Annotated in this window: 53 protein-coding genes (2 of these 53 running past the window's edge); 24 read left to right on the forward strand and 29 right to left on the reverse strand. The window is 54.9% G+C overall.

What is annotated here, in order from left to right; all coding sequences use genetic code 11:
• The 5 genes from pyk to pheT all read left to right on the forward strand — a co-directional run.
• A protein-coding gene (gene pyk, locus C8N36_RS09985) for a pyruvate kinase (RefSeq protein ID WP_097803660.1) crosses the window boundary here: on the forward strand, window positions 1-904 show its 3' portion. It extends 542 nt beyond the left edge of the window; the window shows 904 of its 1,446 coding nt (coding positions 543-1,446); the start codon falls outside the window, past its left edge; it ends in the stop codon at window positions 902-904.
• Window positions 905-936: 32 nt separating this feature from the next.
• Window positions 937-1,161 carry a hypothetical protein gene (locus C8N36_RS09990; RefSeq protein ID WP_097803659.1) on the forward strand — a complete coding sequence of 75 codons (225 nt, stop codon included), beginning with the start codon at window positions 937-939 and terminating at the stop codon, window positions 1,159-1,161.
• Window positions 1,162-1,287: 126 nt separating this feature from the next.
• The gene (rpmI, locus tag C8N36_RS09995) at window positions 1,288-1,488 is read left to right on the forward strand and encodes a 50S ribosomal protein L35 (RefSeq protein WP_097803658.1); all 201 of its coding nucleotides are present in this window, start codon (window positions 1,288-1,290) and stop codon (window positions 1,486-1,488) included.
• 15 nt (window positions 1,489-1,503) lie between these two features.
• Window positions 1,504-1,869 (forward strand): 50S ribosomal protein L20, encoded by a 366-nt coding sequence (gene rplT, locus C8N36_RS10000; protein WP_097803657.1) that lies wholly within the window; start codon window positions 1,504-1,506, stop codon window positions 1,867-1,869.
• A 199-nt stretch (window positions 1,870-2,068) separates the two neighbouring features.
• On the forward strand, window positions 2,069-4,468 hold the full coding sequence (pheT, locus tag C8N36_RS10005) for a phenylalanine--tRNA ligase subunit beta (protein WP_097803656.1): 2,400 nt from the start codon (window positions 2,069-2,071) through the stop codon (window positions 4,466-4,468).
• An 82-nt stretch (window positions 4,469-4,550) separates the two neighbouring features.
• Here pheT and C8N36_RS10010 read toward each other — a convergent pair whose 3' ends face one another.
• From C8N36_RS10010 to C8N36_RS10020, 3 genes are all read right to left on the reverse strand, one after another.
• Window positions 4,551-5,021: a CREC-EF hand family protein gene (locus C8N36_RS10010; protein WP_097803655.1), complete on the reverse strand. Its 471-nt coding sequence runs from the start codon at window positions 5,019-5,021 to the stop codon at window positions 4,551-4,553.
• A 77-nt stretch (window positions 5,022-5,098) separates the two neighbouring features.
• On the reverse strand, window positions 5,099-5,440 hold the full coding sequence (locus tag C8N36_RS10015) for a carboxymuconolactone decarboxylase family protein (RefSeq protein ID WP_097803654.1): 342 nt from the start codon (window positions 5,438-5,440) through the stop codon (window positions 5,099-5,101).
• 213 nt (window positions 5,441-5,653) lie between these two features.
• The gene (locus C8N36_RS10020; RefSeq protein ID WP_097803653.1) at window positions 5,654-7,339 is read right to left on the reverse strand and encodes an acyl-CoA dehydrogenase family protein; all 1,686 of its coding nucleotides are present in this window, start codon (window positions 7,337-7,339) and stop codon (window positions 5,654-5,656) included.
• 148 nt (window positions 7,340-7,487) lie between these two features.
• Between C8N36_RS10020 and C8N36_RS10025 the strand changes: the two genes are divergently transcribed.
• A complete protein-coding gene (locus C8N36_RS10025) occupies window positions 7,488-8,243 on the forward strand; it encodes a sulfite exporter TauE/SafE family protein (protein WP_097803652.1) in 756 nt (251 codons plus the stop codon).
• A gap of 456 nt (window positions 8,244-8,699) precedes the next feature.
• Here the strand turns inward: C8N36_RS10025 and uvrB are convergent, their stop codons facing one another.
• Window positions 8,700-10,895 carry an excinuclease ABC subunit UvrB gene (gene uvrB / locus C8N36_RS10030; protein ID WP_097803651.1) on the reverse strand — a complete coding sequence of 732 codons (2,196 nt, stop codon included), beginning with the start codon at window positions 10,893-10,895 and terminating at the stop codon, window positions 8,700-8,702.
• Window positions 10,896-11,314: 419 nt separating this feature from the next.
• Between uvrB and C8N36_RS10035 the strand changes: the two genes are divergently transcribed.
• Entirely contained in the window at window positions 11,315-11,626 is a 312-nt protein-coding gene (locus C8N36_RS10035; RefSeq protein ID WP_097803650.1) for an ETC complex I subunit, read from the forward strand.
• A gap of 248 nt (window positions 11,627-11,874) precedes the next feature.
• Window positions 11,875-12,657, forward strand: coding sequence for a hypothetical protein (locus C8N36_RS10040; RefSeq protein WP_110767882.1), 783 nt, complete (start codon window positions 11,875-11,877; stop codon window positions 12,655-12,657).
• On the opposite strand, the gene pheS is transcribed toward C8N36_RS10040, so the two are convergent.
• From pheS to ettA, 4 genes are all read right to left on the reverse strand, one after another.
• Complete coding sequence (gene pheS, locus C8N36_RS10045) at window positions 12,603-13,676, reverse strand: phenylalanine--tRNA ligase subunit alpha (protein WP_097803648.1); 1,074 nt, start codon at window positions 13,674-13,676, stop codon at window positions 12,603-12,605. The two genes, C8N36_RS10040 and pheS, sit on opposite strands and share 55 nt — an antisense overlap.
• A gap of 131 nt (window positions 13,677-13,807) precedes the next feature.
• Window positions 13,808-15,352, reverse strand: coding sequence for a methyl-accepting chemotaxis protein (locus tag C8N36_RS10050; RefSeq protein ID WP_097803647.1), 1,545 nt, complete (start codon window positions 15,350-15,352; stop codon window positions 13,808-13,810).
• Complete coding sequence (locus C8N36_RS10055; RefSeq protein ID WP_097803646.1) at window positions 15,334-15,648, reverse strand: hypothetical protein; 315 nt, start codon at window positions 15,646-15,648, stop codon at window positions 15,334-15,336. The genes C8N36_RS10050 and C8N36_RS10055 overlap by 19 nt, the downstream gene beginning before the upstream one ends.
• A gap of 386 nt (window positions 15,649-16,034) precedes the next feature.
• Window positions 16,035-17,690: an energy-dependent translational throttle protein EttA gene (ettA, locus tag C8N36_RS10060; RefSeq protein WP_097803645.1), complete on the reverse strand. Its 1,656-nt coding sequence runs from the start codon at window positions 17,688-17,690 to the stop codon at window positions 16,035-16,037.
• A 202-nt stretch (window positions 17,691-17,892) separates the two neighbouring features.
• Between ettA and C8N36_RS10065 the strand changes: the two genes are divergently transcribed.
• The 3 genes from C8N36_RS10065 to dacB all read left to right on the forward strand — a co-directional run bounded on the left by C8N36_RS10065 (window position 17,893) and on the right by dacB (window position 21,597).
• Window positions 17,893-19,329, forward strand: a complete 1,437-nt coding sequence (locus C8N36_RS10065; protein WP_097803644.1) for a methyl-accepting chemotaxis protein — start codon at window positions 17,893-17,895, stop codon at window positions 19,327-19,329.
• A gap of 75 nt (window positions 19,330-19,404) precedes the next feature.
• Complete coding sequence (locus C8N36_RS10070) at window positions 19,405-20,034, forward strand: nicotinate-nucleotide adenylyltransferase (RefSeq protein ID WP_255253604.1); 630 nt, start codon at window positions 19,405-19,407, stop codon at window positions 20,032-20,034.
• A gap of 54 nt (window positions 20,035-20,088) precedes the next feature.
• Window positions 20,089-21,597 (forward strand): D-alanyl-D-alanine carboxypeptidase/D-alanyl-D-alanine endopeptidase, encoded by a 1,509-nt coding sequence (dacB, locus tag C8N36_RS10075; RefSeq protein WP_097803643.1) that lies wholly within the window; start codon window positions 20,089-20,091, stop codon window positions 21,595-21,597.
• Between the two features lie 16 nt (window positions 21,598-21,613).
• Here the strand turns inward: dacB and C8N36_RS10080 are convergent, their stop codons facing one another.
• Window positions 21,614-22,042, reverse strand: coding sequence for a L,D-transpeptidase (locus tag C8N36_RS10080; RefSeq protein WP_097803642.1), 429 nt, complete (start codon window positions 22,040-22,042; stop codon window positions 21,614-21,616).
• A 124-nt stretch (window positions 22,043-22,166) separates the two neighbouring features.
• Complete coding sequence (locus C8N36_RS10085) at window positions 22,167-22,589, reverse strand: tellurite resistance TerB family protein (protein ID WP_097803822.1); 423 nt, start codon at window positions 22,587-22,589, stop codon at window positions 22,167-22,169.
• Between the two features lie 101 nt (window positions 22,590-22,690).
• Between C8N36_RS10085 and C8N36_RS10090 the strand changes: the two genes are divergently transcribed.
• A complete protein-coding gene (locus tag C8N36_RS10090) occupies window positions 22,691-24,268 on the forward strand; it encodes a lysine--tRNA ligase (protein WP_097803821.1) in 1,578 nt (525 codons plus the stop codon).
• Window positions 24,269-24,407: 139 nt separating this feature from the next.
• Here C8N36_RS10090 and C8N36_RS10095 read toward each other — a convergent pair whose 3' ends face one another.
• Both C8N36_RS10095 and C8N36_RS10100 read right to left on the reverse strand, forming a co-directional pair.
• Window positions 24,408-24,860 (reverse strand): HugZ family pyridoxamine 5'-phosphate oxidase, encoded by a 453-nt coding sequence (locus C8N36_RS10095; protein WP_342769576.1) that lies wholly within the window; start codon window positions 24,858-24,860, stop codon window positions 24,408-24,410.
• A gap of 77 nt (window positions 24,861-24,937) precedes the next feature.
• On the reverse strand, window positions 24,938-25,603 hold the full coding sequence (locus C8N36_RS10100; RefSeq protein WP_097803640.1) for a hypothetical protein: 666 nt from the start codon (window positions 25,601-25,603) through the stop codon (window positions 24,938-24,940).
• A gap of 136 nt (window positions 25,604-25,739) precedes the next feature.
• Here C8N36_RS10100 and parA point away from each other — a divergent pair, with 136 nt between their 5' ends.
• The gene (gene parA / locus C8N36_RS10105) at window positions 25,740-26,381 is read left to right on the forward strand and encodes a ParA family partition ATPase (protein WP_097803639.1); all 642 of its coding nucleotides are present in this window, start codon (window positions 25,740-25,742) and stop codon (window positions 26,379-26,381) included.
• A gap of 24 nt (window positions 26,382-26,405) precedes the next feature.
• A complete protein-coding gene (locus C8N36_RS10110) occupies window positions 26,406-27,266 on the forward strand; it encodes a DUF6206 family protein (protein WP_097803638.1) in 861 nt (286 codons plus the stop codon).
• 78 nt (window positions 27,267-27,344) lie between these two features.
• Here C8N36_RS10110 and fsa read toward each other — a convergent pair whose 3' ends face one another.
• Complete coding sequence (gene fsa / locus C8N36_RS10115) at window positions 27,345-27,998, reverse strand: fructose-6-phosphate aldolase (RefSeq protein ID WP_097803637.1); 654 nt, start codon at window positions 27,996-27,998, stop codon at window positions 27,345-27,347.
• Between the two features lie 119 nt (window positions 27,999-28,117).
• Between fsa and C8N36_RS10120 the strand changes: the two genes are divergently transcribed.
• The 5 genes from C8N36_RS10120 (at window position 28,118) to uvrC (ending at window position 35,380) form a co-directional block, all read left to right on the forward strand.
• Entirely contained in the window at window positions 28,118-30,307 is a 2,190-nt protein-coding gene (locus C8N36_RS10120; protein WP_097803636.1) for a primosomal protein N', read from the forward strand.
• A 202-nt stretch (window positions 30,308-30,509) separates the two neighbouring features.
• The gene (locus tag C8N36_RS10125; protein ID WP_097803635.1) at window positions 30,510-31,304 is read left to right on the forward strand and encodes a S49 family peptidase; all 795 of its coding nucleotides are present in this window, start codon (window positions 30,510-30,512) and stop codon (window positions 31,302-31,304) included.
• 169 nt (window positions 31,305-31,473) lie between these two features.
• A complete protein-coding gene (locus tag C8N36_RS10130; protein ID WP_097803634.1) occupies window positions 31,474-32,421 on the forward strand; it encodes a calcium/sodium antiporter in 948 nt (315 codons plus the stop codon).
• A gap of 15 nt (window positions 32,422-32,436) precedes the next feature.
• A complete protein-coding gene (locus tag C8N36_RS10135; RefSeq protein WP_097803633.1) occupies window positions 32,437-33,213 on the forward strand; it encodes an SDR family oxidoreductase in 777 nt (258 codons plus the stop codon).
• Between the two features lie 325 nt (window positions 33,214-33,538).
• Window positions 33,539-35,380, forward strand: a complete 1,842-nt coding sequence (gene uvrC / locus C8N36_RS10140) for an excinuclease ABC subunit UvrC (protein ID WP_097803820.1) — start codon at window positions 33,539-33,541, stop codon at window positions 35,378-35,380.
• 94 nt (window positions 35,381-35,474) lie between these two features.
• Here uvrC and C8N36_RS10145 read toward each other — a convergent pair whose 3' ends face one another.
• The 14 genes from C8N36_RS10145 to C8N36_RS10210 form a co-directional block, all read right to left on the reverse strand.
• On the reverse strand, window positions 35,475-35,912 hold the full coding sequence (locus C8N36_RS10145) for an acyl-CoA thioesterase (RefSeq protein WP_097803632.1): 438 nt from the start codon (window positions 35,910-35,912) through the stop codon (window positions 35,475-35,477).
• Entirely contained in the window at window positions 35,909-36,658 is a 750-nt protein-coding gene (locus C8N36_RS10150) for a TIGR02186 family protein (RefSeq protein WP_370739141.1), read from the reverse strand. The genes C8N36_RS10145 and C8N36_RS10150 overlap by 4 nt, the downstream gene beginning before the upstream one ends.
• Entirely contained in the window at window positions 36,658-37,572 is a 915-nt protein-coding gene (locus C8N36_RS10155) for a sulfite exporter TauE/SafE family protein (protein WP_097803819.1), read from the reverse strand. Before C8N36_RS10155 ends, C8N36_RS10150 begins: the two co-directional genes overlap by 1 nt.
• A gap of 103 nt (window positions 37,573-37,675) precedes the next feature.
• On the reverse strand, window positions 37,676-38,641 hold the full coding sequence (locus C8N36_RS10160; RefSeq protein WP_097803818.1) for an ABC transporter permease: 966 nt from the start codon (window positions 38,639-38,641) through the stop codon (window positions 37,676-37,678).
• On the reverse strand, window positions 38,641-39,735 hold the full coding sequence (locus tag C8N36_RS10165; RefSeq protein ID WP_097803630.1) for an ABC transporter permease: 1,095 nt from the start codon (window positions 39,733-39,735) through the stop codon (window positions 38,641-38,643). The genes C8N36_RS10160 and C8N36_RS10165 overlap by 1 nt, the downstream gene beginning before the upstream one ends.
• A complete protein-coding gene (locus C8N36_RS10170; protein WP_097803629.1) occupies window positions 39,728-41,287 on the reverse strand; it encodes an ABC transporter ATP-binding protein in 1,560 nt (519 codons plus the stop codon). The genes C8N36_RS10165 and C8N36_RS10170 overlap by 8 nt, the downstream gene beginning before the upstream one ends.
• A 259-nt stretch (window positions 41,288-41,546) precedes the next feature.
• Window positions 41,547-42,554 (reverse strand): BMP family lipoprotein, encoded by a 1,008-nt coding sequence (locus C8N36_RS10175; protein WP_097803628.1) that lies wholly within the window; start codon window positions 42,552-42,554, stop codon window positions 41,547-41,549.
• A 125-nt stretch (window positions 42,555-42,679) separates the two neighbouring features.
• The gene (locus tag C8N36_RS10180; protein ID WP_097803627.1) at window positions 42,680-43,090 is read right to left on the reverse strand and encodes a GNAT family N-acetyltransferase; all 411 of its coding nucleotides are present in this window, start codon (window positions 43,088-43,090) and stop codon (window positions 42,680-42,682) included.
• Window positions 43,087-43,758 (reverse strand): tRNA (adenosine(37)-N6)-threonylcarbamoyltransferase complex dimerization subunit type 1 TsaB, encoded by a 672-nt coding sequence (gene tsaB / locus C8N36_RS10185; RefSeq protein ID WP_097803626.1) that lies wholly within the window; start codon window positions 43,756-43,758, stop codon window positions 43,087-43,089. Before tsaB ends, C8N36_RS10180 begins: the two co-directional genes overlap by 4 nt.
• A gap of 5 nt (window positions 43,759-43,763) precedes the next feature.
• Window positions 43,764-44,219: a GFA family protein gene (locus tag C8N36_RS10190; RefSeq protein ID WP_097803625.1), complete on the reverse strand. Its 456-nt coding sequence runs from the start codon at window positions 44,217-44,219 to the stop codon at window positions 43,764-43,766.
• Window positions 44,209-44,772: a NifU family protein gene (locus C8N36_RS10195; RefSeq protein WP_097803624.1), complete on the reverse strand. Its 564-nt coding sequence runs from the start codon at window positions 44,770-44,772 to the stop codon at window positions 44,209-44,211. The genes C8N36_RS10190 and C8N36_RS10195 overlap by 11 nt, the downstream gene beginning before the upstream one ends.
• Before the next feature lie 72 nt (window positions 44,773-44,844).
• A complete protein-coding gene (locus C8N36_RS10200; RefSeq protein WP_097803623.1) occupies window positions 44,845-45,363 on the reverse strand; it encodes a ClbS/DfsB family four-helix bundle protein in 519 nt (172 codons plus the stop codon).
• 79 nt (window positions 45,364-45,442) lie between these two features.
• The gene (locus tag C8N36_RS10205; RefSeq protein ID WP_097803622.1) at window positions 45,443-45,898 is read right to left on the reverse strand and encodes a universal stress protein; all 456 of its coding nucleotides are present in this window, start codon (window positions 45,896-45,898) and stop codon (window positions 45,443-45,445) included.
• Window positions 45,899-45,976: 78 nt separating this feature from the next.
• Window positions 45,977-46,840 (reverse strand): branched-chain amino acid aminotransferase, encoded by an 864-nt coding sequence (locus C8N36_RS10210; protein WP_097803621.1) that lies wholly within the window; start codon window positions 46,838-46,840, stop codon window positions 45,977-45,979.
• Between the two features lie 209 nt (window positions 46,841-47,049).
• On the opposite strand from C8N36_RS10210, the gene fdhF reads away from it, so the two are divergent.
• Together fdhF and C8N36_RS10220 are read left to right on the forward strand one after the other, a co-directional pair.
• Window positions 47,050-49,824 (forward strand): formate dehydrogenase subunit alpha, encoded by a 2,775-nt coding sequence (gene fdhF, locus C8N36_RS10215; protein WP_097803620.1) that lies wholly within the window; start codon window positions 47,050-47,052, stop codon window positions 49,822-49,824.
• Between the two features lie 120 nt (window positions 49,825-49,944).
• The gene (locus C8N36_RS10220) at window positions 49,945-50,133 is read left to right on the forward strand and encodes a hypothetical protein (RefSeq protein ID WP_097803619.1); all 189 of its coding nucleotides are present in this window, start codon (window positions 49,945-49,947) and stop codon (window positions 50,131-50,133) included.
• Between the two features lie 3 nt (window positions 50,134-50,136).
• Here the strand turns inward: C8N36_RS10220 and C8N36_RS10225 are convergent, their stop codons facing one another.
• Together C8N36_RS10225 and C8N36_RS10230 are read right to left on the reverse strand one after the other, a co-directional pair.
• Window positions 50,137-50,835 (reverse strand): response regulator transcription factor, encoded by a 699-nt coding sequence (locus C8N36_RS10225; protein ID WP_097803618.1) that lies wholly within the window; start codon window positions 50,833-50,835, stop codon window positions 50,137-50,139.
• Complete coding sequence (locus tag C8N36_RS10230; protein ID WP_097803617.1) at window positions 50,832-52,718, reverse strand: hybrid sensor histidine kinase/response regulator; 1,887 nt, start codon at window positions 52,716-52,718, stop codon at window positions 50,832-50,834. Before C8N36_RS10230 ends, C8N36_RS10225 begins: the two co-directional genes overlap by 4 nt.
• Window positions 52,719-53,055: 337 nt before the next feature.
• Here C8N36_RS10230 and C8N36_RS10235 point away from each other — a divergent pair, with 337 nt between their 5' ends.
• The 3 genes from C8N36_RS10235 to C8N36_RS10245 form a co-directional block, all read left to right on the forward strand.
• The gene (locus tag C8N36_RS10235; RefSeq protein ID WP_097803817.1) at window positions 53,056-55,017 is read left to right on the forward strand and encodes an AMP-binding protein; all 1,962 of its coding nucleotides are present in this window, start codon (window positions 53,056-53,058) and stop codon (window positions 55,015-55,017) included.
• Between the two features lie 67 nt (window positions 55,018-55,084).
• On the forward strand, window positions 55,085-55,897 hold the full coding sequence (locus C8N36_RS10240; protein ID WP_097803616.1) for an ABC transporter ATP-binding protein: 813 nt from the start codon (window positions 55,085-55,087) through the stop codon (window positions 55,895-55,897).
• A 12-nt stretch (window positions 55,898-55,909) separates the two neighbouring features.
• On the forward strand, window positions 55,910-56,786 hold the 5' portion of the coding sequence (locus C8N36_RS10245) for a branched-chain amino acid ABC transporter permease (RefSeq protein ID WP_097803615.1). The gene runs 77 nt beyond the window's last position; only the first 877 of its 954 coding nucleotides appear in the window; the start codon lies at window positions 55,910-55,912; the stop codon falls past the right edge of the window.

The raw sequence follows: 56,786 nt of genomic DNA on the forward strand, positions 1-56,786 counted from the left end.
CGTATGTAACTTGGGTGTCGACTGGCTGGCGCTGTCTTTTGTCCAGCGGGCCCGCGATGTCTGGGAAGCCCGTGAATTGGCCGATGGCCGCGCCGCGATCTTGTCGAAAATCGAAAAGCCTCAGGCGGTCGCTAATTTCCAAGAAATTCTAGAAGTCTCTGATGGCATCATGGTGGCACGCGGCGATCTGGGTGTCGAACTGCCGGTGCAAAACGTGCCGCCGATCCAAAAGCGTTTGGTGCGCAAGTGCCGCGCGGCTGCCAAGCCGGTTATTGTGGCGACTCAGATGCTCGAATCGATGATCGAATCGCCTATGCCCACCCGTGCCGAAGTCTCGGACGTGTCCAACGCGATTTATGAAGGTTCTGATGCGGTGATGTTGTCGGCGGAATCAGCCGCTGGTGACTACCCGATCGAGGCGGTCACTACCATGAATGCTGTGGCAGAAGAGGTCGAAGCAGACCCGACCTACCGCGAAATCATCGAAGCCAGCCGCAGAGCAGAGCGTCACTCAGTGGCCGACGGAATCGTTGCCGCTGCCCGCGAGATTGCCGAAACGACCGACATCAAGGCGATTTGCTGTTTTACGTCTTCTGGTACGACAGCCGCAAAAGTATCGCGCGAACGCCCGCGGGTTCCGATTATTACGATGACATCTTCGCGGGAGACCGCGCGCCGGCTGGTTCTAAGCTGGGGTACGCATTGCGTTATGACGGGCGATCTGGAGCGCTTTAAACAAGCTGTAGTGAATGCGGCCCGTGCAACGCGCAAAGCCGGTATCGCAGATGAGGGTGACCAGATCGTTGTCACTGCCGGTGTGCCGTTCAACATTCCGGGGACAACCAACATTCTGCGTGTTGCACCTTGTGATGAACGTTTGATTTATAGCACTGATCCGGAATAACCTAATTTTGGGTTAATGACGGAGCTGGCTCAATGGATCCAGATGTATCCTTGATTGCAGGGGTGGTGCTGGCGGTGTTCACACTGCCAGCCATGATTTCAGCTTTTTCTGATGGTCGCGCCCCCCGGGCCGCGACCATTGTTATGATGGCGGCCGGCGGATTGATCATTTATGCGCTGACGCACAAGCCCAGCGGCTACACATTGCAAGATATCCCGTTGGTTTTTTACGAAGTGCTGGGTAAATACGTTTACTAGACTTTGAATCCCGCACTCGGGTGATTCAAGGCTTGCGAAATTCCAGATCCACACCTATACGACCCCTCTCAACCGCGCGTCCGGCTCAAGTGGCATGCCGAGTCGCGCTAATAGACGGAGATCGAAATGCCCAAGATGAAGACGAAATCGAGCGCCAAAAAGCGCTTCAAGGTCACTGCGACCGGTAAAGTGATGGGTGGTCAGGCTGGCAAACGCCACGGCATGATCAAACGCACACGCAAATTCATCCGCGATGCTCGCGGCACCACGACATTGTCTGCACCTGACGCGAAAACCGTCAAGTCATTCATGCCGTACGACCGCTAAGAGGAGATTTAGCACATGTCCCGAGTTAAAGGCGGAACCGTCGCGCACGCGCGTCATAAAAAGGTAATCAAGCAGGCCAAAGGTTATTATGGCCGCCGCAAGAATACCTTCAAGGTAGCAGCACAGGCAGTCGACAAGGCGAACCAATACGCCACACGCGACCGTCATAACCGCAAGCGCAATTTCCGCGCGCTGTGGATTCAGCGTATCAACGCGGCTGTACGTGCTCACGACGAAGCACTGACATACTCCAAGTTCATCAATGGTCTGAACCTGGCCGGCATCGAAGTAGACCGTAAGGTTCTTGCCGATCTGGCCGTACACGAGCCCGAAGCATTTGCTGCGATCGTGGATCAAGCCAAAGGCGCTCTGGCCGCTTAAGCGCTGCCCTAGAGTTTGAAATTGAAAACCGCGGGTCATCTGGCCCGCGGTTTTTTTGTGGCTTTGGGACAAAGCTGGGCACAGGGCAGCAAAGAAATCTGCCTGCATATCTTCCAGCGGCTCCCAGCCCCTTTTCACCCTAGCGGCGATCCGCTAAGGACAACACGATTGATAACCCCAATACCCAAGGCGCTGGCTCATGAAATTCACTTTCTCCTGGCTTAAAGACCATCTCGACACCACAGCCTCGGTTGATGAGATTGCCGAAGTGCTGACCGACCTTGGGCTTGAGGTCGAGGGCATCGAAAATCCGGCGCAAGCGCTGGCTGGCTTTACCCTTGCCAAAGTTACCCACGCCGAGCAGCATCCAGACGCGGACCGTCTGCGTGTCTGCACCGTGGCGACGGACGAAGGCGACAAACAGATCGTTTGCGGCGCGCCCAATGCTCGTGAAGGGATCACCGTGGTTCTTTGTAAGCCCGGTGATTATGTTCCCGGCTTGGACATCACGCTAAGCGTCGGCAAGATCCGCGGTGTCGAAAGCCACGGCATGATGGCGTCGATGAAGGAACTGCAGTTGGGGGATGACCACGACGGGATCATCGAACTGCCATCCGGCGATGTCGGAACAAAATTTGTCGATTGGCTGGCGGCCAATATGCCCGAAAAAGTTGATCCGGTGATCGAGATCGCGATTACGCCAAACCGTCAGGATGCGTTGGGCGTACACGGCATTGCCCGCGATTTGGCGGCACGCGGTTTGGGCAAGCTCAAACCGCTCAAGGTCGAAGCGGTTGAGGGCAGCTTTGAAAGTCCGATCACTGTGACGATTGATGAGGATACACGGGCGGACGGCTGCGAAGTTTTTGCCGGACGTATGATCAAAGGGGTGAAGAACGGACCTTCGCCAGAATGGCTGCAACAGCGGCTCAAGGCGATTGGCTTGCGCCCGATTTCTGCCCTTGTGGATATCACCAACTTTTTCACCTTTGATCGCAACCGTCCATTACACGTGTTTGATGCGGATAAGGTTCGGGGCAACCTGCGCATTCATCGCGCAACAGCCGGCGATACGCTGGTTGGGCTGGATGAAAAGACTTATACCTTTGGAGAAGGTCAGGTCGTGATCTCGGACGACTCCGGCATCGAAAGCATCGCTGGCATCATGGGCGGCTTGGCGACGGGCTGCACCGAAGAAACCACAAATGTTTTTCTTGAGGCTGCCGTCTGGGATCACATCCAGATCGCCCACACGGGCCGCGCGCTGAAAATCAACTCGGATGCGCGTTACCGCAATGAACGCGGCATCGACCCTGCCTACAACATGCAGGCGATCGAAGATGCGACGCAGATGATCCTTGATCTTTGCGGCGGCGAAGCATCGAAAGTTGTCACCGCCGGGCAAGTCCCAGATGTGGCGCGCAGCTATCGTCTGGATGCCAAACGGGTGGTTTCGCTGGTTGGCATGGAAATCCCCGAGGCAGAGCAGCGTCAGACGCTGACCGCGCTAGGGTTCCGGATGGAAGGCGATCAGGCCCATGTGCCCAGCTGGCGTGCAGACGTCAAAGGCGAAGCCGATCTGGTTGAGGAGGTGGCGCGTATCGCCTCGCTGACCAAATTGGTGGGTAAACCTTTGCCGCGCCTGCAAAACGGTGTTCCAAAGCCGATCTTGTCACCCATTCAAAAGCGCGAGCGGACCGTCCGGCGGACTGTGGCGACGCTGGGGTACAATGAATGCGTGACCTATAGCTTTATTGATCAAGCCGCTGCGGCCCTGTTTGGTGGTGGCGATGATGTGACAAAACTAGCGAACCCGATTTCATCAGAGATGAGCCATATGCGCCCGTCACTGCTGCCCGGTCTTTTGCAAGCTGCGGCCCGTAATCAGGCTCGCGGCTACGCTGATTTGGCTCTTTTTGAAGTTGGCCACGCCTTCCAAGGCGGCGAACCGGGTGAACAGAACCTGCAGGTCGCTGGCCTGTTGGTTGGCAAGTCAGGTCCCAAGGATGTTCATGGCGCAATGCGAAGCGTCGATTTGTTTGATGCCAAGGCAGATGCCGAATCCGCTTTGGGCGCGATGGGTGCACCTGCCAAAGTGCAGATCCTGCGCGGAGGTGAAGGTTGGTGGCATCCCGGACGCCATGGCCAGATTTGTTTGGGACCGAAAAAGGTGTTGGGCGTCTTTGGCGAATTGCACCCCAAAGTGCTTGACGAAATGGGCGTCAAAGGTCCGGCTGTCGCCTTTGTATTGTATCCTGAGCAAGTGCCGTTGCCGCGAAAAACCGGTGCCACACGCGCCGCGCTGACACAGAACGACCTTCAGGCCGTTGAACGCGATTTTGCCTTTGTGGTGGATGCCGATGTTGAGGCGCTGACAGTGGTCAATGCGGCTGCCGGTGCCGACAAAGCCCTAATAGAAGAAGTGCGTGTTTTCGACGAATTTATCGGAGGCAACTTGGGTGAGGGCAAGAAATCTCTCGCTATCTCAGTGCGTTTGCAGCCGGTTGGTCAAACGCTGAAAGAAAAAGATATCGAAGCGGTCGCCGCCAAAATCATCGCGAAAGTGAGCAAAGCAACTGGCGGCGAATTGCGCGGGTAAGCTTGGGCACTGCGCATGTCGCGTGGGGCAGTTATGTGTTCAAAGGGCCGCCCGATATGGGCGGCCCTGTTTCGTTTGGGAATTAACCTTTGCCGTTCCCTTGACCGTTTCCTTTGCCCATGCCTCGGCCTTGGCCAAAGTCATCAGAACTGACAACGCCGTCAGCATTTTTGTCCATCGTAGCGATCCAGCCTTCAGCACCGCTAACAAACTCCGCTGTGCTGACTTTTCCATCATTATCGAGATCATTTGCCTCGAGTTTAAGACCGTCTGCGGCGCGATGCCCAAGGCCTTGGCCTTTTCCGGGTTGGGCATGTTCCTTCATGTCGCTTTCGCGCGCCTCGTCAAAGGCGAGGTATTCTTCTGCATCCAAGAAACCATCGTCATTGGCGTCGAAGGTGACAAAGACATCCGCGCGGCGCTCAGCGGCCTCGGACACGGTCACTTGACCATCTTCGTTCAAGTCCCAATTTTCGATGAAATGTGCTCCGGGCATTTGCTGGGCAAAGGCGGTTCCGGCAACAAAGACGAAGGGTAGGGCATAGCGGATCATTTGGTTTCTCCCGATCTAATTACATAGGTTAAACGGAATATGTTTAGAATCCCGTCGAGACAGGATGACGCAGGGTGTCAAGCCTTGGTGGTTAGTTCGTCAAAAACCTCAAGTGCCTTGCCCGAATACATCAAACCCGGACCGCCACCCATTTGGATGCAGGTCGCCAAAACTTCCGAAAACTCTTCGCGCGTGGCTCCGAGTTTCACCAAGGCTTCGGTGTGGAACAAAATGCATGGCTCGCATCGGGTCGCGACAGCGATCCCGAGTGCCACATATTCTTTTTCCTTGAAAGTCAGTGCACCGTTTTTCTTAACGCTTTTGCCGATGGCACCAAATCCGGCAACGGTGTCCGGGATCATTCCGCCCAGTTCTTTGAGTTGCTTTTTGGTGTCGTTCAGTTTGGTGGTCCAGCTCATGGTGCTCTCCTAGAGTGTTGTTGACGGGAGACACATCACAGGTTTGGAATGCATGCATTGATCAAGATCATGTTTAAAACGAAACCTCTGAGGTGGGGCCAGCCCCTCTTGGAGCAAGCTCCAATTCACCCCGGGATGTTCAGGGACAGAAGAAACAAAAAGGCCCCATGCAGCGGATGCACGGGGCCTTTTATTCAAGATTTTGTTCTGTTGTTACCCCAGCAGGCGGCGTGCGATAACTTGCGCTTGGATTTCGCCTGCGCCCTCAAAAATGTTTAGGATGCGAGCGTCACACAAGATCCGGCTTACCGTGTATTCAAGCGCAAAGCCGTTGCCACCGTGGATTTGCAGCGCGTTGTCTGCCGCAGCCCATGCAACGCGGGCGCCGAGCAGCTTGGCCATGCCGGCTTCAAGGTCACAACGACGGCCTTCGTCTTTTTCGCGGGCCGAGAAATACGACAGCTGGCGGGCGACCATGATTTCCGTGGCCATCATGGCGATTTTGCCGGACACGCGCGGAAAGTCGATGAGGGACTTGCCGAATTGTTTGCGGTCTTGTGCGTATTTCATCCCGACGTCCATTGCCGACTGGGCTACCCCAATGGCACGGGCTGCAGTTTGAATGCGCGCGCTTTCGAAGGTCTCCATAAGCTGCTTGAAACCTTTACCGGTTTCGCCGCCCAGCAGGTTCTCACCTTTGACGTGGAAGTTGTCGAAGGCCAGCTCGTACTCTTTCATGCCGCGATAGCCCAAAACTTCGATCTCGCCGCCGGTCATGCCTTCGGTCGGGAAGGGGTTTGCGTCGTCGCCCGGCGTTTTTTCCGCCAAGAACATCGAAAGACCTTTATAGTCGGAAGTCTCAGAGTCGGTGCGCGCCAAAAGTGTCATGATCGAGGTTCGGGAAGCGTGTGTGATCCAGGTCTTGTTGCCTGTCACTTTCCAGTCACCATTGTCGTCTTTGACAGCGCGGGTGCGCAAGGAGCCAAGATCGGAGCCGGTGTTGGGTTCAGTGAAAACAGCAGTGGGCAGGGTTTCGCCGGTCGCCAAACGTGGAAGCCACTTTTGCTTTTGCTCTTCGGTGCCACCAGCGATGATCAATTCCGCAGCGATTTCAGAGCGGGTGCCGAGCGAACCCACACCGATATAACCGCGCGACAGTTCTTCGGACACCACACACATTGATGCCTTGGACATGCCAAGCCCGCCGTATTCTTCTGGAATAGTCAGGCCAAAAACGCCCATTTCGGACAGCTCTTCAATGATCTCCATCGGGATCAGCTGATCCTTGAGATGCCATTCATGAGCGTAGGGTTCTACCTTGTCGACGGCATAGCGGCGCATCTGTTCGCGGAACATTTCCAGCTCTTCATCCAGGCCGGTCACACCATAAGTGATGTCGCCTTCGCGTCGCTGGATCAGTGCCACCAACTGGGTGCGCGCGGCTTGGGTGTTGGCCCCCTGCGTCAAGGTCATGACAGCGTCGCTCATCAGGGCGCGCATATCTTCTTGGGCCACGCCCATATCCTGAAGCCGGACGATTTCGCCCTGGTTCATCTGGATGCCGCCATTGACCTGCCAGAGGTATTCGCCAAAGGCGATCTGGTGTAGCAGCTGTTCAAGATCACCAAAGCGGCCATCAGCTGTCAGGCGCTCTGCCCAACCTTGCATTTGACGCAGACTTTCGAGGTATGTAGCCAGCCAGGCAAGGCCGTGCGCTGCGGTTTGGTTGGCTTCGATCAGCGCGCCTGAAACGCGGCCGTCTTTGCTGACCATGTCGCGGACGCTGGTCCGGGCTGCTTCGAATACAGTTTCAACCGGGGCAATCGCCGCGCCGGTGAGGGCCAGAAGGTCAGGCAGGATCGCACTGCCTAGGCTAGGGTCTTGTCCGTCATGTGCCATGTGTCGCGTCCTTTACATAGTCTTGTGCGGGTTCTACCGATTTCGCAGGTGCAGCGCAACAAAAATACCAATGCTGCGGCGCTTGCGGTCGAATATTGCGCGGCAATTTGTTGCAGTGCCTTGAATTCGTCCATGCTAAACACATGTCATGGACGCACTTTTTTCAAATATGCCACTTTTGGCACTGTGTTTAAGCATCGGCCTGTTGGGCGGGATCATCAAGGGCATGGTGGGCTTTGCATTGCCAACGATTCTTATGTCAGGCCTTGGCAGTCTGGTCGCTCCTGAATTGGCTTTGGCAGGGCTGATCTTACCGGCCTTTGTGTCGAACGGTATCCAAGCCCTGCAACAAGGGCCGCGTGCGGCGATGGCTTCGGTCACGCGATTCCGGGTGTTTTTGCTCGCCGGATTGGCTGCAATGTTGATTTCGTCGCAGATGGTGGCAGTTTTGCCGGTCGAAGTTTTGCTGTTTGCAATTGGGGCCCCGATCACTGTGTTTTCTGTTGTGCAACTGAAGGGGTGGCAACCGCGTATGACCCCCAGTCGCAGAGTTGAGGTTGGTGTCGGCAGTTTCGCCGGATTGATTGGCGGGATGTCCGGAATTTGGGGGCCACCGACAGTGGCCTATCTAACGGCCTTGGGCACGGAAAAGAGCGACCAAATTCGTGTCCAAGGGGTGATCTACGGCCTTGGTGCGCTTGCTTTAATGGGGGCCCATATTGGATCTGGAATTTTGAATGCCCAGACGATTTGGTTTTCTGCGTTGATGGTGGTGCCCGCAGTTCTTGGTATGTGGATTGGCGGACTATTTCATGACCGGATTGATCAAGCAGCGTTTCGCAAAGCCACATTGATCGTGTTGCTGGTGGCTGGGTTGAACTTGCTACGGCGGGCATTGTTGTAGGTCTGGATTGCGCAAAAATACATCAACGGTCAGCAGAGAAGCTGTACTTTTAGCCGGGCACCATGAGCAATGTTTAAAAAGACAGTTCGACTTGCTTACTATTTCCGGTCCCGGATGGGTCGTCCCATTCCAAGCTGATCTCTTCTTTCGTATTGCTATCTGTGTTGGCAACAAAAGGGACATCGACGTGGTCGCTACCTTCTAGCATTCTTCTTGGGAATACATCCTGACAAGGCTCCTCAACAAAAAACTGAGCACTCATAATTCTCCCATGTGAATCGCACATTGGTTGTTTCTGCGGAACCTGTGCTTGAAACTCGCAATATCCACTTTCCTGATACGTGTTTCATTGGCTTTGCGTTCAGATTGGCCCTCTAATTAGCTCGTTCCTTGCTGTCGAGTTTTAGCAACTGCTGCCGAATGAGTTCGATTTCTCGCGCGTCTAGGTTGTTGCCTCTATCTCGAGCGTCTCTTCACCCCGCCACGTTGGCCCGGCCGACCGGCTGTAGACCGACCTCGTGATTTCACCGCCGCTTCTGACGCTGCCTCAACTGCAGATTGCCGGGCCAGCGGGTCGTCCGATACAGCCAAATCGACGGCCTCCAATCGCTTGACTTCATCGCGTAATCGCGCCGCTTCTTCGAACTCAAGGTTCTCGGCGGCCTTGCGCATGTCGTTGCGCAGGCCCTCAAGAACGGTTTGAAGGTTGCCGCCAGCATGCCCCTTGTCGATTTTGGCCGTAACCCGTGATTGATCCGTATCGCCCTTATAAAGACCAGCTAGAATATCCTCGACGTTCTTTTTCACAGTTGCGGGGGTGATGCCGTGTTCGACGTTGTATGCCTCTTGTTTGGCGCGGCGGCGGTTGGTTTCGCCAATTGCCCGCTCCATTGAGCCAGTCATCCGGTCAGCGTACATGATAACCCGGCCATGCTCGTTCCGCGCCGCACGTCCGATTGTCTGCACAAGCGATGTTTCAGAGCGCAGAAAACCTTCTTTGTCCGCGTCCAAAATGGCGACCAATCCGCATTCCGGAATGTCCAACCCTTCTCGCAGCAGGTTGATACCGATGAGAACGTCAAACGCCCCAAGTCGTAGGTCGCGCAGGATTTCGATCCGTTCAATGGTGTCGATATCCGAATGCATGTAGCGGACCTTGATGCCCTGTTCATGCAGGTATTCGGTTAAATCTTCGGCCATGCGTTTTGTCAGAGTTGTGACAAGGGTGCGCATGCCTTCGGCGGTCACTTTGCGAATTTCATCAAGAACATCATCGACTTGCATTTCGACCGGGCGGATTTCGACCGGGGGATCCAACAGGCCTGTGGGTCGGATCACCTGTTCGGTGAAGACACCGCCGGATTGCTCCAGCTCCCATCTGGAAGGGGTGGCTGAAACAAAGATCGACTGGGGCCGCATTGCGTCCCATTCCTCAAACTTGAGGGGGCGGTTGTCCATGCATGAAGGCAGGCGGAACCCGTGTTCGGCCAGTGTCATCTTGCGCCGAAAGTCGCCTTTGTACATCGCGCCGATTTGCGGCACTGAAACGTGGGATTCGTCCGCAAATACGATGGCATTGTCCGGGATGAATTCGAACAGCGTGGGGGGCGGCTCGCCAGGTGCACGGCCGGTTAGATAACGCGAATAGTTCTCAATTCCACTGCAAACGCCGGTGGCTTCCAACATCTCGACGTCGAAATTACAGCGTTGCTCAAGACGTTGCGCCTCTAGCAATTTACCTTCGCCGACCAGTTGATCCAGCCGCTGGCGCAATTCTTTTTTGATGCCGATGACGGCCTGATTCATCGTTGGTTTGGGCGTGACGTAATGCGAATTTGCGTAGATGCGGATGCGGTCAAAGGTGTCGGTTTTCACCCCGGTCAGCGGGTCAAATTCGGTAATACCTTCCAGTTCCTCGCCAAAGAAGGATAGTTTCCAAGCGCGATCTTCAAGGTGGGCGGGCCAGATTTCCAAACTGTCGCCGCGGACCCGAAAGGAACCGCGCTGAAACCCCTGATCGTTGCGGCGATACTGCTGTGCGACCAAATCGGCGATGACCTTCCGCTGGTCATATTCAGTGCCGACCAACAAATCTTGGGTCATCGCACCGTAGGTTTCGACCGAGCCTATCCCGTAAATGCACGAGACCGAGGCCACAATAATCACATCGTCGCGCTCCAAAAGCGCCCGAGTGGCCGAATGGCGCATCCGGTCGATCTGCTCGTTGATCTGGCTTTCTTTCTCGATGAAGGTGTCAGAGCGCGCGACGTAGGCCTCGGGTTGGTAATAGTCGTAATAGCTGACAAAGTATTCGACGGCATTGTCCGGAAAAAATCCTTTGAATTCCCCATATAGCTGGGCCGCGAGGGTCTTGTTCGGGGCAAGGATGATGGCTGGGCGCTGCGTTTCTTCGATGACTTTCGCCATGGTGAATGTTTTGCCGGTGCCAGTGGCCCCTAACAAAACCTGCGACCGGTCGCCGTCGTTTATGCCACCTGTCAATTCTACAATCGCTGTCGGTTGATCCCCCGCAGGGCTGAATTCCGTGTGCAGCACAAATTCTTTGCCGCCTTCCAGTTTCACGCGGTCTTTGATGTCAGGGGCCGGAGAATGCAGCAAGGCGTCAGATTTGTCAGAATGGGCGTAAGGCATGAAGAGTCTCGCAATAGAACAAAAGTAGAATTGATGCCATTTGTCGGTAATACAACCCCTGAAGGCGGTTTGAATGCAGCTTTGCGGAAAGTGGCGGGCCGCTAAGCAAAATGCCGCAGCCGAGTGAAAGCGGCCTGTTTTCAGTTTGTTAAGGTTTTCGCTGACAGTACTTTTCTGGTGTGCCACAAAATTAGGCCAAAAGAACTATTGCGGGAACGTTTGCGCAATATGTATCTTTTGAATAAGCAGACGGTTTGGCAGGTCTTGGTGCAGCATCTACCCACCCCTCGCTCCCCGCGGCCCTGACGGTCAAACCGCTGCTTGTCTTCGTTTTGCACTATGTGACAAATGGACATGAACGGGCGCTTGCCCTATCGCGGGGAATCCCCGATAAACGGGCCTGACGAAGGAGTTATGCCATGCGTGCACGCATCTATCAGCCAGCAAGAACAGCCATGTCCTCGGGGCAGGGAAAAACCAAGGTTTGGGTGCTTGAATATGCACCGGCATCACGCCGCGAAGTTGATCCGCTTATGGGGTGGACGTCTTCTACGGATACGCAGGCCCAGGTCAAAATGCGTTTTGATAGCAAAGAGGCCGCGTTGGTCTATGCACAAGACCATGGTGTTGATGCCCAAGTGGTCGAACCTAACAAGCGTAAGCCAAACATCCGCGCCCGCGGATATGCGGAGAACTTTGCCGTCGATCGCCGGGTTCCTTGGACGCACTAACGCGTTCTGAGCCGGCTGGTGAATCCGGAAACCGGCTCAACGAGTTTCCACTCTCGAAAATCCTTCCGGACACCCGTGCGCGGCATTGTTTGGCAAGAACTTCGCAAAACCTGCAAAATTCTTAGGCTCGAAATTTGCCAAAGAGGACGCGGTTCCAGACCGGACTCTTTTTGCTGAGCGGGGTCAGGTCGGAAAATGTGCGGTGCCTAGCAAAGAAATCCTGTGGGCTACGATTAAAATGCTGCGGTATGAAGCGCCTGGTCAGTGATTTTGGCTACAATACTACGCACTTCACTTCTGGACGCGAGAAGGCCGTCGTTCGGTGCGCTGCAGCGGCGGGGCTGCCGTTGGAGGATATGCAGCAGGCCTTGATCCGCGACATCCTGCGGAACAATATTGTTAAAAACTCCGCTGTTAAATCAGGCACCATAGTCTTTGGTGTTGAGATCACAGACAGTAAATACCGTACCATTCAAAGCCTATCCGCCGAGGTCGGCATTGATGCGATCTCTGTAGGTGAAAACTCGCTTTTAAATCGCAAAATTCAGACTGATATCTTCAAATTGCACCGGATTGACAGCCCTCTTCGGCGGTTTTTTTGCAGTCTTTTGAATGGCTTCGTGGGATTTCGCCCCGATTTAGATGTTCATCGGTTGGCAGCCAAGGAACATCGAAGACGACAAGTTTCGATCGTTATGTTTTCTGAAGCCGTGTTGACAGTCCAAGAGCAAAACTTTGGTAGCATCTTTGGGGCCACGTTCCCATGTTTCGGACCAAGGTTTGTCGCCCAATCGATCTCGAACATCCCGGAGTTTCTTGGTGATCGCGTAGAGCTGAAGTGGTGTCTCCGGATTCATCGGGATACAAGTCACCAGCCATTGTATACGCTCGGTCCAACGAAAACCGAAATACCGGATTTCGTAGATTTTGACGAGCCGTTCAAACACCCAATACAGAATTTATCGGGCCTACGCCGTTATTTGCTGAGACCGCCGTGCAATGTCGGGACATCGAGTGGTGTGAACCCGTAGTGCTTCAACCAGCGCAGGTCTGAATCGAAGAATGCCCGCAAATCTGGAATGCCGTATTTGAGCATTGCCAACCGGTCAATCCCGATCCCAAAGGCGAACCCTTGGTATTCTTTGGGGTCAACACCTGCATTCTCCAAAACCTTTGGATGCACCATGCCAGAGCCGAGGATTTCCATCCAATCGTCGCCTTCGCCAACCTTCAGAACGCCATTTTCCCAACTGCACTGAATGTCGACCTCAGCCGAGGGTTCCGTGAAAGGAAAATGTGATGCGCGAAAACGTAGTTCCACATGGTCGACTTCGAAGAACGCTTTCACGAATTCTTCGAGGCACCATTTCAGGTTTGCCATTGAAACGTCTTTGCCAATGCATAGACCTTCGACTTGATGAAACATTGGCGTGTGCGTCTGGTCATAATCGGCGCGATAGACACGGCCGGGTGCGATGATGCGGATTGGTGCCCCTTGCTTTTCCATCGACCGAATTTGCACCGGGGATGTGTGGGTCCGCAATATATGAGGTGCGCGGTCGTCACCTTCCGCGCGGCTCATATAGAAGGTGTCCATCTCGGCGCGGGCCGGATGATGGCTTGGGATGTTCAGTGCATCAAACACATACCAGTCTGTGTCGATCTGAGGACCTTCGGCAACTGCAAATCCCATGTCGGCAAAGATGGCCGAGACCTCTTCGGTCACCTGACTGATCGGATGGATTGACCCTTGGCGCTGTGGCCGTGCAGGCAGTGTTACGTCCAGCCATTCTGTGGCCAGACGGGCGTCAAGGGCAGCGTCCGCAAGCGCAGATTTTTTGGCGGCCAAGGCAGCGTTGATTTCATCTTTGAGTGCATTCAACGCCGGGCCCGCAACTTGACGTTCCTCAGGGGACATTTTCCCTAAAGACCGCATTTGCAGGCTAATCTCGCCCTTCTTACCGACGGCCTGCACACGCAGCTCTTCGAGCGCGGCTTCGTCGCCAGCGTCATTTATTAGGGTCAGATACTTGTCGCGCAGATCGTCCATCGGGGGCCTCCAGAGTTCCGGGTCGAGCGTTACCGCGAAGCCGCGCGGGTGGCAAGCGCCCAGTCATCCATAGACCTCCGGAACCTATGCTGCATTCGGGGGCTCTGTCTTGGCAGGGCGGACGCAAATCGTCATGCAATCTCGCGTCTCTGTGGTTGCTGGATTGTAAACTGTGCGACCATGTCCGCGAGGGAGCGTGCATCTGCGTCCAACTTGTGGCTGGCCGAGGTCGATTCGTGCACCATTGCAGCATTTTCTTGTGTGACCTGATCCAGCTGGGTCACCCCGGTATTGATTTCTGCCAAGGCTGCAGATTGTTGTAGAGTGCCTTGAGTGATCGCGGACACCTGCCGAGAGATTTCACTGACTTGCGCGACAATTTCCGTCAGGGCTTTCCCTGCGCGTCCAACAAGTTCAACGCCGCGATCGACTTGTTCCGAGCTGTTCCCGATAAGCACTTTGATTTCTTTTGCAGATTCAGCGGACCGTTGCGCCAATGCCCGAACCTCGGAAGCGACAACCGCAAACCCGTTTCCGGCTTCACCAGCGCGGGCAGCTTCGACACCAGCGTTCAGCGCCAAAAGGTTGGTTTGGAACGCAATATTGTCGATAACACCAATTATCTGGGAAATGTGGCTGGCACTGGTTTCAATCTCATTCATTGCTTCAACGGCGTTTTGAACCACATGGCCACTATTTTCCGCGCCTTGTTTTGCCTCGAAAATGCTACTTTCGACATTCTGAGTGCTTTGCGCAGCCGATCCGACGCTATTGGTCAATTCTTCGAGCGCAGCGGCGGCTTCTTCAAGTGTGGCTGCTTGTGACTCCGTTCTGGTCGATAGGTTGTCAGAGGCGCGGGCCACATTGGCGGAACCGTTGCGAATACCGGTGGCAACTTCGAAGATACGTTCCATTGTTTGGTTTAAGGTTTCGATCGTCCGATTGAAATCGTCCCTCAATTTTGCATGCGAGGGCGGGAAATCGTCTGTGATTTCACATGTCAAATCCCCGTCTGCTAGCAAAGCAAGGTTTTCGGTCAGAACGGACACGATGCGATCAGATTGTTCTTGGCTGCTTTGCGCCAGCATTTCTGCGTCTTTGGCGATTTCTGCTTGTTTCAAAGCTTCTTGTCTTTGACTGAGCGCTTCGGCGTCGATCGCCTTTTTCTGCAAAATACTGACCAACAAGACGGAGGTTTCCATAACAACAATTGCGGCGTGCATAATGGTGCGGCCAACGTTGGAAAGGGTCGTGCCATCTGGGTAGACCAAAGATGGGATCAGCAAAGTGAAGGCTAAATGGTGGACCGCAATAATCGCCGCTGTAAAAAACAGGACACGGGCATTGTTGAGTGTCGACGACACTGCAATTGCCACGAAATACAGCATGTGTGAATCGGTTTGCCATGGGTGACCAATGAAAGACACCGTCAGCAATACGCAATGCGCAACCAAGGCAAAGGAAATGACATAGGGCCCGATACCCTGTGGCAAGCGCCGTGAAATAAAGGTGAGTACAGTAATAGCCAGACTGGCTGCCCCTAACAAAATCCAAGGCATGGCCGGGTTGACATACAGGGCCACAAGCATGGGCCAAGGTGACAGAGCAAGGCTGGCATAAATCTGCAGCTTGAAATCCTGAGTGTCAGAGACGTTCTTTACACCTGAGGTGAGCATAGGGTCGCAACCTTTTTTCCATCCAGCAAAAGCCAAGCGCCGTTTTTCTTGAGGTTGGTTATGTCATTCGGACCGCTGACAACGGTCATGCTGCCAAGCGGTGCACGCACAGGATAGGTTTCCTTGAGGCCTGATTTTTGGATGATCCGAGAGGCTTGAGAGCCCCAAGGATACGAAACGACCAACACCAAATCCGCATCTTCAAGCGAAGACCCTGACACAACCAGCGCCAGCGCAGAAAGACTGAGCAGACCGGATGCACAAAGCGTAGCAATGATATGACCAACGGTATTCATGTCTGCAAACTATGATGCAGGTCTTAACGATGGGTATCTATGCTAGGTGAGAGCGCATCGAAATGTATTGAAATCGAATGAAAATATATGCAATTGGCACCGGCCATTGTCCCGGGCGGTTCAGCCCAGTAGAGGCTTAATAATGCGGCCCAGTCTTTGCAATCAAATGATTTAGGGGCGTAGTGGCCCGGCAAAATCAGACGTTGGGCGCTTGAGGTTGGCGATGATGGCTAGGCATGGATCTTTCTTCCTACCAATTAAGATAGGGTTTGGGTCGGTATGCATCACTACCTAAGCCGTAATTGTGGCATAGGCCTGTAAAGCGGAAACGCTAAAGGGAAACGACATTGCTATCGCTTCCCCCCAATTTCAGTTTTATGCGCTGATTAACGCACGAACTTCTTGAACTTCACACGTGTGGGTTCCAGCGCGTTTTCACCAAGGCGGCGCTTTTTGTCTTCTTCGTAGTCTTCGAAGTTACCTTCAAACCATTCCACATGCGCCTCCCCCTCGAAGGCAAGGATGTGCGTGCAAATCCGGTCGAGGAAAAAGCGATCGTGTGAAATCACAACAGCACAACCCGCGAAATCCGTCAGTGCGTCTTCGAGCGCCCGCAGCGTTTCGACGTCCAAATCGTTGGTTGGTTCATCGAGCAGCAAGACATTGCCACCTGATTTCAACAAGCGCGCCATGTGGACGCGGTTGCGTTCCCCGCCCGACAGTTTGTTGACCGGCTTTTGTTGATCGCCGCCCTTGAAGTTAAAGGACGAGCAATAGGCGCGGCTGTTGATTTCCGCGTCGCCTAGCTTGATTATTTCGGCACCGCCAGTGATGGCCTGCCAGACAGTTTCGCCATCGGCCAGATCATCACGTGACTGATCGACGTAGGAAAGTTGAACGGTATCCCCAAGTTCAATTGTGCCGCCATCGGGCTGTTCCCCGTCGGTCAACATTTTGAACAGGGTCGACTTACCCGCACCGTTTGGCCCGATCACGCCGACAATGCCGCCGGGTGGCAGGCTAAAAGACAGGTTTTCGATCAAAAGCTTGTCGCCCATTGCTTTGGTCAGGTTCTCAACTTCGATCACCTTAGAGCCAAGACGTTGACCATTCGGGATAATGATCTGAGCGCGACCAACTTTTTCACGCTCTGACTGGCCTGCCATCTCTTCATAGGCGGCAATACGGGCTTTGGATTTGGCTTGGCGGGCTTTGGCCCCCTGTTGCATCCATTCCAATTCGCGTTCCAGCGTCTTTTGCTTGGATTTGTCCTCGCGGGCTTCTTGCGACAGGCGTTTTGCCTTTTGCTCCAGCCACGCGGAATAGTTGCCTTCGTAGGGAATGCCGCGACCACGATCCAGTTCCAAAATCCAACCCGTGATGTCATCCAGGAAATAGCGGTCGTGAGTGATGATAAGGATTGTGCCTTTGTATTCGACCAGATGGTTTTGCAACCATGCAATGGTTTCCGCATCCAGGTGGTTGGTTGGTTCGTCGAGCAGCAGCATGTCAGGCGCTTCGAGCAGCAGTTTGCACAGGGCTACACGGCGTTTTTCACCGCCGGACAGGTTTGCAACGTTGGCGTCGTCGGCAGGACAGCGCAGGGCCTCCATCGCGACATCAATCTGGCTATCAAGATCCCACAGGTTCTGCGCGTCGATCTCGTCTTGCAGTTGGGCCATCTCGTCAGCGGTTTCGTCGCTGTAGTTCATCGCCAGCTCGTTGTAGCGATCAAGGATGTCCTTTTTAGACTTCACCCCCAACATCACGTTGCCACGCACATCAAGGCTTTCGTCCAAATGCGGCTCCTGAGGCAGATAGCCCACTTTGGCACCTTCTGCCGCCCATGCTTCACCACCGAAATCTTTGTCGATTCCCGCCATGATTTTCATCAGGGTCGACTTACCTGCGCCGTTGACGCCAACGACACCGATTTTCACACCGGGAAGAAAGCTCAGCCGGATGTTTTCAAAGCACTTTTTACCACCGGGATAGGTCTTGGACACGCCATCCATGTGATAGACATATTGATAAGCAGCCATGGGTCATCGCTCCGCTGAGTTTTTTGTGTTGACCGCCCAAGTAACGCTTTGCGCTGGCAGGCGCAATCAGGGTGTTTCAATGCGCGTTCCTTTGGATCACACGCAGGTATTAACCATTAATTGGATCTAAAGGTTTCGCCAGTCTTTATGGCCATTACGTGGGGCGTCAAAAAGGGGGCCGTGGTGCAAACGGAGAAATTGGATGTTGGTTGCTGAACAAGCCCGCCAAACCCAACTGACAGGGGCTTTCCTGAGCAAATGGCAGGTTCTGGGTGTTGCCCTTGTTCCTGCCTTGGGTTTGACGGTTGTTCTTGTTTGCGCAGGGTTTTGGGTGTTGGACAGGGATGTTCACGCCTTGGCCAGTGGGCAAATTCCGGCTGAGTTTCTCTGGCGCAATCTCTCAGTCTTCTTGATCGGCATTCCGTTGATTGCGTTGCTGAGTGTTTGTGTGTCGTGTTTGGTTCTGTCTGGCAGGCTGATGGATCAACGCAGAGCTTTGATCGCAGATATGGCACAGGTGTTGCGAAGCCATGGAGAGTATCAGGGTCTTGCGGATGCAGCATTCTCGGATGTCTACCTTGCGCTCAAGAAAAGCCTGGAAACGCTAAACGCAAAGGCATCCAAAGCAGAAATCCGGATGGTTGACATGGCCTCTGGCCTTGAGACAATACGCGTGGCACTGGGCAGGCTCAGCGCCGGTGATCTGACGTGCCACATCACCCAGCATGTAGATGACGAACACAAAGTCGTTTGCGAAGAATTCAACCAGTTGGTTGGGAAACTTGGGCGGTTCATTCATGAAATGGGCACCCGCGTGACACTGACAAACCAAGGCGCCTGTGACTTGATCAATTTGGCAGAAGGGCTGTCGTGCCGCGTTACACGTCAGAACGCTCTGATGACGCAAAAGACAAGCGCGTTTGAGCGGATGAGTAAGGTGTTTTTCGCGACAGCCGATGATGCAGTGCAAACGGAGCAGTGCTTTGCGCAAACCAAAGCGCAAGCCGAGAGAGGAAAAGACCTGAACGCAAAGACCGTTGAGGCGATGCATGAAATCCAGAAGATGACCAAGCAAATTGGGCAGGCTATTGAGGACATAGATGACATAGCGTTTCAAACCAGCCTTTTATCATTGAACGCAAGCGTTGAGGCGGCCCGTGCGGGGAGTGCGGGGTTAGGCTTTTCCGTTGTTGCATCCGAAGTGCGCTCCTTGGCGAAACGGTCTTCTGACAGCGCATCCGCAATTCACGAGCTGATCGAAACGTCGAATGAAAAAGTCGCCTGCGCAGCCCAACTGGTCGGGCAAATGGGGATCGTGGTCGAAGCCATTTCACAAGAGGCCACGCAGATCGCCGAAAGTGTGCAAGGGATCGCTGGTCGTGCATCAAAACAGGCAATCGAAATATCCGGGGTCGATACCAGACTTTCTTCATGGCAGTCTCACACGCAGCAAGAGACATCTTTGGTGGTACAGTGCGCACAAAGTGGGCGATCGTTGCAGCAACAGATTTCCGGGCTGCAGTCCATAGTTGCGAGGTTGGAAGTGACCAAAACCAACCCGTTGAAATCTTTCCATCCCCATGGGGTTCATAGAGGGATTTCAAACAACAGTCGCGGTGGCCGTATGTCAGCCATGTAAGTTCTGTCTCCTTGCAGTCAAATGGCGTTGCCCCTATCCCTCTAAAGAAATTGTTCGGCTTTGCACGGAGCAAGTGTGACAAAAAGTTCTGAAGGTGTGTTGTTGACGCGTGGATTGCGGGTTGGCGTTTTAGGAGGGTCGTTTGATCCGCCACACACCGGGCATTTGCATCTGTCCTTAGAGGCAATGAAACGCTTTGACCTTGATCGTGTGCTTTGGCTGATCAGTCCAGGTAATCCGCTTAAAGCCTCAGCTCCGGCTCCCTTGCCACGACGGCTGGAGGCCGCGCAGAAGCTCGTGTCGCATCCGCGCATTTTGATAAGCGATTTCGAGGCCCGGCATCAATCGCGCTACACCTACGAAACGCTTAAAAAACTTCAACATACATGGGACGGCGTGAATTTCATATGGTTGATGGGGGCTGACAATCTGTCCCAGTTTCATCGTTGGGAAAACTGGCGCGGCATCATGCGCACTGTGCCCGTAGGAGTGCTGGCTCGCCCGGGTTTGCGGATCGACGCGAGGACCTCGGTGGCGTCCCGGATTTTTCGCAGTGCACGCTTGAACGGGCGCAATTCGCGTCTTTTGGGCCGAAAAGCCGCGCCGCAATGGTGTTTTGTGAATATGCCGATGACGGGTATTAGTTCTTCCCAGATCCGGGCTTCTGGTGCCTGGGCAAGCGGGAATGCGCGACTAAGTGAATAAGAGTTCAACGTTTGTCCTGTTGCCCATTCGGTCGGGCTGGGCTTAGATCAAGAAATGACGAAAATGATTTCAAGACGGTTATTTTTAGGGAGTGTGGCGGCGTTTGGCGCGACTGGATTTGCACACCCAAGCTGGGCGAATGCCCCTGAAAAGTCGCTAAGACCTGTTGCGCGCGGCACTGACATGTTGCGTGAACTTCAAAAACCGGCAGAAGCTTTGGTTGATGCGGCGCGCTTGGGCGGGCGGGTCGGGTTTGCGGTTGCGAACGTTGCAACCGGAAAACGGCTGGAGCAGCGCAACCCGGACTTGGGACAACCGCCCGCCAGTGTCGCCAAAGCGTTGACCGCGGCCTACGGCCTTGACGTCTTGGGTCATGATTATCGTTTTAAGACACGTTTGATCGCAACGGGTGGCCTGTTGAATGGGGTGGTTCAGGGTGATTTGATCCTGGCAGGCGGCGGTGATCCAACGTTGAGTACAGACGGGTTGGCCAGCTTGGCTGGCCAGCTCAAAACGGCAGGGATTACAGCAGTCAAGGGCGATTTTATAGTCTGGGGGGGCGCACTGCCGATGCTTCGGGATATTGATTCAGGCCAGCCGGATCATGTCGGTTATAATCCCTCCGTCTCCGGTTTGAATGTGAACTACAATCGCGTGCATTTTGAATGGCGGCAAGCAAGCGGCAGTTACAACGTGACCATGCAAGCCCGTACCGAGCGGCACCGTCCTTCGGTCAAAATGGCAAGCATGCAGATCATTGCCCGAAGTGCGCCTGTTTACACATATGCAGATCACGCAGGGATTGACACTTGGACAGTTGCAAAAGGGGCTTTGGGGAATGGCGGCGCCCGTTGGCTACCTGTTCGAAAGCCCGAAGTCTACGCAGGCGAAGTTTTCCAAACCTTTGCTGGTGCGCAGGGCATCAAACTGTCTGCGCCAATTGTGTTGCAGGGGGATGTGCCTGAAGGGGAAACAGTGACTGCGTACAGCAGTGAGCCCCTGCACAAGATCTTGAAAGACATGTTGAAGTGGTCAACCAATCTAACGGCCGAAGTGGTGGGGCTTACTGCGACCTATGTGCGTACTGGAAACCGGCCAAGCAGTTTGGAAAACTCTGCCAAAGAGTTGAACGCTTGGGCCAAGGAAACGCTGGGTGTGCAATCGGCCGCATTGGTCGATCATTCCGGGCTGGGGGAAAGTAGCCGCATCAGTGCGGGCGATATGATGCACGCATTGTTGGCTCTACGAAAGTCCAATGAATTGAAGCCGCTTCTCAAATCATTCCGGATGTTGGACGAGAACCGAAACTTGATTAAGGACCACCCGCTATCCGTGCACGCAAAGACCGGGACGCTGAACTTTGTCAGCGGTTTGGCTGGATATGTTGACCTTCCCGATGGCACCGAGTTGGTATTTGCTATTTTTGCAGCAAACCTTGATCGCCGCGCGGCGCTAACAAAATCAGAAAGAGAACGTCCGCCGGGTGGGCGAGAGTGGAACCGCCGGGCGAAGTCTCTGCAACAGTCTTTGATCGAACGCTGGGGAATCGTTTATAGCAGCTGATTGCCTGGTGGCGTTCTCAGTTTTGAATCACAACCTGCATGTTCGATTTTCCGACACTGCGCGTCAGCTCAAACAACCGTGCTGCGTGATCAGGATGCAAGCGAACGCAGCCAGCAGATGCCGGCCGTCCAAGGCGGCTGATTTGGTTGGTGCCGTGAATAGCATAATTGCCATTAAAGAAAATCGAGTGCGGCATGGGCGCGTTGTTGTATAAGCTGGATTTGTGGTTCTTTGACAGCCACTTGGCTGACCAAGATCCGCGCGGTGTGTATTTGCCTTTGCGCGCTGTGGAAACCGGCCACTGATAGGCTACCTGCCCATTGTGGATAACCGTCATGGTCTGAGAAGACACATCCACCTTGGCGACCAGAGCAGCAGCAGAGCTGATTGCCGGCATAAGGCAAATTAAAGTGACACCCAAAATGGTTGCGAAAATCCGGTTCATAGTATCCCTCCAGTAAAAGCAGCGTGGCAACAATGCCCACCAGAACTATACAAAAGAGTTAAGCCCAGGTCAGTCAGGGATACCTGACCCGGGAAAAAACCGGCAAAACCGATGAAGGGCTAGGTCAAAGCGACATGTGCCGTGCCCGAGAACCACGTTCAATCGCGGCTGCATGCAATCTGTCGATGCTCAACTCATAGCGAATCTCTTCGAGCAAACGCAGTTCAGATTCTTTCAAGGTGCCATCAGCTGCCGCAACATCGCAGGCCAAAGCATAGGCTGTTTCGAACAATTTTTCGGGCAAATCGTTGCGGATCAACCCGAAAAGAGCATCGAGTCCGTCTTCCTGGCTGAAGAGTTCAAACACTAAAACGGACATGTCGCGGACGCGATCTGCGTCGTAATTGCCAAAAACTGGCAAATTGTTGACGGCCGAATCGATTTTGACCAGTTCGGCGGTGCGGACATTTTCATCCGAAGCAGAGACGGCAATCATCAGTGCCACAAGGCAATCTTGTGGGCTGAGCGGGTGTGGGGCGTCTGTCATAACCGGACCTTTCAAAAATGCGGCGTCGCGGCGCAATTTATTGACCTATGCGCGCTGGGGCAATAGGAAGCGGACCGCAACCCATCATTCAGGAGAATCTGATGTCCGATCTGCGCGACGCGGCGATGAGCACTAAGGCATGGCCCTTTGAAGAAGCCCGCCGTTTGCTCAAACGGTACGAAAAGACGCCGCCTGAAAAGGGGTATGTACTGTTCGAGACCGGCTACGGCCCCTCGGGTTTGCCCCATATCGGCACCTTTGGTGAGGTGGCGCGGACGACAATGATCCGTCAGGCCTTTGAAGTGATCAGCGATATTCCGACCCGTTTGATTTGTTTTTCAGATGATATGGACGGAATGCGCAAAGTTCCGGGCAACCTGCCCAACCAGGAAATGCTTCAAGAGCACCTACAAATGCCGCTGACAACCGTGCCGGACCCATTCGGTACCCATGACAGCTTTGGCCATCACAACAACGCCATGTTGCGCCGTTTCCTTGATACCTTTGGCTTCGAGTATGAATTCATCTCGGCGACCGAATTCTACAAGGACGGCAAGTTCGATGACATCTTGCTGCGCGCCTGTGAAAAATACGATGACGTGATGAAAATCATGCTCAAGTCATTGCGCGACGAGCGGGCCGCGACCTATTCGATCTTCTTGCCAATCCATCCCGAAACGGGCCGGGTTTTGTATGTTCCGATGAAGAATGTTGATGCCGTGAAAGGGGAAATCACCTTTGACGATGAAGAGGGCAAGGAATGGACGCTTCCGGTGACGGGCGGCAATGTGAAATTGCAGTGGAAACCTGATTTTGGCGCACGTTGGGCGGCTTTGGGCGTCGATTTCGAGATGTACGGCAAAGATCACAGCACCAATACGCCGATCTATGACGGGATTTGCCGCGTTTTGGGTGTCAAACCGCCCGAACATTTCACCTACGAATTGTTCTTGGACGACAAAGGTCAAAAGATCTCGAAGACGTCTGGTAACGGTATCTCGATTGACGAGTGGCTGCGGTATGCGTCCTCTGAAAGCCTGAGCTACTTCATGTACCAAAAGCCGAAAACGGCCAAGCGCATGTATTTCGATGTGATTCCCAAGGCGATGGATGAATACCATCAGCAGTTGCGGGCCTATCCGAACCAAGACGTCAAAGCGCAGGTCAACAATCCGGTTTGGCATATCCACAATGGGGACGTGCCGGAATCGAAAATGGTTGTGCCATTTTCGATGTTGCTGAATCTGGCGTCTGCGGCGGGTGCGGACGACAAAGATGCGATGTGGGGCTTTATCCGCCGCTATGCGCCGGATGCGACACCGGACACGCACCCCGATTTGGATGCGGCGGCAGGTTTTGCGGTCAAATATTACGAGGACTTTGTCAAACCGAGCAAAGTGTTCCGGGCTCCGAATGATCAAGAACGTAGCGCCATGGAAGATTTGGCCCAGCGTTTGCGTGATTTTGGCGAAGAGGTGACTGATGAAGCGCTGCAAACCATCGTGTTTGCAGTTGGCAAAGAGCACGGGTTTGACCCGCTGCGAGAGTGGTTCAAAGCGCTATACGAAGTGCTTTTGGGCCAAAGCCAAGGCCCACGCTTTGGCGGGTTCATCGCACTTTACGGTGTGCTTGAGACAGTGTCTTTGATTGAAAAAGGCTTGGCCGGCGACTTGGGCTAACGCATTTAAGTTACAGATGAAGGCTGCCTCGGTTGGGGCAGCCTTTTTGTTTGCGGGCTGGACGCCGCTTGTGCAAGCACGTCGCCCCGCCCACCATCCCGCAAACTTTCGGATTCGCTTCTCTGGTGCCGGTAACGTCTTAGGCCTGTCTGTTTGGCGCTAGATCCTGAGGGGTCAATTCAAACGCCTTTCCAAACCCTCCATTCAAGAAGCCCCGCCTGACCTTCAGGCGTAAGAATGAAAAATCAGTAAAACCGATGTAGAGTTTCGCTTTGGGATACAGCCCCAAATAGTGGGGGGCGAGGCTCTGATAATCCGCGTCAGAGTGGTTGATGAATTCGGCTGTTCCTTGAAGACTGAGCCTCGGATGGGTCAGCGGGTCCCCCTTGTCTTTTGGTTCTCCGATGAGAAACGCGCAAGCTGGGTTGCGGCGCAGCGCTTGGGTGTGTGCGCTGAGGTCTGACACCAATGAAAGCGGTCCCCCTGAGGGGCACGGGACACATGAAATGCGGGTCACCATCGGGGAATTGCTATTTGGATCGGTGAAACCCAAAGCGGCGAACCGGGCTTCCTGCAGCAGTTTTTGGGCCAAAAGCCTGGCTTCATCATCAGTGGGACGAATTGGATTTGTCATCTCGGTAGTTTAGAAGGGCAAGGTGTGAACGGCCATTAGAATTCTGCCCAAAGCTCAACTTTCATTCCCATGGATGAATCACTGTGCACGCCCCAAGTGGCTCCGGTTTCGAGCATGTAGTGCTGGGTGATCGGGAAAACGACCGAAGGCGCAATGCGCGCAAAGGGAGGATCCCCGTCAGGGACGCCTGTTTGCAACTGGACGATGAACTTGCGATCCATGGCCAGATTGCGCCCCCAAGTCAAATCGACTTTGTAGTCAGCTTTGCCAGAATCGGGGCGCAGCTCCATAAAACTTTCGATGCTGAGCCAGCCTTTTTCCAACCCCCAACCGGCAGCCAGACCGGGCCGCACCACGCGCTCTTTCGAGATTTCTCCAAACCCGAACTGAACCGCTATTTTTGGCCCGTCGTCTTGGTCGCGTAAGGGATATTGCAAAAATGCGATAGCTTTGGTGTCGCCGGAAACCGAATTTCCAAAATCGATACCAATCATAAACCGATCGGTTAATCCGTATTCGAGATAAGCTGTGCGATATTCGCTGGTTGGGTCAGATGAGGCCCATTCTTCCAGATTTTGTGGCCACCCGAGGCGGACAGACACGCTGGCAAACCCCGACCCTTTTTCACGTGGCCAAGCGCCTGCGTGCCCCATTCCGGCGCTTAAACTCATGACCAACAAAGCAAGCGTGCCACGCAACATGGATAATTTTGCCCCTAGTTGCCGAAAAGAATGCCTTAAACTTAGTTAATAGTAAGTTAAGCGTAAGTTAAGGGGGGCTGGCCTTTGGCTGACCCCGCGTGCAAGGTGATGCCCAACTAGCAATCAGGAGCGCCTTATGCCGGGACATGTCATTACTGTTGCACAGCAAAAAGGTGGCAGTGGTAAAACCACGCTGGCTGCGCATTTGGCGCTCGGGTTTCGGCAGCAAGGCAAGCGCGTTGCTCTGGTTGATCTGGATCCTCAAGGCAGCCTCGGGCGTTGGTATATGACGCGGATCGAACGTGATCCAAGCCTGTGTGACGATCTGGATTTCACCACTTCTTCAGCGTGGGGGATTTCGTTGGAATGCCGAAAACTGACCGCAAACAACGACTTGGTCATCATTGATACCCCGCCCAAGGCTGATAGTGATTTGCGCCCGGCGCTGCGCGTCGCCGATCTGGTTGTTGTGCCCGTATCTGCCAGCCACGTGGACCTTTGGGCCACGGAGGGGGTGCTAGACTTGGCGAACCGTGAAAACCGCGACACGCTTTTGGTGATGAACCGTACCCGCCAAGGCACCCGCCTTGGGGCCGAGGTGGCCCAAGCGGCTTTGCAACTTGGCGCTGATGTCGCAAAGTCGGCCTTGGCGCACCGCGTTGGATATGCAGAAACCATGGGGCAGGGACTTGGCGTACTGGACGGCCGCAAGACAGCCGCAAGCGATGAAGTGCTTTCCCTTATGGCAGAGGTGGCGGAGCGTCTGGCAACAGGCTAAAGACCCTGCCAAAGGAGAGCTTGAATGACTGATCTTGCCGAACTGGCCCAACTGATCCGCGCCGACTCCAAGACGCAGGGTCAACCTGTGTCCAAGCTTGGATATTTCTGCGCACCGTTCCGTCCCGCATCCGGGCCTTTTGCAGACAAGGTGATCAAAGTCTACCGCGGCTTGTCCGATGCTTCAGCTCTCGATAGGCTCAAAACCTGCCATGATGACTACGTTCAGGCAATGTACGATTCCAAAGTCGGATTGCCTCAGACAGACTTCTACCTGTTGGACATGGACGGCACCCGTATCCCCGTTATTGTCCAAGAAGCGCTCCCTTCTGATAGTATGATGCGACCGCTGATGCTGTCTCGACCCGTGGATGAAACGCTCGAGATGATGGAGGCCGCAGGCGAAGTTATCTCGACCTTCTGGCATTGGGCGCAGGACATCGACACCCGTATCGGCTTCCACCCGTCTATCCGGAATTTTGCCTATGTGGATGGGCGTGCGGTTTTCTTCGATACATTTCCGCCGCTCATCCATTATTCCCGCGATGAAATGGGCAAGATGCTTTTGACCTTTTCGGACAAGCGGCTGATGCGAGTCGTTGGTCCTCTCTTTCAAAACAAGGTCACAGGCATTCAGGACGAATGGTATTCCCCTCCCGAAACCCTTGTTGGTCTTGTGGGGTCGGCGTGCCGGTTGCGCCCCGATGATGCGCAAGCCTATCTAAGTTGGGGCCGCGATTTTGCGCAGCGCCGGATGCAGCCGTGGCTGGATGAGGCCTTGGCCGGCATGCAAGAACCGCCCCGCTTACCGGGCTACTGGACGGGTTTCCGAAAACTTCTGGGTCTTCAGGGGGAGCCGAATCTCAAAGAAAAAGGCGAGACCTAAGCCCCGCCTTTTCTTCTGTCCAAAAATATCCCGGGGAGCGCGAGGGGCTGGCCCCTCGCATCCACCCTAGCGTCCAAATTAGACGATTTTGATACCTGCTTTTGCGATATCAGCCATAAAACCGGCCAGACCTTTGTCAGTCAAAACGTGGTTTGCCATTGCTTTGATAACGGCGGGAGGGGCGGTCGCCACATCAGCACCGATTTTCGCACAATCGCTCATGTGGTTGGCATTGCGGATAGAAGCCGCCAGAATTTGAGTGTCAAATCCGTAGTTGTCATAGATATCGCGAATGTCGGAAATCAGTTCCAACCCATCCAGATTGATGTCGTCCAAACGGCCAATGAAGGGCGAAATGAATGTCGCACCGGCTTTTGCTGCCAGCAGCGCCTGATTGGCCGAGAAACACAGGGTGACGTTTACCATTTTTCCTTCGCCTGACAATACTTTACAGGCTTTCAGCCCGTCCCATGTCAATGGCACTTTTACGGCAATGTTTTCGGCAATCTCGGCCAGTTTGCGGCCTTCGGTGATCATCGAATCGGCGTCTAGGGCAACAACTTCGGCAGAAACAGGACCTTCAACCAGATCACAGATCTCTTTGGTAACTTCCAGAATGTCACGGCCGGATTTGGCGATGATTGATGGGTTGGTTGTGACGCCGTCGACCATGCCAAGGTCGTTGAGTTCGGCGATTGCAGCGATATCGGCAGTGTCTACAAAGAATTTCATAGCGGTTGGCCCTCCAGGCGAAGCTTGGCAATTGATCGCCGGTGTCTTACCTCAGGAAGGGCGCTACAGGAAGCCTCATTGTCAGAGTATTGTTGGCGCTAACGTTGAGCAGAGGTGTGATGCAGGGGTTCTTTGACGAAAACGCGCTGGTAGCGGTACAGACAACGCAGCCTCTTGACCGGTTGCTGGATTACCGTGCGCCAGAAGGCGGCTGTCACCTTGGCGCTTTTGTTGAGGTGCCACTTGGGCCGCGCAAGGTGATCGGCGTTGTTTGGGGGGCGGGACGCGGCGACTTTGACTATTCCAAGATAAGACAGGTTATCCGGGTGCTTGATGTTGCGCCGATGCGTGATGAAATGCGAAGCTTTTTGGAACGCTGCGGTGCCTACACCTTGACGCAGATGAACGCGATGCTGCGCTTGGGTACCCGTGCGCCCGGCTTGGGCGATCCGCCGTCGATGCAAAAAATATACCGCTTGGGCGAGGGCGAACCGCCGCGCATGACGGATGCCCGCCGGCGGGTGCTTGAGGCCTGCCATGACATGGGCGGGCTGTCTTTGACGCTCAAGGAGTTGGCCGAATCGGCAGGTGTTACGACTTCTGTGGTCAAAGGTTTGGTGAAGACCGGCGCGGTGCGCGAAGAGCAAAGCCCGCGCGACACTGCCTTTGCTATGCTTGATCCGGATCACGGCGGCAAAGACCTGACAGAAGATCAAGAAGAAGCGGCGTCGATGCTGCGGGCGGGACAAGCCTCGCTTGAATATAATACCGTACTTTTGAAAGGCGTGACCGGATCGGGAAAGACCGAGGTCTATTTGGAAGCCGTCGCAGAATGCTTGCGGCAAGGGCGGCAAGCCTTGGTGCTGTTACCTGAAATCGCCCTGACCGGTGAATTCCTGACACGGGTCGAAGCACGCTTTGGAGCCAAACCGGCGGAGTGGCATTCTGGTGTGACGATGACGGAACGCCGCCGGGTGTGGAAGATGGTCGCTCAGGGGCAGGCGCAGATGGTCGTTGGGGCCAGATCGGCGCTGTTCTTACCCTTCCAGCGCTTGGGACTGATTGTTGTCGATGAGGAACATGACACCTCCTACAAGCAAGATGATGGTGTGCTTTACAATGCCCGCGATATGGCTGTTCTACGGGCTTCGATCCTTGGGGCACAGGTGGTTTTGGCATCCGCAACACCTTCGCTGGAAAGCTGGAATAACGCGGAAACAGGAAAATATAGCCGTGTCATTTTGAATTCGCGCTACGGGCCTGCGATTTTGCCCAAGATGAAAACGATCGACATGCGGGCGGAAACCTTGCCGTCGAACCGCTGGATTTCGCCGACCCTGAGGCGAGCAGTCCAGGCCCGGGTCGGGCAGGGCGAGCAGGCTTTGTTGTTCTTGAACAGACGTGGCTATGCGCCGGTGACGCTGTGCCGAGCCTGTGGGCAACAGATTGCCTGTGATGATTGCGACGCCCGCATGGTTGAACACAGGTTCCTCAAGCGGTTGGTGTGTCACCAATGCGGTGAAAGCAAACCGATGCCCGAAGTTTGCCCATCATGTGAAGCCGTGGACAAGCTTGCTCCAGTTGGTCCGGGGGTGGAGCGGTTGGCAGAAGAGGCAAAGGAGCTGTTCCCAGACGCCCGAATTGCCGTTCTATCATCGGATTTGTACGGGACGGCACGCGAACTGAAAGGCCAGATCGAAGCGATTGCCGAAGGCGCAGCAGACATCATCATTGGCACGCAGTTGGTGGCCAAGGGGCACAACTTTCCTTTGCTCACACTGGTTGGAGTAATCGATTCGGATTTGGGGCTGCAAGGATCGGATTTGCGGGCCGCCGAACGGACGTTTCAACTGATGCGGCAGGTGGCCGGGCGTGCAGGGCGGGCGGAAAAGCCGGGAACAGCAATGTTGCAAACGTTTCAGCCCGAACATCCGGTGATCCGTGCGATCTTGGCAGGCGACGAGGAGGCGTTCTGGAAGGCCGAGTTGGATGAGCGCCGTGCAGCCGCCATGCCGCCTTTCGGGCGTTTGGCGGGGGTCGTTCTGTCGGGGGAGGACGTTGGGAAGGTCTTTGATTTGGGCAATCATCTGGCGCGAAATGATACACCGTTGCGGCGGGTAGGGGCGACAGTGTTTGGCCCGGCTCCTGCACCGATTGCGCGGGTGCGTGGACGCCATCGGGTCAGGTTGCTTGTTAAAGCTCCGAAAGACGTGATGTTGCAAAGGGCCTTGGCGGAGTGGGCGGCGCAAGTTCAACTAAAGGGCGACTTGCGCATGTCGATCGACATTGATCCGCAAAATTTCTTTTGACGCAGAGTTTCGCTGCTGGCGCGGGCCATGCCCCGCACACTACAGATTGCGTTCAGGCCACGCAGGCCTTGGGGGCGAACCCCCAAACCCCGTCTTCGGACCAAAGCATCGTGATTGAGGCATCAGGGCGTATTGGTCACAAGAGGCTGTGAAATGATGACTGTATCTTGTTTGTCTGACAGGGCGGCTCTACATCAACTTCATGAGAAGATGGATCCCTTTTTTGAAATCCCATCCCCAAGTTGCCGTTGTTCGGCTGCAAGGGGCGATTGGTGCCTCTGGGCGCGGTAGCCTGAGTGATCGGTCCGTGGCCAGTATTCTGGAAAAAGCATTCAAGCGTAAACCTGATGCGGTGGCGCTTGAGATTAATTCTCCGGGGGGCTCTCCGGTGCAAAGCGCCCTCATCGGTGCGCGTATCAGACGCCTGGCGGATGAAAACGATGTGCCTGTCTATGCCTTTGTAGAGGATGTTGCGGCCTCTGGTGGGTATTGGTTGGCTTCAGCCGCGGATGAAATCATTGCCGACAGTTGTTCGATCCTTGGATCTATCGGCGTGATATCCGCCGGGTTCGGTGCGCATGTTTTCTTGCAAAGGCAAGGGATTGAGCGGCGGGTTCACACTGCGGGGAAATCCAAAAGCATGCTGGATCCGTTCCGCCCCGAGAACGAGGAAGACGTCGCGCGTCTGAATCGCTTGTTGGAACAGTTACATGATCAGTTCATTGCCCATGTCCGCACGCGGCGCGGCGACAAGTTGACGAACAACCCCGATCTGTTCACTGGCGAAGTTTGGATTGGCCAATCGGCGGTGGACGAAGGGCTAGCGGACGGCATCGGCCATCTGGTTCCTGCGATGAAAGATCGATTTGGCGACAAGGTGAAGTTCCATCGTTTGGAACAGAAAAAGCCGTTTTTACCTCGAATTGGCATTCAGGCCATGCAAGGAGCGCTGGGCGAGATTGAGGAACGCGCTGAATTTGCGCGATTTGGTCTTTGAATGCTGGTCAAGATTGTCTCAATCTTTTTGGTGTTTATAGCTGTTCTTGCGATGTTCGGACGTTTGCGATTTCCCGGCCAAGCCCGGTTGAATTCAGCTAAATGCCCCAAGTGCGGGCGCTACAAGATTGGCCGGGGTCCATGCGACTGCGGCAAACGAAAGGGCTGAAATGGTCTTTGTCTTAGCGGTTTTGGGTCTTTTGATCCTGCTTTTGGCTGGTGATGCTTTGGTCAAGGGGGCGGTTAATCTCAGCCTTCGTGTGGGTATTCCTGCGCTGATCGTCAGTTTGACCATTGTTGCCTTTGGCACCTCGGCACCTGAATTGCTGATTTCTATCAAGGCTGCACTTAGCGGTGTACCCGGCATCGCGTTGGGCAATGTGATTGGATCAAACACCGCCAATGTGCTGTTGGTTTTGGGCGTTCCGGCCATGATCACTGTGATGCACACCAGCCAATGCGACACGTCCAAAAGCTATTATCAGATGATGATGGCCACGGCTTTGTTCATTGCATTGGCCTTTCGAGGGGTGTTTGACTGGGTGGCTGGCGTGGTCTTGCTGACGGTCCTAGCCTACATTCTGTTCGCTACGATGCAGGACGCGCTCGCCCACCGCAAAGTAGGTCAAGGGATCGAAGATCTCGAAGAGCCTGAAGGGGCCGACCCGGACATGCCTTGGTGGAAGATCTTTTTGTTTTTGCTGCTCGGTATGATTGGCTTACCTCTTGGCGCGGACATGTTGGTGGATAGCGCGACCGAGATTGCGGTGATGTTTGGTGTGCCGGACACGGTGATTGGATTGACGCTGGTGGCGGTGGGGACGTCGATGCCGGAACTGGCAACCACTGTGATGGCAGCGATCCGGAAACAGGCTGATGTGGCCATAGGCAATGTGATCGGGTCGAACATGTTCAACTTGCTGGCGGTCATTGGCGTTGCATCCTTGATTGCACCGATGCCTGTTGATCCGGCGTTCTTGCGATTTGACATCTGGGTGATGCTGGCTACATCCGCATTGTTGATCCCCTTCGTTCTAATGAAGTTTGATTTGGGGCGGGTATGGGGTGTTGTTTTGACAGGGCTATACGTGACTTACATTGGCGTTGTCCTAGTCTAAGGAGGCACGCACAGTATGCAGGCATTGGTAACAGGCGCTGCACGGCGCCTTGGGCGATCTATGGCGCTCTACCTCGCGCAGCGGGGCTACGATGTCGCTGTGCACTATTCAGGCTCGGAGGCTGATGCAATTGATACCGTTAACCGGATCGAAGCATTGGGCCGGCAGGCGGTGGCGCTTCAGGCGGACCTTTTGAACGAAGATCAAATGCAAGGTCTGGTGCCACGTGCGATCGAGGCGCTTGGCGGGCCTTTGACGGTTTTGGTGAACAATGCATCGGTGTTTGAATACGATAACTTGCATACGGCAACGCGGAACAGCTGGGACCGCCACTTTGAAAGCAATTTGCGTGCCCCTTTCGTGTTAACCCAAGCATTTCAGCATCAAGTACCAGCACCTATGACGGATGACATGGGAGAGCCGGTAGCGCAGGGGTTGGTGGTTAATATGCTTGACCAACGGGTGCGAAAGCTGACTCCTGAGTTCTCAAGCTATACCCTGGCCAAGATGGGGTTGTGGGCCTTGACCCAGACCGCTGCACAGGGGCTGGCCCCGCGAGTACGGGTCAATGCAATAGGTCCAGGGCCGACCCTACAGGGCGCGCGTCAAAGCTCTGAACATTTTACAAATCAACGTCGCAACACGGTTCTACAACGCGGGTCAAACCCTTCTGATATCACGGCAGCGTTGGGGTATTTTCTGGATGCTCCGGGGGTGACGGGACAGCTTATTTGCACGGATGGAGGTCAGCATCTTGGTTGGCAAACACCAGACGTTTTGGGGGTCGAATGACGCCACTGAAATATAGGTTTTGCACCGGTGATCTGAATGTTAAGAAAGTGTTACAATTTTCTTAATGTAGTCAATGACTTGCTCAGTGTTTATAATTTTTCATTTAACTTTCAGCGTGTTAGCTAATCGCCTAAAAATTAGGCAATTACCGGAAGTGGCATAAAAACAAGGAAAATTGTTGTATACACAGATTTTGCCTACAGAGTTATCCACAGAAACGGTGGATGTAATACCACTTGTATCAAAGCGCTTTGCATTGCAGCCGTGAGATGGAATCATACAGCTTTGATCTGTCGGCAAAATCATCGGGGACTGAGTGCTTAACATGCAGCACGGACACGACATTATTCAATCCTATCTAAAGACTCTGGACAGCTCGCCGGGGGTGTATCGGATGTTGGATGAGCAGAGCAGAGTGCTGTATGTAGGGAAGGCGCGCAACCTGAGGGCGCGGGTTTCGAGCTATGCTCGTCCAACAGGACATTCGGGGCGCATTTCTCGAATGATTGCAGACACCAAGACGATGATGTTTCTGACCACTCGGACTGAAACCGAGGCGTTGCTGCTAGAACAAAACCTGATCAAGCAGCTGAAGCCGAAATACAACGTTCTTCTGCGCGACGATAAGTCATTCCCAAATATTGTCGTTACGGATCACGAATACCCGATGATCAAAAAGCATCGCGGCGCGAAAAAAGAAGGGGGCCAGTACTTTGGGCCCTTCGCCAGCGCCGGTGCTGTTAACCGGACGCTGAACCAGTTGCAGCGCGGATTTCAGCTCCGAAACTGCAACGATGCGATGTTTGCCAGTCGCACACGACCCTGTTTGCAGTATCAAATCAAGCGCTGCACGGCACCCTGCGTCGGGAAAATTTCGCCTGAGGAATATCACGCTAGTGTTGTGGATTCGACGCGGTTCTTGCAAGGCAAGTCCACCGAAATACAGGTGATGCTGGCCGAACAAATGCAGGACGCCTCAGATGCGATGGAGTTCGAGCGCGCTGCGGCTCTGCGGGACCGGATCAAAGCGCTGACGCAGGTGCAAACTGCACAAGGTATCAATCCGCGTACGGTGCCTGAGGCCGATGTGATCGCACTGCATTTGGAGAATGGCCAAGCCTGCGTTCAGGTGTTTTTCATTCGGGCGAACCAAAACTGGGGGAACAAGGATTTTTATCCGCGTGTGGGTGAGGATGTGGATGCTGCCGAAGTGTTAGAGGCCTTTATGGGGCAATTCTACGATCAAAAAGACCCGGCGAAATTGATCCTTTTGAATCATGGGATCGAGAATGATGATCTGATGACACAGGCTCTATCGGAAAAATTGGGGCGCAAAGTTGAGATCGCGGTGCCTCTTCGCGGCGAAAAGGCTGAACTGGTTGATGGCGCGGCCCGCAACGCGCGCGAAAGTCTGGCTCGCAAGATGTCTGAAACCGCAACCCAGGCCAAACTGCTGCGTGGTGTAGCCGAGGCTTTTGGCCTGGAGGGCCCGCCCAAGCGGATCGAAGTCTACGACAACAGCCACATTCAAGGCACCAACGCTGTGGGCGGTATGATTGTCGCCGGTCCAGACGGGTTTATGAAAAATCAGTATCGCAAGTACAACATCAAGGGCGAGGACTTGGTGCCGGGAGACGATTTTGGCATGATGAAAGAAGTCCTGTCGCGCCGGTTTACAAGGTTGCAAAAGGAAGATCCGGATCGAAGCAAAGGGCTATGGCCTGACCTTTTGCTGATTGATGGCGGCGCAGGGCAGGTGTCTGCTGTGGCCGAGATCATGCGCGAATATAGTGTCGAGGAAGTGCCTATGGTCGGAGTCGCCAAAGGGGTGGACCGGGATCACGGGAAAGAAGAGTTCCACCGTGTTGGCCAGCGGGTCTTTGCGCTACGCCACAATGATCCGGTGCTGTATTTCATCCAACGTATGCGCGATGAAGCGCATAGGTTTGCGATCGGCACGCATAGGGCTAAACGGGCGAAGTCACAGATGGCGAACCCACTGGATGAGGTGCCCGGAGTGGGGGCCGCCCGCAAACGGGCGCTGCTGGCGCATTTTGGCTCTGCCAAGGCGGTCACACGCGCCAATTTGGTGGATTTGAAGGCCGTAGAAGGGGTCAGTGAGGCCCTTGCAGAAAAGATTTATGACTATTTCCATGAAAAGGGCTGATCGCTGGTCAAAGGAATGCCTTGCGGCATGCTTGGGGTCTCGTCTGTCGGCCTAAAACGGCCTCCTCCTCGGAGCAATACGCGATCTGATGGTTCTAACTGGCAGGGAGCAGCCGCGAAAGGGTTTCACGGACACGTACAGGGATCGGTGTCGGGTTCGAGCGGTCACCAACTAGCACCTGCGTAAAGAAACCTTCGGCGCAGGCTGTTGGTTGGTCGTTGCAAAACAAGCCGATTTCGAAGCGGCAGGAGCTATTGCCAAGATGACCCAAGCGGATGCCTGCGTGCAAGGCATCTGGAAATCCGGTTTCTGAAAAATACCGGCAGCCAGATTCCACAACCAGGAAGCGGAGCGCTTTGGGGCCGCGGATATCGAGGCCATTGTGCATCTGCCAAGTGCTGATCGCCGTATCAAAGAGCGACATATAGGTCGCGTTATTCATGTGGCCGTATTCATCATTGTCAGCCCAACGTGTTTGCATCGGTATGAAGTCGCGATAAGCGTGTCGAACGGAGGGGAGTGGGCGGCTCATCCGCGGCGCAAAATCTGGAAGGCCGCAGAGGCACCCCAACCTGCAATAATGGCAATCGCTAGCGACATAAGACCGTAGATCACCGGCTGTTGCCGGGACAGGGTAAATAACCAACGTTCAAGCCCAACTTTGCGCACGTCAATTTCGGTTGCATAGATCGAGACAACCTCTTGGTTCCGGGTCAAGAAAACCCGAATTTTATGAGACCCTTCGGTCAAGTTGGCAGGCATGGCAATCGAGGTGTCGAACAAGGTTTGTTCACGCAGATTTACTTCGAAGTCGCGCTGTTGGTACTTGTTCTCGGAACTCAGAATGCGGATCAACGCCTTTGAGAAGCGCTGTGGGTCATCTGCGTTGATGCCGACGGCGCGAATGGCCCGCTCAACTGAAATTTGATGGCGCAGGTCTTCGGTTTCGCTGATGACCTTGGACCATTCATCAGATGTGGCAACGGCATAAAAACTCGGAGCCTCGTCGATCTCTGCGGATTCCGTGTTGATCCAGATGCCGAACCGGCGGTCTTTTTTGCGCACGGTAACTTGATGCGACGGTCCCGAGACAGTGATGATCACCTGTAAAGGTTCGTCCGGGATCGTTGTTTCACGTTTCACTGCGCCATAGATCAGGATTTCGGACCCGTCGAAGTCCGCCGAAATTGCGATTTCGTCTTTGGAGAGGCCCAGCACGACTTCTTCGGCCATCAAAGGTGTGGCAAGGACCATGAGTAAGGCTAGCAATAGTCGCATCAATGCCCCCCCGCCGTGCCAAGGCTGAACAGCTCAGATGGCATGACCAACAGGTCAAAGGCGAGCTTGCCGCAAACACCAAGGACCATGAGCGCCAGCAAAATACGCAATTGCTCGGCTTTGAGTTTGGCCCCGAGGACTGCCCCGAACTGGGCCCCGATGACACCACCGACAAGCAGTAAAACGGCCAGAACGATGTCCACGGTAAAGTTTGTTGTCGCGTGCAGCATCGTAGTGAAAGCTGTCACAAAGATGATCTGAAACAGCGAGGTGCCGACAACAACTTTGGTCGGCATACCCAGCAGGTAGATCATGGCCGGAACCATGATGAAGCCGCCGCCAACCCCCATGATCGCCGCCAAAATACCTACGGCTACACCGACGATCAAAGGCGGAATGACCGAGATATAGAGCCCCGATGTGCGAAACCGCATTTTGAACGGAAGTCCATGGATCCAGTTGTGTTTCTTCCGCTTAGGCACCACGCCTGCACGCGATTTGCGCATGGCATTCAGGCTTTCGAAGAACATCATACCGCCGATGATGCCAAGAAAGACAACATAGCATAGTTTGACCAGCAAATCGACTTGGCCAACGCTTTTGAGGTAGTTGAAAACAACAACGCCCAGGGCTGCACCAAACAGCCCTCCGACGAGCAAGACAGTGCCCATTCGGAGATCCACCGTCTTTCGTCTGAAGTGGGCGAGGACGCCAGAAAAAGACGATGCAACAATCTGGTTTGCTTCTGTTGCGACGGCAACCGCAGGAGGAATGCCGATAAAGAACAAAAGCGGGGTCATCAAGAACCCGCCACCAACGCCAAACATGCCCGAAAGCACACCCACGAGACCGCCTAGCCCCAAAAGGAGAAAGGCATTAACCGATACTTCGGCAATAGGAAGATAGACCTGCATGTACATTCCTAGCGCTATCCCAGTTGCTTTTTCAAGCACTGTGACCGGGATAGCGGATTGGGGTTATCGAAGAGTCAAATCTGGTCTTATTTTTGGGCGGGTCCTACCGCTCTTTGACATAAGGCTCGCCGCCCGCCCGTGGAGGGATGGCTTTGCCGACAAAACCCGCCAGAATGACAACCGTCAAGATATAGGGCAGGGCTTCCATTGCTTGAACGGGAATGACGATACCGCCAAGGTCGATGTTCTGAAACCGCAATGCCACAGCCTGCAGAAAGCCGAATAACAGGCACGCGATCAAGGCATACCATGGCCGCCATTTTGCGAAAATCAGGGCCGCCAAAGCGATATAGCCGCGCCCCGCAGTCATTTCTTTGACAAAACCCGCCTGGAGCGACGTTGCAAGATAGGCCCCTGCCACCCCACACAATACGCCGCAAATGGCGACCGCGGCAAAGCGTAGACCGACAACCGACACACCAGCCGTGTCAACTGCATCAGGCGCTTCGCCCACCGCCCGCAGGCGCAGGCCGAACCGAGTGCGAAACAGCACCCACCAGGTTAGGGGAACCATCGCAAAAGCAATATAGGCCAGCGCCGAATGGCCCGATAGTAGATCCGAATAGATCGGGCCCAGTAGGGGAATATCACGTAGCGCATCCGCAAAGGGCAGGGTGATTTCCTGAAACCTTTGTTCCTCTGGAATGGTCGGTGTCCGCCCGCCTTGTTTAAACCAGTTCTGAGCAATCAAAACCGTCAGGCCCGAGGCCAGAAAATTCAAAGCCACACCCGAGATCAACTGATTGCCGCGAAAGGTGATCGAAGCAAGGCCGTGGATCGCCGAGAGCGCCAAGGACGCCCCGATACCCGCCAAAAGCCCGAGCCAGACATTGCCCGACGTAAAGGTAATGGCAGCCGAAAAGAACGCGGCTATCAGCATCTTGCCCTCAAGCCCGATATCGAAAATGCCCGCGCGTTCACTGAACAATCCGGCAAGGCAGGCCAAAAGCAACGGTGTTGAAAGCCGGATAGAGCTGTCCAGAACCTGAATGATCGTATTGAGATCCATCATGCGTCTCCCTTACGGATGCTCAAGAACAGTTTTTCAAGCGGCATCCGCACCATATTGTCGAGCGCGCCGGTGAAGAGGATCACCAGTGCCTGAATCACAATGATCAGTTGTTGGGGGATATTTGTCCAAAACGCCAATTCTGAGCCGCCTTGATACATAAAACCGAACAAAAGCGCGGCCAGCAAAATACCAAAGGGGTGCGAGCGGCCCATCAAGGCAACCGCAATGCCGATGAAACCAGCCCCTTCGGTTGCGTTCAAAACCAGACGCTCGGCCTCACCCATTGTGGTGTTCAGGGCCATCATGCCCGCCAGACCGCCAGAGATCAGCATTGATACGATGGTAATCTTAACCGGTGAGATACCAGCATAACGCGCGCCAGTTTCCGAATGACCAAAGGCGCGGATTTCATAGCCCAACCGGGTGCGCCATATCAGGAAATACACCGCAACACAGGCAGCAAGCGCCACAAAGAAGGTCACATTTGCCGGTGCGTTACGAAACATCACATTGTCCGCGGTCGAAAACATGCTTTGGAAGGTTGGCAGAAACGTCGCCTCGGGGAACTTGGCCGTGGCCGGATCCATTGAGCCTTGCGGGCGCAGAACGTTGACCAAGATGTAGTTCAGCACCGAAAAAGCGATAAAGTTGAACATAATCGTAGTAATAACGATGTGGCTGCCGCGTTTAGCCTGCAAATATGCTGGGATATAGGCCCAAGCGGCCCCAAACAGTGCAGAAATAGCCGCAGCGCCAAACAGGGCAAGCGTCCAATGTGGCCATGGCACGTATAAGCAAACCAGCGCCACACCAAGACCGCCCATCATTGCCTGACCTTCGCCGCCGATGTTGAACATGCGGGCGTGAAAGGCCACGGACACCGCGAGGCCGGTAAAGATAAAGTTGGTCGCATAATACAGGGTGTAGCCAATGCCGCGCGATGTGCTCAGCGCTTCTTTGACCATGATCATGAAGGCTTCGACCGGGTTCTCGCCGATAGCCAGAATAACCAACGCTGAAATTCCAGCCGCCAGCAAGATCGAGATGAGGGGAACAAGGACCGCATCGGCCCAGGCGGGCATCTTATCCATTGGTCTGCTCCTTCGTTTGCGCGACGTTTGTGTCAGTGACACCGGCCATCAACAGGCCCAGTTCTGTCTGGTTGGTTTCGGCAGGCAGGCGTTCGCCCATGATTTCGCCGTCAAACATCACCGCAATGCGATCCGACAGTGACATGATTTCGTCCAGTTCAACCGAGACCAGCAAGATCGCTTTGCCTGCGTCACGCAGTTGCACAATCTGTTGGTGGATAAATTCGATTGCCCCGATGTCGACGCCGCGCGTTGGCTGACCAATTAACAGCAAATCGGGATTGCGCTCGATCTCACGCGCCAGAACGATTTTTTGTTGGTTGCCGCCAGAGAAGTTTTTGGCAGAGAGCCAAGGATTGGGCGGCCGCACGTCAAAGCGGTCCATTTTGGCCTGCGCTTCGGCTTTGATCGCTTTGTTGTCCATCAAAACGCCGCTGCCGGTTTCCGGGCCGCGATGATATCCGAACACCATGTTTTCCCATGCGGAATAGTCCAGAATCAGCCCTTCGTGGTGGCGGTCCTCGGGCACGTGGCCGATGCCGCGTGCGCGCCGCGACTGGCCGTCAGAATGCTTGCCAGTCAGATCCAGCTCTTCGCCATTTACCCGGATTGATCCGGTGGCATGGCCATAGCCGCCCAAAACGCGCATCAGTTCTGACTGCCCATTGCCGGACACACCCGCAATGCCGACGATTTCACCGGCACGCACGTTCAAGGAAATGCCTTTTAGCCGCTCGACTCCGGCTTCGTCTATGTGGTGCAGGTTCTCGACCTCAAGCACCGGTTTTCCGGGGTTGGCAGGCGCTTTGTCAACGCGCAGCAAGACCTTGCGGCCGACCATCAGTTCGGCAAGCTCTTCGGGGCTGGTCTCGGAGGTTTTGACCGTCGCCGTCATTTCGCCGCGCCGCATGACCGAAACTGTATCGGTGATTTCCATGATCTCACGCAGTTTGTGGGTGATCAGGATGATCGTTTTGCCCTCTTCGCGCAGCCCCTTGAGGATCCGGAAAAGGTGGTCCGCCTCGGCCGGGGTCAAGACACCGGTCGGTTCGTCCAAGATCAAGATGTCGGCTTCGCGATAGAGTGCTTTGAGAATTTCGACCCGCTGTTGGTGGCCCACAGACAGATCTTCAATCAGCGCGTCTGGATCAACTTGCAGTTCGTATTCTTCGGCAAGATGTTTTAGCACACCGCGGGCTTTTCGCAGGCTGGGCTGTAACATGGGGCCATCTTCTGCGCCAAGGATGACATTTTCCAACACGCTAAAATTCTGCACCAGCTTGAAGTGCTGGAAGACCATGCCGATCCCAGCGGCAATCGCGGCCTGACTGTCGGGAATTTCGGTTGGCTTGCCGTTGATCAGGATCTCGCCGCTGTCTGCTTTATAAAAGCCGTAGAGGATCGACATCAGTGTCGATTTCCCCGCGCCGTTTTCCCCGATAATCCCATGAATCGTTCCGGGCATCACCCGTATCGAAATGTCTTTGTTGGCCTGCACAGGGCCAAAGGCCTTGGAGACACCTTTAAGTTCGATGGCTGCGGTTTCGGTCATCCGTCCTCCACGAGAGCAAGTCTTTGTTGTCGCCTACAGGGGCCAATGGCACAGGAGCGTATTTTTTGCTCAAAGCATATTTGTTTTGCTTTGCGGCATCTGAGTCAAGGCCAAGTGCGACGGAAACTTCAGGATTTCGCAATGAATCCTTAATCATTGGCACTGTGGCCAATCGCGCCGCTTTCACTATGCGCCTTTCGGAAACAAAAAGGCCGCGCCAGAGCCGGCGCGGCCTTTGAGGGCCTTCAGTCCAGTTGGATTAGAACTTCAACACAGGGCAGCTGTCATCCGACGAATAGTCGTGGACTTTCAGATCGCCTGCGATGATCTGTTCGCGCGCTGCGTCAACGGCTGCTTTCATCTCATCGGACACCAGTGGTGCGTTGTTTTCGTCCAGAGCATAACCAACACCTTCTTCGGCTAGGCCAAATACTTTGACTGTGCCGGTTTCAAGATCAGCGCCTGCTGTCATCGAATCAAATACGGCTACATCAACGCGCTTCAGCATCGATGTCAAAACCTGACCGGGGTGCATGTGGTTTTGGTTGCTGTCGACGCCAATAGACAAGATGTTTTCTTTGGCTGCGGTCTGCAAAACACCGATACCGGTGCCGCCTGCCGCTGCATAGATCACGTCCGCGCCCTGGCTGATTTGCGCGCGCGCCAGCTCAGAACCTTTTACAGGGTCGTTCCAAGCTGCTGGCGTGGTGCCGGTCATGTTGGATACAACCTTGGCGTCGGGGTTTGCTGCGACAACACCCTGTGCGTAGCCGCAAGCGAATTTGCGGATCAGCGGGATGTCCATGCCGCCGATAAATCCAACGGTGTTCGATTCGGATGCCATGCCGGCCATCATGCCAACAAGGTAGGATCCTTCATGCTCGGAGAACAGGATCGACACAACGTTGCTGTGCTTGTCAGGGTCAACCCAGCCGTCGATGGTCACGAACTTGGTGTCGGGGTAGTCTGCGGCAACCGCGTCGATGGAACCAGCGATCGCAAAGCCAGTGGTTACAACTGGGTTAAAACCGGCTTCGGCGAAACGGCGCAGGGCCTGCTCGCGCTGCGCTTCGGACTGGATTTCGATGTCTTTGTACGTTCCGCCAGTTTCCTGTGCCCAACGCTCGGCGCCACCAAAGGCTGCTTCGTTAAAGGATTTGTCGAATTTGCCGCCAAGATCGTAGATCAGAGCCGGATCAGCCAAAGCTGCGCCTGCGGACAGCGCCAGTGCAGCGGCTGTGCCGAGAATTGTCTTCATGAAAGTCATGTGTTGCTCCCAGGTGTGAACGACGGACAGAGTCGCCGTTTCGTTTATGATAGGCAATAAAGACGCAAGGCGCGTGCAAGGGTCAACCAGAATCTTTGTATCAAAGGGGTTTAGCCCGATTTCCGCTAGGTCAATGCCCGTCGCATAACCAATGCATCCTCGGCGGGTGCGTCCTTGCGGCTGTAGTAGGCCTTGCGGCGGCCAACCTCTTGGAAGTCAAAACCTTTGTAGAGTCCGATGGCCGCTAGATTGCCGGCAGCAACCTCAAGAAAAACCGTGTCGATGTCGCGGGTTGGCAATTGTACGCAAAGCTCCTTGAGCAAATCCGCGCCAATACGTTTGCGCCGATGTTCCGGCGCGACAGCAATCGTAAGAATCTCTGCTTCGGGGCAAAAGCAGCTGGCCATGACAAACCCGTTAGGGGCACAGATTGGCAAAACATCGCGTCTGTTTAGCAGGGATGTGACTTCTTTCAAGCTCCATGGTCGATCGGGAAAACAGCGCGCATATATCGCCGTCATTTCATCGGGTGTCATTGCTGCGTTTCAGCCAAAATCACCGGCGCGGCATGGCGCGATGGCGCGGCATCGGCAGGGCGTAGATACATGGGTGCAGGGGGCTGCAAATCAATGTCGTGCATACGCAGCATGGCTTGGCGTGCGATTGCTTCTTCAACAGAATATTGCGGGGCAACAACTGGCCCCCCTGTAAGGTCGGCGATCTGTTCCGCATGGCTGCCAAGCCCGGCGGCCTTGAGCGTCGGATCCGGTAGCGAAAGACTGTCCAAATCGCACAAAACGGCTTTGGCTGCGGTGCCGTCATTCATGGTTTGCGCATAGAGTTTTGCGCGGGGCGCAGCGACGGTACACACCACTGGCGCGTCATATCCCAGCGCCAAGGCTTCGAAATGAGAGACGCCGACAATAGGGATACGCAGGGCAAGACCCAGCCCGCGCGCAGCTGCGACGGATATGCGAATGCCGGTGAAATTGCCGGGGCCGATTCCAACCCCGATTGCAGACAGGTCCTGCCATGTTGCCCCGCCTGCGGTCAGGACTTCTTCGATAAGGGGCATGATGCGTTCGGCTTGGCCGCGCGCCATGTCTTCGTTGGCAGAGGCGATAACCTCGGTTCCACGTAGCAATGCGGCGGCGCAATAGGCACCGGAGGTGTCAAATCCAAGGGTCAAAGGCAGTTTTGTCATGGCCTCTATGTGCCGTCGACAGGCTCTGATGACAAGAGCCGCGCACGCCCTGATGCGGCTGATGTCGGCAATTCATCGTTAATATGCAGCCACGAAAGGCGCGCATCGGTGTGGCAATGCGATTGCGATGGATACAGCGCTGCCTGATCCAGTACGCCGACGGGCAGATAGATTTGGTCAGGTAGATAATCAAAACGTGCCGCCATTGGCGATCCGCAGTCGGGGCAATTGACCCGTTCAACGCCTTTGACATGACTGCGCCACTCGACGGTGTGCGAAAACTGGATGCTTTGATGCTGGATAGCTGCAAACGCTGGTAGCGGGGCCCCTGTCCAACGGCGACAATCGATACAATGACAATAGGCCACCGTCAAAGGTGGCCCATCGGCAGTAAAACTGGTTTGCCCGCAGTAGCAGCGGCCACTGAGCCGTGCTGATTGACCTTTGAGGTCAGACGGCAACAGGGCGCACTTCTGTCACTTCGGGAATGTAGTGACGCAGCAGATTTTCAATGCCCATTTTCAGCGTCAAAGTCGAGGAGGGGCAGCCTGCGCAGGCCCCTTGCATGTGCAGGTAAACAACCCCGCGGTCAAAGCCGTGGAACGTGATGTCGCCACCATCTTGGGCCACGGCCGGACGTACGCGACTGTCCAGTAGCTCTTTGATTTGAATGACTATTTCACCGTCTTCGCCATCGTGGTCCGCATGGCCACCAGCCTGCACCGCGCCGTCGGAGATGACAGGTTGACCGCTTTGGAAGTGTTCCATGATTGCGCCAAGGATCGCGGGTTTTAGGTGGTCCCAATCGACGGCTTCTTCTTTGGTGACTGTTACAAAGTCATTGCCGAAGAAAACGCCAGTCACGCCGGAAACCGAAAACAGGCGCTGGGCCAATGGGGATGATCCCGCAGCGTCAGAACTTGGGAAATCCGCCGTGCCCATTTCAAGCACAGTCAGGCCCGGAAGAAACTTCAACGTGGCAGGGTTCGGAGTGGATTCGGTCTGAATGAACATCGCAGATGCGCCTTTTCTGGTCTTTGCGAAATATGGGCGCAGCCAGCCCGAAGGTCAAGGTTTAGAGTGGTTCTAAACCGGATGGCTGGCAGAAAGGCTCTTTAACCGAGCCCTGATGTATTTTGCTGCGGATCTGTAATGGGATGGGCCAGCAGCTTCGGCCCAGCGTCCGGGCGTCCAGTGATTGTTACCGCCTTGCATGGGCGCACCGTAAAGGTCGGCTTCACTGCCGCCGTCGACAAAATCCAGCAAAAGCGCATGGTTGCTGCGCAGCATGGCGCGCGCCGGCTCCCAGTCCAAATCTACTTGGGCTGCTCGAAGGTCGGCGTTAAAGCGTTTCAATTCGTTCCACTTGTATCCCCGAGCCGGCAGCGCGACGTCTTTGCCCAGTTGTCCATCACGATACCAGCCTAGAAATAGCGAAATCCAATACGCACGGTGGCCGACAATGTCCTTGATGCTTGCCCCGCCAGAATCCGAATCTGGAACGAGCCGGGCGGACGGGGGCACCTTGTCGAGCACGGTTTCGAGCTTGGTAAATTCCGCCACGCATATGGCGTGCAAGTCGGTCTTAGATGTGGCCGCAGGCATTAGACGTGTTCCTTTTTGCCCAGCATATCAGGATGCGGAAGGAAGACTTTGATCTGTGTCTGTTGGCCGTGAAACGCGTTTAGGTGACCGCTTCAAGCCGCTCTTTGGACATATTCCCCGGAACAACCGTGATGGGAATCGGCAGGCCCGCACTGTTGCGCATCAGCTGAGAGATAATAGGGCCGGGGCCCTTTTTGTCATCAGCGGCCCCCAAAACCAAAAGGCCGACGTCAGAGTCGGACTGGACATGGGCAATGATTTCCGGGACAGCTTCGCCTTCGCGAATGACCAATTCTGGATCGACGTTTTGTTTGTCGCGCATCCATTTGGCAAATACTTCAAAATGGGCGTGGATGCGTTCACGGGCCTCTTCGCGCATAACCGCGCCAACGCCAATCCAGTGGTTGAATTCGTCAGGTGGAATCACCGACAAAATCGCCACACCGCCGCCGGACTTTGAGGCCCGCATCGCCGCAAAACGCATGGCGTTCAGGCATTCACGGCTGTCATCCAGGACAACAAGAAACTTGCGCATTGTACACTCCCTATCGCGGCGATCATGCCTGTGCAGCGGGCAGCTGGCAAGCGCCCGCCGCTAGATTGCTTATCAGGTCTATTTTTCTGACGCAGCCCAGTCCCAATACATTTCCCGTACACGGCGGCTGATCGGACCGACCTGATAATTGTCGTCTTCGATTCCGGTTACGGCGGTGACCTTGCTCATGTTGCCAGACAAAAACACCTCGTCTGCGCCCTTGAAATCGTCAAAGGACAAGACCGTTTCGTTCACCTTGATGCCGTCTGCCCGCAGGTTCACAATGTGGCGGGCCCGAGTAATGCCTGCCAAAAAGGTCCCGTTGGGGATGGGGGTAAAGACTTCGCCATCTTTGACCATAAAGACATTTGCCGTCGCGGATTCGGCGACATTGCCCATAGCGTCGGCGGCCAAAGCATTGTTGAATCCGCGGGCGCGGACTTCGGCCAACATGCGGGCATTATTGGGGTAAAGGCACCCTGCCTTGGCATTCACCACAGCGCTTTCCATCACGGGGCGGCGAAAACGGGTGTAGCCCAATGTGATACTGGCCGTGTCAGGGGCCATTGGGATTTCCTCAAGGCAGATGGCGAATCCGGTTTCATCAGGGGATGGCACAATTGCGGTGGGGTCACCGTGAATGCCCCAATACATCGGCCGGATGTAGACTGCCGCGCCGGGCGCGAATGCGGTTAAACCTTCGCGAACGATCTGCACCATGTCCGACGTCGCCACTGTGGGTTTCAACATGAGCGCTTCGGCTGACCGGTTGACCCGCGCGCAATGCGGTTCCAAGTCCGGGGTCAGCCCGTTGACCATGCGTGCTCCGTCAAACACGGTCGTGCCCAGCCAGCTACCGTGATCTGCGGCGCGCATAATCATGGCATCGCCATCCTGCCATGCGCCGTTAAAGTAAGTGCGGATATGTTTGCCGATTGCCATTTGGGGTCCTCTTGTTTGAGGGCAAGCTAGGCGCGGCATGCGCGAAGGTCCAGAGGTCTCGGAACACGAACGCCGCGGAGGCTTTGGGTGGCGCCCGGTGCCGATCGGAAACCGTTTCGGCGCAAATCGCTGTGAAGGTGTCGGGATTGGCTCACGCAGAGGGGGGGTGTCATGGTCTAGACTGCGCCCAAGCCCAAAGGAAAACGCGCATGTCCGATAAGATTAAATTCACCCTCGATGGCACCGAAGTTGAGGCGCAGCAGGGAATGACCATTTGGGAAGTGGCCAATGGCCGGGGCCTGAAAATCCCGCATCTGTGCCACAAACCTGCACCGGGGTATCGCCCGGATGGCAATTGCCGCGCCTGTATGGTCGAGATCGAGGGCGAACGCACCTTGGCGGCATCTTGTATTCGCGAACCGCGCCAAGGCATGGTGGTGACCACCAACAACGCCCGCGCAACCAATGCCCGTAAAATGGTCGTTGAGCTGTTGTTGGCGGACCAGCCCGAGCGCGACGTGGCCCATGATAAATCCAGCCATCTTTGGGATATGGCAGAGGCGACCGGCCTGTCCGATAGCCGTTTCCCGACCATCGAACCGGAGCGGATTCCGCTGTTGGACGACACTCATGTGGCGATGCGGGTCAACTTGGACGCCTGTATCCAATGCGGTTTATGTGTGCGGGCCTGCCGCGAAGTGCAGGTCAATGATGTGATCGGCATGGCCGGGCGCGGCCATGATGCCTATCCTACATTTGATATGGCGGACCCGATGGGCGCATCATCTTGCGTTGCGTGCGGCGAATGCGTTCAAGCCTGTCCAACTGGTGCGCTGATGCCTGCGACGGTGGTTGATGCGGCTGAAGTGGGCGACAGCAAAGATTTCGATTCCGAAACCGAAAGCGTTTGCCCGTTTTGCGGCGTGGGCTGCAAAGTTTCGCTCAAGGTCAAAGACGGCAAAGTCAAATATGTCGAAGGTATCAACGGCCCCGCGAACGAAGGACGGCTTTGTGTCAAAGGACGCTTTGGTTTTGACTATATTCATCATCCGCACCGGCTGACGAAGCCGTTGATCCGCCGCGCTGATGCGCCGGCCAAGGGGCTGAATGTCGATCCCGGCAACCTTTCGACTCATTTTCGCGAAGCCACTTGGGATGAAGCGCTGGACGTAGCGGCCAACGGTCTGACCGGTTTGCGTGATGCCCACGGTGGCCGTGCGGTTGCAGGCTTTGGCAGTGCGAAATGCACCAATGAAGAGGCGTATCTGTTCCAAAAGTTTATCCGGCAGGGCTTCAAGCACAACAACGTCGATCACTGCACACGGCTTTGCCATGCGTCGTCGGTATCGGCCCTGATTGAAAACGTCGGCTCCGGCGCGGTCACCGCCACCTTCAACGAGATTGAAAATGCCGATGTGGCGATCATCATCGGGGCAAACCCGATTGAGAACCACCCCGTTGCGGCAACCTATTTCAAACAATTCACCAAACGTGGTGGCAAGCTGATCGTCATGGATCCGCGCGGCGTCGGAATGCGGCGCTTTGCAGATGAAATGCTGCAATTCCGCCCTGGTGCAGATGTTTCGATGTTGAACGCCATTATGCATGTGATTGTCGAAGAAGAATTATACGACAGCGCTTATATCGAAAAGTTCACCGAGAACTGGGAGGCGGAAAAGGCCCATCTGGCGGATTTCAGCCCCGAAGCGATGTCCGGCATTTGCGGCATTGATCCCGAACAAATCCGCCGTGTGGCGCGGATCTATGCCGGGGCCGAAGCCGGTTTGATTTTCTGGGGGATGGGGGTGTCGCAACACATCCATGGAACAGACAATTCGCGTTGCCTGATCTCGCTTGCTTTGATGACTGGGAATGTGGGCAAACCCGGTGCTGGGCTGCATCCTCTGCGCGGACAAAACAATGTACAAGGGGCATCAGACGCTGGTTTGATTCCGATGTTCTTGCCCGACTATCAATCGGTTATGGATGACGGTATCCGCAAGGCCTTTACCGATGTTTGGGACAGCGATGATTTCAGCAATGAAAAAGGTCTGACAGTCACCGAGATCGTGGACGAAGTGTATGCGGGCAATATCAAGGGGATGTATATTCAGGGTGAAAATCCGGCTATGTCTGACCCGGATGTTGAACATGCCCGTGATGCCTTTGCCAAACTTGAAATGATGGTCGTGCAGGACATTTTCCTGACGGAAACGGCGAATTATGCGGATGTAATTTTGCCTGCTTCTGCCCTGTATGAGAAAAACGGGACGGTTTCGAACACCAACCGGCAGGTGCAGCGGGTTCGTCCAGCGGTGCCGCCCCCCGGTGAGGCCCGCGAAGATTGGGCTGTGACGGTCGAACTGGCGCAGCGCTGCGGGTTGCCGTGGGTCTATTCGGATGTCAGTGAAGTTTTTGCGGAAATGAAGCTGAACATGAAGTCGTTGAACAACATTACGTGGGACCGGTTGAAGACCGAAACGATCACCTATCCGTCGTTGCATGAAACAGACCCCGGTCAGGCGATTGTGTTTGGAGATGGTTTCCCGAGGCCCGACGGGCGCGCGCGGTTTACCCCTGCGTCGGTGATTGCACCGGACGAAGCCCCCGATACAGAGTATCCGATGATCATGACCACTGGCCGGCAGTTGGAGCATTGGCACACCGGGTCTATGACACGGCGATCAAAAGTTCTGGATGCGGTCGAGCCTGAGGCAAATTGTTCGCTGCACCCCAAGACGTTGCGTGCACTTGGCGTTGAACCCGGCGGGATGATCCGCCTGACAACGCGGCGCGGATCGATTGAGATTATGGCGCGGGCGGATCGGGCGATTGCTGAAGACATGGTGTTTGTGCCCTTTGCCTATGTCGAAGCGGCTGCCAATGTGTTGACCAATCCTGCGATCGACCCCTACGGCAAGATTCCGGAGTTCAAGTTTTCAGCGGTGCGGGTTGAAGCGGTAGAAGAGATGGCTGCGCAATAACGGGGACGCTCGTGCCTTTGGCACATCGCCCCACCCGCCATCCCGCAGCGATTTAGATATTCGGATTTTTGGGCTATACTGGTGTCATTTCAATGATGCGGTATAGCTCAGGAGGTTATTATGGACCCGGTATCGATCGGTTTTTATGCAAGTGTTTGCGGTTTGCTTGGCCTTGTAGGGCCCAAGCTTGGCACAGCCCCCATCCGGCTCGGAATTGGGGCCGGAGTTGGGGTCCTAGCTGTGGCATTGCTTCCGCATTTAAAAGTGATGCTGGGCGTCGCGGAAAGTTACAGCGCTGTGTCGCCTTAGGGGTCAGCCCCAGTCGACATCACCCAGAAAAATGTAGCCCGCACCGTAGATCGTTTTGATCAGGCGCGGGTTTTTCGGGTCTTCGCGCAATTTGGTGCGCAGCCGCGAGATACGCACATCCATCGCCCGATCAAAGCTTTCGCCTGCGGCTCCGCCAAGGGTTTCTTGCATATGGGCACGGGAAATCAGGCGTTTCGGGCTTTCGAGGAACAGGCGTAGCACTTCACCTTCGGCGTGGCTGAAGGGGGTTTCTTCGCCGGCTGAATCGACCAGCGTATAGCGGTCAAAATGTGCGGTCCAACCGTTGAAACGGGCTGTATCGCCTTGGGCGGCCGCGGCCTTGGGGCCGCGCAAGCGTGCGCGAACGCGGGCAACGACTTCGGCGGGGTCAAAGGGTTTGATGATATAATCATCGGCCCCCAGTTCCAGACCGGTGATTTTGTCCTGGACCTGCGCGCGTCCGGAAATGATGATGATGGTTGCGCCTTGTTCAAGGGCCAGCCGGTGAACAACTGTCAGGCCATCACGGTCGGGTAGGCCAAGATCGACTAGGCAGACGTCCGGCGTCGTGCGGCGCAGTGCGGCCTCAAATTCAGTGGCGCGGGCAAAAGTCAGCGTGCGAAATCCGGCTTCGGTCAAGGCTTCTGACAGCATATCGCGGATGGCGGGTTCATCATCTAGAATGGTGACGAGAGCGCTCATTTTTGCTCCTTTCCATGGCCAAGGAAGCGGGCCAGATCGTCCGCATCAAAGGGTTTTGCCAAAACCGGCACCAGTGCGCGGGCTTTTTCATGCAAGGGGTGATCTATCGGCAATGAGGTCATCAGACGCAATGGCAAATCGGGCAGTTTCTGAACAAGATCTACGCCTGTTTCATGCCCTTCAAGTGAAATGTCCGAGAGTATCAGGGCGATATCGGGAAGCCCTTCGGCGAGCGCGCAGGCCTCGTAAACCGACGCGGCTTCGACCACGGTAAATTTCATGTCAGTCAGCATTTCACGCACCGACGCCCGAATGTCCGGACTGTCTTCGACCAAAAGGATCAGGCTGGCCTCTGGCACGGCATCTGCGCGCCTTAAAGGCAAGCGCAACCGGATGTCAGCGCCGGTTGTAGTATTGGACAGGCGCAGATCGCCGCCCGCCAGTTTGGTCATGTCGTAGACCATAGCAAGCCCGAGGCCGGACCCTTCGCCGCCTTTGGTGGTGAAGAAGGGATCGAGTGCGTGATCCAGGGCCTGCTCGGAAAATCCCGATCCGGTATCGGAAACGGAAATTTGCAGCCATGTTTTTTGGTGTTCTTGGGCGACGATCCGGATTGACCCGGTTTTGCCGCAAGCGTCGCGGGCATTGAGGATCAGATTCAGCAGCGCATCTTGCAACATGCCTTCGTCGATGAGCAGCTGGTGCTGGGTTTCGTCACAAACCTGCAGGCTGATACCGTCCGGCAAAGATGGCGTGGCAAGGGTTTGCAAGTCTTTCAAGAAGGGCCCAAGTGACAGGGGCGCGGCTTGCCATGCGCGATGGGCAGTTATGTCCGCGATCCGGTTCAAAAGGGTGCCTCCGCGGCGCGCGGCTTGCAAGGTTGCGTGGATCAGAGGTTCCGCATGGGTTCCAAGTGCCATCCGGTCGAGCTTGGACTGCATGCCAAGAATGATCGTGAGCAGATTGGAAAAATCATGTGCCAGACCGCTGGTCAACTGAGCGGCCATTTCACGGCGCCGCGTTTGCTGCAAGGCCGTTCGCGTCTGGGTTTCTTCGGTCACGTCCTGAGACAAGATGTAGACCCCCGGTTCCAGCGGATCCGGGGTGAAGACGACGCGAATGCGCCGGGACGATGCCTCGTGGGTGAATTCAAATGTGCTTTGTTGCCCGTCTTGTGCGGCCTCGAAATAGGGCTGAACCTTGGCGAAGGCTTGGGCCCCCAGCGCATCGGAAATATGGGTGCCAAGGATGCTTGTCGGACGCCCTGGCATGACCAAATGCAGACGTTTGTTGGAAAATGTGTAGAGGCCGTTTTCGTCAACACGGGCAATATGCGCAGGCATCATTTCGGTGGTCAGGCGTGTGCGCGCTTCCATTTCCGTCAATTCGCGGCGCGCTTCCATCAAGGCTTTGTTGGTGGCGGCAAGGGCGCGGTTGGTGGCCGAGAGTTCCTCTGACCGTTTAAGGACTTCTTCGGAGAGTTGTTCGGAATGTGTACGCAGCAGTTGTTCCTGAGCGCGTGTTTCGGTGATGTCTGTATAGACGGTCACCCAGCCACCTTGGGGCAAAGGGCCGCCTTCGATGGAGACGGTGCGACCATTGGCGCGGGTGCGTTCGACATAGTGCGACTGAAAAGCCCGCGCGGTGTCAACGCGGTCACGGATAAAGGTTTCAGGGTCATCGACCTCGCCGTATTCGCCGCGTGTGACCAGATGGCGAATGGTTTCTTCAAAACTGGCACCGGGTGTTGTCAGCCGGGAGGGGAGGTTGAACATTTCCGCAAAGGGCGCGTTGCAGACCGCGAGCCGTAGGTCGCTGTCATAGATCGACAGGGCCTGCTGGATCAGGTTGAGGCCGGCTTGGGTGAGCGCTTGGTTGATCATAGGGATGTCGGGTCGCTTGTCCTGCGGACGTCGCCCCACCCACCATCCCGCAGCGCGTCGCGAATTTTTTGCGCAATCACTGAAGAGCGGCAAACAGAGCATTGTCATCTGTGTTGCTTGCCCAGCGTAGCGTGCAGCTAAGGCGGGGGCCAAGGGTAAAAACCGCCTTGTTACAATTCGTAAGATTCAGGAAATGTTCAGGAAAAAGTTGACCGACAGATTAGAGCCTGACCAAATAGGCGGCAGAATCGCATAAGCGATCTGGCCCCATTACCGGGGGCCGCTGGTGGGTGTCAGTTGAGGAGCTGGCATTTAGGGAGGACAAAACGTGGCTAAGTTGGCTGAGAGCGCAGATGGTCTGTGCTCGGTACCTGCATTATTGCAACGCAACGCCGAGAAATTCGGCGACCGTCCCGCTTATCGCGAGAAGGAATACGGGATCTGGCAGAGCTGGACCTGGAAAGAAACGTCAGACGAAATCGAAGCGCTGGCCTTGGGATTGCTGAACCTTGGTGTGAACAAGGGAGATCATGTTGCCATCATCGGTCGCAATCGTCCCTATTTGTACTGGTCCATGGTGGCCGCGCAGATGGTCGGGGCCGTTCCTGTGCCTCTCTATGCCGATGCTGTTGCCGAAGAGATGGAATACGTGTTGTCACATTGTGGCGCACGGTTTGTCATTGCGGCGGACCAAGAGCAGGTCGACAAAGTCATCGATATTCAAGAGCATCTGCATCAGTTCGAGCACATGCTGTACCTTGATCCACGCGGCATGCGGAAATACGACCACCGCACGTTGCATGAGTTTAGCCATGTGCAAAATCAGGGCCGTGCCGCCTATGATGAGTTTATCGAAGATCTGAATGCGCGCCGCAATTCACTGACATACGATGATACCTGCGTGATGCTGTATACATCCGGCACCACGGGCAAACCCAAGGGTGTGGTTTTGTCGAACCGTAATATCGTTGAGACTGCCAAAGCGAGTTCTCAATTCGATAGCCTGACTGAGGGGGAAGAAATTCTGGCTTACCTGCCGATGGCATGGGTCGGGGATTTCATCTTTTCGCTGGGCCAAGCATATTGGACCGGGTTTTGCGTGAACTGCCCGGAGAGCGCAGAAACGATGAAGACGGATTTGCGCGAAATCGCACCGTCCTATTATTTCGCGCCGCCTGCGGTGTTTGAAGGCCAGTTGACGCAAATCATGATCCGCATGGAAGATGCTGGCGCATTCAAGCGCAAGATGTTCCATTACTTTATGGCCCATGCCCGCAAGGTTGGCCCGCGGTTGTTGGAAGGCGAACCGGTTAGTCTGTTTGACCGGGTGAAATACGCATTGGGTGAGTTCACCACCTATGGGCCGCTGAAAAACGCGCTTGGGTTTTCGAATGTCCGCATCGGCTATACCGCTGGTGAAGCGATCGGGCCGGAGCTGTTTGATTTCTACCGTTCGCTAGGGATCAACCTTAAGCAGCTGTATGGCCAGACCGAAGCCACTGTTTTCATCACTCAGCAACCAGACGGCGAAGTTCGATCCGATACAGTTGGCGTTCCAAGCCCCGGAGTCGAAATCAAAATTGCAGATACCGGAGAAGTTTTTTACCGCTCTGCGGGCACGTTTGTTGAATATTACAACAACCCTGAATCGACAGCAGATACCAAAGACGCTGAAGGTTGGGTTGCGACCGGAGATGCTGGCTTCTTTGAGAAAGAAAGTGGTCACCTGCGGATCATCGACCGCATTAAGGACGTGGGAAAGATGTCCGATGGCGGGATGTTTGCGCCTAAGTATGTTGAGAACAAGCTAAAGTTCTATCCCAATATTCTGGAAGTTGTCGTGTTTGGCGCTGGTCGTGATCGGTGCACAGCCTTCGTGAATATCGATCTGACGGCGGTCGGCAACTGGGCAGAGCGCAACAACATCGCCTATGCCTCTTATCAGGAGTTGGCAGGTCATCCCGAGGTTTTGGATACAATTCAAAGCCATATCGAAGAGACCAACATTTCGATCGCGCAAGATGAGATGCTGGCGGGCTGCCAGATTCACCGCTTCTTGATCCTTCACAAGGAACTAGATGCGGATGATGGGGAAATGACCCGGACACGCAAAGTGCGACGTAAGATTGTTGGTGAGAAGTTCGATGATTTGGTTACGGCTCTCTATGACGGGTCCGACGAAATTTATACCGAAACGGAAGTCACCTATGAAGACGGTCGCAAAGGTAAGATCACCGCGACGTTGAAAATTCGGGACACCAAGGTGCAACCGGTTGCCGCGAAACTGGCTGCGGAATGATGGGGCCGCTCGTGCTGCGCACATCGCCCCGCCCACCATCCCGTGAAACTAGAAAAGAGACCCAAGCATGAAAGATACTGAAGGATACGTCACAGCCGACGGTCGTCAGATTGGCGGCGTGCTGATGGAACTGAACAACATCACGCTGAAATTCGGCGGGGTGACAGCGATCAGTGACATCTCATTTGACATCCACGAGGGTGAAATTCGCGCGATTATTGGTCCGAACGGGGCCGGTAAATCGTCAATGCTCAACATCATCTCGGGGTTTTACACGCCAACAATTGGTGAGCTTTGGTACAAAGGCGAAAAACGCCCTCAGATGCGGCCCTATGAAATCGCTCGAATGGGCGTCGCCCGCACGTTTCAGAACATTGCTTTGTTCGAAGGCATGACCGTTTTGGACAATGTCATGACCGGCCGGTTAACCCATATGCACGCAGGCGTTGCTGCGCAGGCGCTGTGGTATGGCAAGGCCCGCGCCGAAGAAATTGCGAACCGTGAAATCGTCGAGAAAGTCATCGATTTCCTCGAAATTCAAAGCATCCGCAAGACGCCGGTTGGCCGATTGCCGTACGGGTTGAAAAAACGCGTGGAGCTGGCGCGGGCCTTGGCGGCTGAACCCAGCATTTTGCTGCTTGATGAGCCTATGGCCGGTATGAACGTTGAGGAAAAAGAGGACATGAGCCGCTTTATTCTGGACGTGAATGATGAGTTCGGCACCACGATTTGCCTGATCGAACACGATATGGGCGTGGTTATGGATTTGTCGGACCGCGTTGTTGTTATGGACTACGGCAAAAAGATCGGTGACGGCCCACCCGACGAGGTGCGCAACAACCAAGATGTAATCGACGCCTATCTCGGCGTTCCAAGTTAACAGGGGGCAAACATGTTAAACGACATCTTTATCGCGCCGTTTGCCGACATGATTGCGGCACCGGATTTCCTGCTTCAAGTGCTATGGGAAGGCCTGGTATCCGGCATTCTCTACGCGCTGATCGCGCTCGGCTTTGTCTTGATCTTCCGTTCAAGCCGGATCTTCAACTTTGCCCAGGGTATCATGGTGGTCTTTGCCGCTCTGACCTTGGTTGGCTTGCACGCTATGGGCATACCGGCCTGGATCAGTGTCGCACTGACCTTGGGTGTGATGTTCATATTAGCCGTCAGTATTGAGCGTATCGTATTGCGCCCGTTGGTCGGTCAGCCCGACATCATCTTGTTCATGGCATCAATCGGTATCACGCTGTTCCTGATCGGCGGCGGAGAAATCATCTTTGGCGGTGAAAACAAGGTCATGATCACAGAAGAGCTGGGCATTCCAACCGGCGACACTGTGTTGGAGCCTTGGGGCGGTCTGCTGATCTTGCAGCACCTTGATATCACCGTTGTTTTGGTTGCATCGGCACTGGTTGCGGCCTTGCTGGCCTTCCTCAACTACACGCAGATGGGCCGGGCGATCCGGGCTTTGGGCGACGATCATCAGGCGGCTTTGTCAGTTGGTATTTCGCTGCAGACTGTTTGGGTTTTGGTGTGGTTCATTGCGGGCATTATCGCGCTGGTGACAGGCATTGCCTGGGGCGCACGGGCCGGGGTCAGTTTCGCTCTGGAAGTGATCGCGTACAAAGCCTTGCCGGTTCTGATGCTGGGCGGTTTGGAATCGATCACAGGGGCCATTATCGGTGGTCTGCTGATTGGTATTCTTGAAAAACTGTTCGAGATCTATTGGGGCCAGCCCTTGCTGGGCGGGAATACAGAGACATGGTTTG

Origin of the sequence: Pelagimonas varians, assembly GCF_003208435.1 — a bacterium.
In the GTDB taxonomy this organism is placed as follows: Bacteria; Pseudomonadota; Alphaproteobacteria; order Rhodobacterales; family Rhodobacteraceae; genus Pelagimonas; species Pelagimonas varians.

Coding starts and splice junctions, on each gene's coding strand:
- ettA (WP_097803645.1), bottom strand. CDS start 17,690: ATGGCTGCTTATCAATATGTCTATCACATGGATGGCGTGTCCAAGACC.
- C8N36_RS10080 (WP_097803642.1), bottom strand. CDS start 22,042: ATGAACCGGATTTTCGCAACCATTTTGGGTGTCACTTTAATTTGCCTT.
- uvrB (WP_097803651.1), bottom strand. CDS start 10,895: ATGCCTTACGCCCATTCTGACAAATCTGACGCCTTGCTGCATTCTCCG.
- C8N36_RS09990 (WP_097803659.1), top strand. CDS start 937: ATGGATCCAGATGTATCCTTGATTGCAGGGGTGGTGCTGGCGGTGTTC.
- C8N36_RS10065 (WP_097803644.1), top strand. CDS start 17,893: ATGTTGGTTGCTGAACAAGCCCGCCAAACCCAACTGACAGGGGCTTTC.
- C8N36_RS10135 (WP_097803633.1), top strand. CDS start 32,437: ATGCAGGCATTGGTAACAGGCGCTGCACGGCGCCTTGGGCGATCTATG.
- C8N36_RS10225 (WP_097803618.1), bottom strand. CDS start 50,835: ATGAGCGCTCTCGTCACCATTCTAGATGATGAACCCGCCATCCGCGAT.
- C8N36_RS10175 (WP_097803628.1), bottom strand. CDS start 42,554: ATGACTTTCATGAAGACAATTCTCGGCACAGCCGCTGCACTGGCGCTG.
- C8N36_RS10040 (WP_110767882.1), top strand. CDS start 11,875: ATGAAGCGCCTGGTCAGTGATTTTGGCTACAATACTACGCACTTCACT.
- C8N36_RS10155 (WP_097803819.1), bottom strand. CDS start 37,572: ATGCAGGTCTATCTTCCTATTGCCGAAGTATCGGTTAATGCCTTTCTC.
- C8N36_RS10180 (WP_097803627.1), bottom strand. CDS start 43,090: ATGACACCCGATGAAATGACGGCGATATATGCGCGCTGTTTTCCCGAT.
- C8N36_RS10145 (WP_097803632.1), bottom strand. CDS start 35,912: ATGAGCCGCCCACTCCCCTCCGTTCGACACGCTTATCGCGACTTCATA.
- C8N36_RS10165 (WP_097803630.1), bottom strand. CDS start 39,735: ATGGATAAGATGCCCGCCTGGGCCGATGCGGTCCTTGTTCCCCTCATC.
- C8N36_RS10090 (WP_097803821.1), top strand. CDS start 22,691: ATGTCCGATCTGCGCGACGCGGCGATGAGCACTAAGGCATGGCCCTTT.
- C8N36_RS10125 (WP_097803635.1), top strand. CDS start 30,510: ATGAGAAGATGGATCCCTTTTTTGAAATCCCATCCCCAAGTTGCCGTT.
- C8N36_RS10120 (WP_097803636.1), top strand. CDS start 28,118: ATGCAGGGGTTCTTTGACGAAAACGCGCTGGTAGCGGTACAGACAACG.
- tsaB (WP_097803626.1), bottom strand. CDS start 43,758: ATGACAAAACTGCCTTTGACCCTTGGATTTGACACCTCCGGTGCCTAT.
- C8N36_RS10230 (WP_097803617.1), bottom strand. CDS start 52,718: ATGATCAACCAAGCGCTCACCCAAGCCGGCCTCAACCTGATCCAGCAG.
- C8N36_RS10020 (WP_097803653.1), bottom strand. CDS start 7,339: ATGGCACATGACGGACAAGACCCTAGCCTAGGCAGTGCGATCCTGCCT.
- C8N36_RS10130 (WP_097803634.1), top strand. CDS start 31,474: ATGGTCTTTGTCTTAGCGGTTTTGGGTCTTTTGATCCTGCTTTTGGCT.
- C8N36_RS10200 (WP_097803623.1), bottom strand. CDS start 45,363: ATGCCTGCGGCCACATCTAAGACCGACTTGCACGCCATATGCGTGGCG.
- C8N36_RS10055 (WP_097803646.1), bottom strand. CDS start 15,648: ATGAATACCGTTGGTCATATCATTGCTACGCTTTGTGCATCCGGTCTG.
- C8N36_RS10160 (WP_097803818.1), bottom strand. CDS start 38,641: ATGGATCTCAATACGATCATTCAGGTTCTGGACAGCTCTATCCGGCTT.
- C8N36_RS10210 (WP_097803621.1), bottom strand. CDS start 46,840: ATGGCAATCGGCAAACATATCCGCACTTACTTTAACGGCGCATGGCAG.
- C8N36_RS10205 (WP_097803622.1), bottom strand. CDS start 45,898: ATGCGCAAGTTTCTTGTTGTCCTGGATGACAGCCGTGAATGCCTGAAC.
- rplT (WP_097803657.1), top strand. CDS start 1,504: ATGTCCCGAGTTAAAGGCGGAACCGTCGCGCACGCGCGTCATAAAAAG.
- uvrC (WP_097803820.1), top strand. CDS start 33,539: ATGCAGCACGGACACGACATTATTCAATCCTATCTAAAGACTCTGGAC.
- rpmI (WP_097803658.1), top strand. CDS start 1,288: ATGCCCAAGATGAAGACGAAATCGAGCGCCAAAAAGCGCTTCAAGGTC.
- C8N36_RS10100 (WP_097803640.1), bottom strand. CDS start 25,603: ATGTTGCGTGGCACGCTTGCTTTGTTGGTCATGAGTTTAAGCGCCGGA.
- C8N36_RS10010 (WP_097803655.1), bottom strand. CDS start 5,021: ATGATCCGCTATGCCCTACCCTTCGTCTTTGTTGCCGGAACCGCCTTT.
- C8N36_RS10150 (WP_370739141.1), bottom strand. CDS start 36,658: ATGCGACTATTGCTAGCCTTACTCATGGTCCTTGCCACACCTTTGATG.
- C8N36_RS10240 (WP_097803616.1), top strand. CDS start 55,085: ATGAAAGATACTGAAGGATACGTCACAGCCGACGGTCGTCAGATTGGC.
- C8N36_RS10015 (WP_097803654.1), bottom strand. CDS start 5,440: ATGAGCTGGACCACCAAACTGAACGACACCAAAAAGCAACTCAAAGAA.
- C8N36_RS10035 (WP_097803650.1), top strand. CDS start 11,315: ATGCGTGCACGCATCTATCAGCCAGCAAGAACAGCCATGTCCTCGGGG.
- parA (WP_097803639.1), top strand. CDS start 25,740: ATGCCGGGACATGTCATTACTGTTGCACAGCAAAAAGGTGGCAGTGGT.
- C8N36_RS10170 (WP_097803629.1), bottom strand. CDS start 41,287: ATGACCGAAACCGCAGCCATCGAACTTAAAGGTGTCTCCAAGGCCTTT.
- pheT (WP_097803656.1), top strand. CDS start 2,069: ATGAAATTCACTTTCTCCTGGCTTAAAGACCATCTCGACACCACAGCC.
- C8N36_RS10050 (WP_097803647.1), bottom strand. CDS start 15,352: ATGCTCACCTCAGGTGTAAAGAACGTCTCTGACACTCAGGATTTCAAG.
- C8N36_RS10085 (WP_097803822.1), bottom strand. CDS start 22,589: ATGACAGACGCCCCACACCCGCTCAGCCCACAAGATTGCCTTGTGGCA.
- fsa (WP_097803637.1), bottom strand. CDS start 27,998: ATGAAATTCTTTGTAGACACTGCCGATATCGCTGCAATCGCCGAACTC.
- pheS (WP_097803648.1), bottom strand. CDS start 13,676: ATGGACGATCTGCGCGACAAGTATCTGACCCTAATAAATGACGCTGGC.
- fdhF (WP_097803620.1), top strand. CDS start 47,050: ATGTCCGATAAGATTAAATTCACCCTCGATGGCACCGAAGTTGAGGCG.
- C8N36_RS10195 (WP_097803624.1), bottom strand. CDS start 44,772: ATGTTCATTCAGACCGAATCCACTCCGAACCCTGCCACGTTGAAGTTT.
- C8N36_RS10110 (WP_097803638.1), top strand. CDS start 26,406: ATGACTGATCTTGCCGAACTGGCCCAACTGATCCGCGCCGACTCCAAG.
- C8N36_RS10025 (WP_097803652.1), top strand. CDS start 7,488: ATGGACGCACTTTTTTCAAATATGCCACTTTTGGCACTGTGTTTAAGC.
- dacB (WP_097803643.1), top strand. CDS start 20,089: ATGACGAAAATGATTTCAAGACGGTTATTTTTAGGGAGTGTGGCGGCG.
- C8N36_RS10220 (WP_097803619.1), top strand. CDS start 49,945: ATGGACCCGGTATCGATCGGTTTTTATGCAAGTGTTTGCGGTTTGCTT.